The 57,671-nt window shown below is 72.4% G+C and carries 36 protein-coding genes, 1 other RNA gene and 1 pseudogene (1 of these 38 running past the window's edge); 19 read left to right on the top strand and 19 right to left on the bottom strand.

Annotated features, from left to right (window positions below):
- The 6 genes from NNW99_RS23245 to NNW99_RS23220 all read right to left on the bottom strand — a co-directional run.
- Positions 1–1,108: the 5' portion of an acyltransferase family protein gene (locus NNW99_RS23245; RefSeq protein WP_215121064.1), read on the bottom strand. It extends 104 nt beyond the left edge of the window; 1,108 of the gene's 1,212 nt are visible here — the first part of the coding sequence; its start codon is at positions 1,106–1,108; its stop codon lies off the left edge, out of view.
- Entirely contained in the window at positions 1,108–3,297 is a 2,190-nt protein-coding gene (locus NNW99_RS23240) for a bifunctional polysaccharide deacetylase/glycosyltransferase family 2 protein (protein ID WP_215121063.1), read from the bottom strand. Before NNW99_RS23240 ends, NNW99_RS23245 begins: the two co-directional genes overlap by 1 nt.
- Positions 3,298–3,461: 164 nt before the next feature.
- Positions 3,462–4,490 carry a hypothetical protein gene (locus NNW99_RS23235; RefSeq protein ID WP_251057911.1) on the bottom strand — a complete coding sequence of 343 codons (1,029 nt, stop codon included), beginning with the start codon at positions 4,488–4,490 and terminating at the stop codon, positions 3,462–3,464.
- 161 nt (positions 4,491–4,651) lie between these two features.
- Positions 4,652–5,617, bottom strand: a complete 966-nt coding sequence (locus NNW99_RS23230) for a LysR family transcriptional regulator (protein WP_215121062.1) — start codon at positions 5,615–5,617, stop codon at positions 4,652–4,654.
- A gap of 548 nt (positions 5,618–6,165) precedes the next feature.
- On the bottom strand, positions 6,166–7,026 hold the full coding sequence (locus NNW99_RS23225; RefSeq protein ID WP_251057910.1) for a hypothetical protein: 861 nt from the start codon (positions 7,024–7,026) through the stop codon (positions 6,166–6,168).
- Between the two features lie 12 nt (positions 7,027–7,038).
- Entirely contained in the window at positions 7,039–7,284 is a 246-nt protein-coding gene (locus NNW99_RS23220; protein ID WP_215121061.1) for a hypothetical protein, read from the bottom strand.
- A 178-nt stretch (positions 7,285–7,462) separates the two neighbouring features.
- On the opposite strand from NNW99_RS23220, the gene NNW99_RS23215 reads away from it, so the two are divergent.
- A complete protein-coding gene (locus tag NNW99_RS23215; RefSeq protein ID WP_215121060.1) occupies positions 7,463–8,671 on the top strand; it encodes an MFS transporter in 1,209 nt (402 codons plus the stop codon).
- A gap of 99 nt (positions 8,672–8,770) precedes the next feature.
- A complete protein-coding gene (gene yicI, locus NNW99_RS23210) occupies positions 8,771–10,987 on the top strand; it encodes an alpha-xylosidase (protein WP_215121059.1) in 2,217 nt (738 codons plus the stop codon).
- A gap of 48 nt (positions 10,988–11,035) precedes the next feature.
- Here the strand turns inward: yicI and ssrA are convergent.
- From ssrA to ftsE, 5 genes are all read right to left on the bottom strand, one after another.
- Positions 11,036–11,424, bottom strand: a transfer-messenger RNA (tmRNA) gene (ssrA, locus tag NNW99_RS23205).
- Positions 11,425–11,567: 143 nt separating this feature from the next.
- Positions 11,568–12,089, bottom strand: coding sequence for an SsrA-binding protein SmpB (gene smpB, locus NNW99_RS23200; RefSeq protein ID WP_215121058.1), 522 nt, complete (start codon positions 12,087–12,089; stop codon positions 11,568–11,570).
- A gap of 18 nt (positions 12,090–12,107) precedes the next feature.
- Positions 12,108–13,277 (bottom strand): S41 family peptidase, encoded by a 1,170-nt coding sequence (locus NNW99_RS23195; RefSeq protein ID WP_215121057.1) that lies wholly within the window; start codon positions 13,275–13,277, stop codon positions 12,108–12,110.
- A gap of 68 nt (positions 13,278–13,345) precedes the next feature.
- Positions 13,346–14,263, bottom strand: a complete 918-nt coding sequence (gene ftsX / locus NNW99_RS23190) for a permease-like cell division protein FtsX (protein WP_215121056.1) — start codon at positions 14,261–14,263, stop codon at positions 13,346–13,348.
- A 39-nt stretch (positions 14,264–14,302) separates the two neighbouring features.
- Entirely contained in the window at positions 14,303–14,992 is a 690-nt protein-coding gene (gene ftsE / locus NNW99_RS23185) for a cell division ATP-binding protein FtsE (protein ID WP_184593314.1), read from the bottom strand.
- A gap of 237 nt (positions 14,993–15,229) precedes the next feature.
- On the opposite strand from ftsE, the gene NNW99_RS23180 reads away from it, so the two are divergent.
- Complete coding sequence (locus NNW99_RS23180; RefSeq protein WP_215121055.1) at positions 15,230–15,421, top strand: hypothetical protein; 192 nt, start codon at positions 15,230–15,232, stop codon at positions 15,419–15,421.
- A gap of 117 nt (positions 15,422–15,538) precedes the next feature.
- Here NNW99_RS23180 and NNW99_RS23175 read toward each other — a convergent pair whose 3' ends face one another.
- The 4 genes from NNW99_RS23175 to NNW99_RS23160 form a co-directional block, all read right to left on the bottom strand.
- Positions 15,539–16,159, bottom strand: a complete 621-nt coding sequence (locus tag NNW99_RS23175; RefSeq protein WP_215121054.1) for a hypothetical protein — start codon at positions 16,157–16,159, stop codon at positions 15,539–15,541.
- Between the two features lie 289 nt (positions 16,160–16,448).
- Complete coding sequence (prfB, locus tag NNW99_RS23170; RefSeq protein WP_189723994.1) at positions 16,449–17,555, bottom strand: peptide chain release factor 2; 1,107 nt, start codon at positions 17,553–17,555, stop codon at positions 16,449–16,451.
- 537 nt (positions 17,556–18,092) lie between these two features.
- A complete protein-coding gene (locus tag NNW99_RS23165; RefSeq protein ID WP_215121053.1) occupies positions 18,093–19,340 on the bottom strand; it encodes a serine/threonine-protein kinase in 1,248 nt (415 codons plus the stop codon).
- 122 nt (positions 19,341–19,462) lie between these two features.
- Positions 19,463–21,163: a serine/threonine-protein kinase gene (locus NNW99_RS23160; RefSeq protein ID WP_215121052.1), complete on the bottom strand. Its 1,701-nt coding sequence runs from the start codon at positions 21,161–21,163 to the stop codon at positions 19,463–19,465.
- A gap of 364 nt (positions 21,164–21,527) precedes the next feature.
- On the opposite strand from NNW99_RS23160, the gene NNW99_RS23155 reads away from it, so the two are divergent.
- The 9 genes from NNW99_RS23155 (at position 21,528) to NNW99_RS23115 (ending at position 39,876) form a co-directional block, all read left to right on the top strand.
- Positions 21,528–25,694, top strand: a complete 4,167-nt coding sequence (locus tag NNW99_RS23155; protein ID WP_215124419.1) for an FHA domain-containing protein — start codon at positions 21,528–21,530, stop codon at positions 25,692–25,694.
- A gap of 200 nt (positions 25,695–25,894) precedes the next feature.
- The gene (locus tag NNW99_RS23150) at positions 25,895–27,307 is read left to right on the top strand and encodes an ABC transporter substrate-binding protein (RefSeq protein ID WP_215121051.1); all 1,413 of its coding nucleotides are present in this window, start codon (positions 25,895–25,897) and stop codon (positions 27,305–27,307) included.
- Between the two features lie 4 nt (positions 27,308–27,311).
- Positions 27,312–28,658 (top strand): carbohydrate ABC transporter permease, encoded by a 1,347-nt coding sequence (locus tag NNW99_RS23145; RefSeq protein ID WP_251057909.1) that lies wholly within the window; start codon positions 27,312–27,314, stop codon positions 28,656–28,658.
- Positions 28,655–29,515, top strand: a complete 861-nt coding sequence (locus NNW99_RS23140) for a carbohydrate ABC transporter permease (RefSeq protein WP_215121050.1) — start codon at positions 28,655–28,657, stop codon at positions 29,513–29,515. Before NNW99_RS23145 ends, NNW99_RS23140 begins: the two co-directional genes overlap by 4 nt.
- A 141-nt stretch (positions 29,516–29,656) precedes the next feature.
- Positions 29,657–31,915: a bifunctional glycosyltransferase family 2 protein/CDP-glycerol:glycerophosphate glycerophosphotransferase gene (locus tag NNW99_RS23135; protein ID WP_215121049.1), complete on the top strand. Its 2,259-nt coding sequence runs from the start codon at positions 29,657–29,659 to the stop codon at positions 31,913–31,915.
- A 61-nt stretch (positions 31,916–31,976) separates the two neighbouring features.
- Positions 31,977–34,175 (top strand): CDP-glycerol glycerophosphotransferase family protein, encoded by a 2,199-nt coding sequence (locus NNW99_RS23130; protein WP_215121048.1) that lies wholly within the window; start codon positions 31,977–31,979, stop codon positions 34,173–34,175.
- A gap of 8 nt (positions 34,176–34,183) precedes the next feature.
- Positions 34,184–36,424, top strand: coding sequence for a bifunctional glycosyltransferase family 2 protein/CDP-glycerol:glycerophosphate glycerophosphotransferase (locus NNW99_RS23125; RefSeq protein ID WP_215121047.1), 2,241 nt, complete (start codon positions 34,184–34,186; stop codon positions 36,422–36,424).
- Entirely contained in the window at positions 36,421–38,226 is a 1,806-nt protein-coding gene (locus NNW99_RS23120; RefSeq protein ID WP_215121046.1) for a hypothetical protein, read from the top strand. Before NNW99_RS23125 ends, NNW99_RS23120 begins: the two co-directional genes overlap by 4 nt.
- A 72-nt stretch (positions 38,227–38,298) precedes the next feature.
- On the top strand, positions 38,299–39,876 hold the full coding sequence (locus NNW99_RS23115) for a hypothetical protein (protein ID WP_215124417.1): 1,578 nt from the start codon (positions 38,299–38,301) through the stop codon (positions 39,874–39,876).
- Here the strand turns inward: NNW99_RS23115 and NNW99_RS23110 are convergent.
- Complete coding sequence (locus tag NNW99_RS23110; protein ID WP_215121045.1) at positions 39,866–40,279, bottom strand: organic hydroperoxide resistance protein; 414 nt, start codon at positions 40,277–40,279, stop codon at positions 39,866–39,868. The two genes, NNW99_RS23115 and NNW99_RS23110, sit on opposite strands and share 11 nt — an antisense overlap.
- A gap of 119 nt (positions 40,280–40,398) precedes the next feature.
- On the opposite strand from NNW99_RS23110, the gene NNW99_RS23105 reads away from it, so the two are divergent.
- From NNW99_RS23105 to galE, 3 genes are all read left to right on the top strand, one after another.
- Entirely contained in the window at positions 40,399–40,887 is a 489-nt protein-coding gene (locus tag NNW99_RS23105) for a MarR family winged helix-turn-helix transcriptional regulator (protein ID WP_215121044.1), read from the top strand.
- A gap of 74 nt (positions 40,888–40,961) precedes the next feature.
- Positions 40,962–42,578, top strand: coding sequence for a glycosyltransferase family 2 protein (locus tag NNW99_RS23100; RefSeq protein ID WP_215121043.1), 1,617 nt, complete (start codon positions 40,962–40,964; stop codon positions 42,576–42,578).
- A gap of 56 nt (positions 42,579–42,634) precedes the next feature.
- Entirely contained in the window at positions 42,635–43,615 is a 981-nt protein-coding gene (gene galE / locus NNW99_RS23095; protein ID WP_215121042.1) for a UDP-glucose 4-epimerase GalE, read from the top strand.
- A gap of 26 nt (positions 43,616–43,641) precedes the next feature.
- Here the strand turns inward: galE and NNW99_RS23090 are convergent, their stop codons facing one another.
- Positions 43,642–44,289, bottom strand: coding sequence for a TetR/AcrR family transcriptional regulator (locus tag NNW99_RS23090; protein WP_215121041.1), 648 nt, complete (start codon positions 44,287–44,289; stop codon positions 43,642–43,644).
- Between the two features lie 194 nt (positions 44,290–44,483).
- On the opposite strand from NNW99_RS23090, the gene NNW99_RS23085 reads away from it, so the two are divergent.
- From NNW99_RS23085 to NNW99_RS23070, 4 genes are all read left to right on the top strand, one after another.
- Positions 44,484–45,407 (top strand): ABC transporter permease, encoded by a 924-nt coding sequence (locus NNW99_RS23085; RefSeq protein ID WP_215121040.1) that lies wholly within the window; start codon positions 44,484–44,486, stop codon positions 45,405–45,407.
- The gene (locus NNW99_RS23080; RefSeq protein WP_215121039.1) at positions 45,400–46,230 is read left to right on the top strand and encodes an ABC transporter ATP-binding protein; all 831 of its coding nucleotides are present in this window, start codon (positions 45,400–45,402) and stop codon (positions 46,228–46,230) included. Before NNW99_RS23085 ends, NNW99_RS23080 begins: the two co-directional genes overlap by 8 nt.
- 80 nt (positions 46,231–46,310) lie before the next feature.
- Positions 46,311–48,506, top strand: coding sequence for a CDP-glycerol glycerophosphotransferase family protein (locus NNW99_RS23075; RefSeq protein ID WP_215121038.1), 2,196 nt, complete (start codon positions 46,311–46,313; stop codon positions 48,504–48,506).
- Positions 48,503–50,149 (top strand): glycosyltransferase family 2 protein, encoded by a 1,647-nt coding sequence (locus tag NNW99_RS23070; RefSeq protein ID WP_215121037.1) that lies wholly within the window; start codon positions 48,503–48,505, stop codon positions 50,147–50,149. Before NNW99_RS23075 ends, NNW99_RS23070 begins: the two co-directional genes overlap by 4 nt.
- Positions 50,150–50,745: 596 nt before the next feature.
- Here NNW99_RS23070 and NNW99_RS23065 read toward each other — a convergent pair.
- Positions 50,746–52,175 (bottom strand): annotated as a pseudogene (locus NNW99_RS23065) (hypothetical protein).
- Between the two features lie 177 nt (positions 52,176–52,352).
- On the bottom strand, positions 52,353–57,314 hold the full coding sequence (locus tag NNW99_RS23060) for an NAD-glutamate dehydrogenase (protein WP_215121035.1): 4,962 nt from the start codon (positions 57,312–57,314) through the stop codon (positions 52,353–52,355).
- Positions 57,315–57,671: the final 357 nt, after the last annotated feature.

The raw sequence follows: 57,671 nt of genomic DNA, 5'->3' as shown, positions 1-57,671 counted from the left end.
AGCCGAACGCCAGGACGCACCCGCCGATCAGCACCCAGGCCAGGAACAGCACCGGCCAGACGCTCTCCAGCAGCCCCGGGACGTTCTGTTCCAGCACCGTGACGCCCCACAGCCGGTCCCACAGGGTCGCGGCGATCAGGATGCAGATGTTGTGCCACAGATAGATCGTCACGGCCCGGGAGTTGAGCAGGGTGATCGCCCCGGCCCAGCGGCGCAGCCTGCGCGGCCACTCCGGCCAGGACGGGCTGATGTGCAGCAGCAGGAACACCGTGCCGAAGGACCACAGGGCCTGCGCCAGGGGCATGCTGTCCAGGTCGTTTCCGGCGGAGAAGTCATGGCGCAGGGCGTACCAGAGGCCCACCAGGGCGATGACGGGTGCCACGGACGGGACGATGTAGCGCGGCAGCCGCTTGAGGACGCCCTCCTGGTGGGCCATGCCGAGGATCCAGCAGGCGCCGAAGGTGGAGAAGTCGGTGAGCGCCGAGGGGAACCGCTCGCCGGGCAGGGCGAGGTAGCTGTGCTCGAAGGCGACCGCCAGGGCGATCGGCGCGAGGAGCGTGACCACCGGAAGGGCGCGCAGGGCCTTCAGGAGCAGCGGGGACAGCAGCACGAACCAGAGGTAGGCGCGGATGTACCAGAGCGGGCCGGCGAGTTCGGCGGCCCAGTCCTCGCCGATGAAGCCGTGGACGCCGGGCAGGCCCTCACCGTAGGGCGGGTCGCTGAGCGGGACGATCCAGAAGGTGAGGTGGAGCCACCACCAGCCGGGATGGCCATCGGCGTCCGGTCCCCAGCCCTGGAGGACCATGCCGGTGACGCCGACGACGCCCAGCAGCCACAGCGGGGGCAGCAGCCGCCGCAGCCGGCCGCGGATCACCTGCACGGGCGGACGCTTGAGGGAGCGGGCCATGAGGTTGCCGGCGAGGGCGAACATCACGCCCATCGACGGGAACACCAGCGGCAGCCAGGCCCAGCCCGTCAGGTGGTAGAGCACGACACGGAACAGGGCGAGGGCGCGCAGCAGGTCGAAGTACCGGTCGCGGACGGGGCCGGTGCGGCCGGTCCGCTCCTTCTCCGGGGCGGGGGCGACGGCTTCGGGGTGTGTGGTCATCAGGCCTGCCTCCCGCCCACCGGCTGCTGGGGCGTGCCGCTGCCCGGCCCGGGCAGGCCGACCGCGCCGGTGCGCCGCAGCTTCTGCCAGCGCAGCCGGCCGCCGGTGAGGGCGGTGATCCAGGACTGGAGCAGTACGACGTACATGAGCTGGCGGTACAGGAGCTGCTGGAGCGGGAGCGAGATCAGGTGGGTCATGCGTTCCTTGTCGAGGTGGAACGCGTAGGCCGCGCACACGCCCTGCACCGCGAGGACGCCCAGCCAGGCGCCGATGGTCTTCTCCGTCGGGCCGAACACCAGCCCGTACAGCAGGAACACGTCGATGAGCGGGGCCAGCAGCGGCGCCACGACCATGAACATCGCCACCAGCGGCAGTCCCACCCGCCCGAAGCGGCCCGAGTGCCCGCTCTCCACGAGGGACCGGCGGTGCTTCCAGATCGCCTGCATCGTGCCGTACGACCAGCGGTAGCGCTGGGACCAGAGCTGCTGGACGGACTCGGGGGCCTCGGTCCAGGCGAGGGCCTTCTCCGCGTACACGACGTGCCAGCCGTCGCGGTGCAGGGCCATGGTGATGTCGGTGTCCTCGGCGAGCGTGTCCTCGCTCATGCCGCCCACCCGCTCCAGCGCGCTGCGCCGGAAGGCGCCGACCGCGCCGGGGATGGTCGGCATGCAGCGCAGCACGTCGTACATGCGGCGGTCGAGGTTGAAGCCCATCACGTACTCGATGTGCTGCCAGGCGCCGATCAGCGAGTCCCGGTTGCCGACCTTGGCGTTGCCCGCGACGGCGCCGACGCGCGGGTCGCCGAAGGGCTGCACGAGTTCGCGGACGGTGGCCGGTTCGAAGACGGTGTCGCCGTCCATCATCACGATGAGGTCGTACCGGGCGTTGGCGATGCCCCGGTTGAGGGCCGCGGGCTTGCCCGCGTTCATCTGGCGGATGACGCGTACGCCGGGCAGGCCGAGGTTCTCGACGATGCGCGCGGTGCCGTCGCTGGAGCCGTCGTCGATGACCAGCACCTCGATGGGGTGGTCGCTGGCGACCAGGGAACGGACCGTCTGCTCGATGCACTTGGCCTCGTTGTAGGCGGGCACGAGGACGGATACCGGTTCCGTGACGGTCTCGCCCCAGCGGAAGCCCCGACGGCGGACCCGGCGGGCGTGCGCCACGGAGAGGATCAGCATCAGCCCGAGCCGGGCGAAGACCAGCACACCGACGACGGCGAGCCCGGCGACGAGAACGCCGGTCGTCTTCTCGGAGGCCTGGACGAGGAAGACCCACGCGTCGCCCTTCAGCGCGTCGAGCCCGGCGACCGGGGTGTGCGCGCTGGGGGCGTCGAGGGTGGCGGTCAGGGTGTCGAAGCGGTAGCCCTCGCCCTTGAGCCCCGAGATGAACCGGTCGAGCGCGGCCACGGTCTGGGAGCGGTCACCGCCGGAGTCGTGCATCAGCACGATGGCGCCCTCGCCGTTCTCCGGCGTGGCGTTGCGGATGATCTGGTCGACACCGGGCCTGCGCCAGTCCTGGCTGTCGGTGTCGTTGACGATGGTGATGTAGCCCTTGCTGCCGATGTACTCGGTCACCGGCCAGGACTTGTTGTCCATGAGGTGGGAGTACGACGAGTAGGGCGGGCGGAAGAGCGAGGTGCGGATGCCGGCCGCCCCGGCCAGCGCGAGCTGGCTCTGCGAGAGCTCCCAGTCGACCCGGCTCTTGCTCTGCAGCGCGAGGTCGGGGTGGTTGAAGGTGTGCAGCCCGATCTCATGGCCCTCGTCGACCATGCGCTGGACGAGGTCCGGGTAGCGGGAGGCCATGGTGCCGGTGATGAAGAAGACGGCGTGGGCGTCGTGCTTCTTCAGCATGTCGAGGACCTTGGGCGTCCAGACGGGGTCGGGCCCGTCGTCGAAGGTCAGCACCAGCTGGCGGTCCGGGAGTTCCAGCGCGGTCGGCTTCTCCTCCCGGGTGTCTATGACGGGCCCGCCTTCGAGGATCTCCTTCGGGACCTGGTCGCTCGACGTGGGCGGTCCGACCCGGTGGTCGGCGAGGATCTCGCTGTGCACATAGCCGCGCAGCATGAGCATCGCCATCAGGGCGACGAGGAGCAGCAGGGGCAGCAGCAGGCGCATGGGCAGACGGCGGCGCCTGGAGCCGCCACGGGCTCGGGACGCGCGCCCGGAACGGCGGGTACGGGATGCCATGGGTGGTGGTACTCCGGGTGGTGCGGGAGTGGGTGGTACGGAAGCGCCCTCAAAGGGGCGCGGGTGCTACGGCAGCGCCCTGAGGGGGCGCGGGGAACCGCGCGACCGGCCACGACGGTGCCGCAGAGGAACGGCGGCCCGTCGCGGCGCCTTCAGCGAAGCGCTCAGGCCGCGGGCTGGTCGGCCGCCGGCGGCTCGGCCGCGGGCTGGTCGGCGACGGGTGACTGTGCGACCGGCTGGGTCGCGGCCGGGCCGTCGGCGACCGTGCCGGTGCCGGTCGTCTCGGTCGGCAGGGGCGTGGGTTCGCCGGGCGGCGACGGCTCGGTCGTCGGCGTGCTCGGCGGGTCCGCCGGCTTGCTCGGGGTCGGGTCGGTGGCGCCGGTGCCCGGGGCCGGTGCGGTCCGGGACGCGGTCGGCGAGGGCTTGGTGGTCGTACCGGAACGGCCGGGGGCCGCGGGGGCGACGGGGTCCGCGGGGTCGCCGGCGCTCGCGCCGGGCGCGGGTGCCGTGCCCTCGACGGTGGTCGGTGTGCTGCCCGGGGCGGTGGTGCCGGCTTCGTCGGTCGGTGCCGAGCGCTCGGGCACCGGCGGGGTGTCGACCTGGCCGGCCGGCGGGGCCTCCTTCTGGCCCGGCACGGGCAGCCAGGGAGCCTGGGAGTTGCCCGACATCAGCGTGGCGACGATGACGACCGCGTAGACCCCGCAGGCCAGCGCGACGGCCATACCGATCCGGCGGAAGCGGCGGCTGCGGCGGCCGGACTCGTCGACGAACACGGGCGAGTCGGCGGCTTCGGCGCCCGCGCCGGGACCTTCCTTGACCTGCCGTACGAAACCGTCCCCGAGCTGGACGGCGTCGAGTTGGACGGTGACCTCGTGCGGGTCGTGGCTGTGCTCGGACGGGTCGTCGGTCTCCCCTGCGGTTTCCCCGGGCTCCTGCCAGGGGTCGCGGACGGCGGGCCGGGCGCCGGGGCCCGGGAGGGACGAGTCGAACTCGCCCTCGCTCTGCCGGGGGATGCCGCGCAGTATCTCCGTCCCGGCGGGCAGCCCGTGGCCGGTCCCCTGGAGGTCGCTCCCGGCGAAGAGCTGGGTGGCTCTGCGGTCCTGGACTCTGCCGTCCGTGGGGAGTTCACCGGTCACCGCCGCGGCCTCGGGCCACTGCGGTTGGGCGTCTTCTCGCCAATTTTCCACGCGCACGCACTTCCCCCCACGGGATGGTTCAGGTGCGCTGACGACCTGAGCACCCGCCGTCGGACCGGGCCCCCTCGCCCGTCCGAGCGCCCCCCATTACCACACCGTGCTCAGGCGTTGAATGTAGCGCACGCGGAGGATCGGTGTGGACCGCGTACCGAATCGTGTCAGTCGCGGGACGCCATGCGGACATCGCCCTCGGCCGGAATCCAGGCCCCCGCGGGCCTGTCCAGCCAGCCCTCCTCCACCGCGAGCCGGGCCGCCGCCCGGCGCAGCGCGTCGAACGCGGGATGGGTCAGTCCCCTGCGCCACACCAGCGACACGGGAGACAGCGGAACGGGGTCGACCAGGGGCCGCGACACCATGGACGGCAGGGCCGGGAACCCCACGACGGCCAGGACCGGGTTGCGTGTTCTGGCCATCACGCGCTGGAACTCCTCCTCGCCCACGGCCAGCGGCGCGGGTGGCGCGATCTCGATGCCCCGTCCGTCGAAAAGCTGCCGTGCGAGGCCGGTCCACTCCGGTGTGCGCGGATTGCCGGCCCCCGCGTAGACGGTCTCGCCGGCCAGCTCGGCGAGCGGCACGGCCTCCAGCGCGGCCAGCCGGTGGTCCTCGGGCAGCACGACCGCCATCGGCTCGTACCGCACGGGCTGGTGGTCGAGCCCGGTCCGCAGCGCCGGGTCCAGTCCCTCGAACCGTCCGAACGACGCGTCCAGCCGCCCGGCGAGCAACTCCCCGGCGGCTCCGGTCAGGCCGCTCTCGTACCGGGCCATCAGCTCGTGCCCGGGGGCGAGTTCACGCGCCAGGTGCAGCACCCGGCGCGGTGTGACCAGGCCCGGGGAGTTGAGGTCGACCAGCAGGGGCCGGGCCTGGTCGAAGGCGGCGAGCAGCTCGTCCTGCGCCGTCAGCACCCTCCGGGCGTACGGCAGCAGCCGCTCCCCCTCGGGCGTGAGCGTCACCTGCCGGGTGGTCCGCACGAACAGCTCGGCACCCAGCTCCCGCTCCAGCCGCCGCACATCCCGGCTGAGCGCCTGCTGCGCCACATGAAGCCGCACCGCGGCACGCGTGAAGTGCAGCTCCTCGGCAACGGTGACGAAGCCACGCAGCAGACGGGGATCGAGGTGGGCGGGCATGCGGCGAACCTACAGCGGGGGGGGCGGCGGCAGGATGCCGCTGCCCGACATCGGGGGCGGGCGACGCCGCTGCCTGTGATCGCGGGAGGGCTCGGGCGACGTTGCCGCCCAGCATCGCGAGGGTGGAGGCGCCACCGCTCCCCGACACCACGGGGCCGCGGTCAGCGCCGCTGCCCAACAGCACGACGGCTCAAGCCGGCGGCCCCGCGCGCCCAGGGAATCAAGCGACGCCGCTGCCCACCGCGCGAAGACGCGAGCGACGCCGCTCCCCGAGCGCGCGAGGGATCAGGCGACACCGCTCACGAACAGCGCAGGGGCACAGGCGGCGGCGCCTCCCGAAAGCGCAGGGGCACAGGCGGCGGCGCCTCCCGGAAGCGCAGGGGCACAGGCGGCGGCGCCTCCCGGAAGCGCAGGGGCACAGGCGGCGGCGCCTCCCGGAAGCGCAGGGGCACAGGCGGCGGCGCCTCCCGGAAGCGCAGGGGCACAGGCGGCGGCGCCTCCCGGAAGCGCAGGGGCACAGGCGTCGCCGCCTCCCGACAGCACAGGCCTCAGGAGCCGGTGCCCCGCCCGGATGCCCCGCCCTGTCTCGTCCCCTCGCCGGCGTCGGTGCCGGTGCCGGTGCCGGTGTCGGGGCCGGAGGTGTCCCGTGCGCCGGTCTGGCCCAGGCGGTGCCGGGGCACCGTGCGCAGGGGTGGGCGGGTCAGGGTGATCTGGCGGACGACCTGCTGGAAGCAGGCCAGGGCCGCGACGCCCGGGAGGGCGGCCGCCGCGGTGCCGAGCACGGTCCTCGGCGCCTGGGCGACACAGAGCAGTACGGCGACGCAGGAGAAGACCAGGACGACACACCAGGAGTGCACGGCACGGCGCTGGTGGAGCGCGGCCCGCAGCACGGACAGGGAGGCCACCAGCCAGGGCCCGTACACCAGCAGGGGCCACCAGCTGCCGAAGCTCTTCCCCTCGGGGGAGACGCCGACCAGGCGCAGGGGGTCGTAGGCGACCATGCCGCCCAGGAGGCTCACCGCGGAGGCGATGACGGCCGCCAGGGCGGCGACGAAGAGGCTGGTGGTGCGGAGCAGGCCGGGTCTCTTGCGGATGCGGACCTTGCGGTGGCGCCGGTGGACGTCCCGCACCGGCGGCAGTTCCTCGGTGATGTCCTGGAGCCGCCTCATATGGGCGCCCGACGGGACCCGGACCGGTACGGGCTCCGGATCCATCGGGTCCAGGTCCGCCTCGATCACCTCGTCACGAGGGGCGGGAACCCTCGCCGCCTGCTGCCCCAGCGCCTCCTCGAGGATGAACGCCAGTTCCTCGGCCGGATCCCAGGTCGGGTCCGGTGGTGTCAGGGGGGTGAAGAACTCCCGGGACGGAGCCCGGTGCCGGCCACTGCCTTCGATTTTATTGTCATACATCGCGCGACCCGACTATTCCGCAAGCGCGAATGCGGGCCATTCCGTGGCACTGATCCACCGTCGCGCAAGATCCTTTTCCAGCACACTCATGACATCGATGAAATCGCGCAGAACCGGCTCGGTCACCTGCAGCGTGACCGGGCAACCGCCGTTGGTGAGCGTGCCGTTGACGGTGGCCGACGAGTGCGCCGGAGCGGGAATGTAGGTGTACGGGCCGAGCGTTACCGCCCAGCCATTTTTCCTGGTCGCCTCGGTCATGTACCGACTAACCGTCGGCCCACATCGGCGGATGCGCGGCAAACGAGTGAAGGATTTCCCCGTTGAGCATCTTTTCCACGCGCCAATAGAAGCATCAGGCGGTCCTACAACACAGGTGCGTGAGTCCGTACGGAACAGGTGTTGGACCGCTTGATCACCCCCGGGCGACGGTGGGGCCATGCCGCACCTCACCCCGTACCGCCGTCTCTTCAGCCTGCCGGGCGCCCGCGCGTTCACCGCCGGGAACCTGATCGCCCGGCTGCCGATGGGCATGTTCAGCGTCAGCGCGGTCGTCATGATCGCCGGGACGCGGGGCTCGTACGCCCTGGCCGGCGCCGTCACGGCGACGGGGCTCGCGGCGACCGCGGTGGTCGCGCCGTGGACCGCGCGGCTCGTCGACCGGCACGGACAGGCCCGGGTGGCCCTGCCCGCCACGCTGATCGCCGTCCTCGGCTCCCTCTCGCTCCTGCTGTGCGTGCGCCTCGACGCCCCGGACTGGACCCTGTTCGCCTCCTACGCCGCCACCGCCACGACCCCCAACACCGGCGGCATGTCCCGGGCCCGCTGGGCGCATCTGCTGGCCGGCGACCCGAAGGGCCTGCACACCGCCCACTCCTTCGAGCAGGCCGCGGACGAACTGTGCTTCATGCTGGGTCCGGTGCTCGCGGCCTTCCTGTGCGGGGCGTTCTTCCCGGAGGCGGGCACGCTCGTCGGCGCGGTGCTGCTGCTGACGGGGATGCTCCTGTTCACGACCCGGCGTGCGACGGAGCCGCCGGTCCGCGAGGAGATACCCGCGAAGGCGCCGCTGCGCGCCCCCGGCATGCCCCCGCTGCTCGCGGTCTGTCTGGCGATGGGCGGGATCTTCGGCTCGACGGAGGTCGTCACGCTCGCGTTCGCCGACCGGCAGGGGCACCAGTCGGCGGCCGGTGCCGTACTCGCGCTCCAGGCGGCCGGTTCCTGCGCGGCGGGTCTGCTGTACGGCGCCGCGAAGCCCACCGGGCCGGCGGCGGCACGGCTGCCGTGGTGCGTGGCCGCGATGGCCGCCTTGCTGGCGCTGCCGCTGCTCGCGGCGAGCCTCACCGGCTCTCTCCTCTGTCTCGCGGGCGCGCTGCTGGTCGCCGGGATGGCGACGGCCCCGACGATGGTCACCACCATGACGCTGGTCCAGCAGCGCACCCCCGAGGGCCGGCTGAACGAGGGCATGACCCTCGCGGTGACCGGCCTGCTGGGCGGCATCGCCGGTGGCGGCGCGCTCGGCGGCTGGACGGTGGAGCATGTGTCGGCGACGGCCGGATACGGCATCCCGGTGACGGCGGCGGCCCTGGCCCTACTGCTGTCCCTGGCCACGGCGTCGAAACGCTTCACCAATTCCTGGACACCCCATTGACGCCCTCACACACCCCGCATACGTTCGACTGTCGAAGCGCTTCGATACCCCCTCGAAACCGCTTCGACACCATGCGCCGGGAAGTTGAGGACCCCCCACATGAAGTTCACCGACGGCTACTGGCTTCTGCGCGAGGGCGTCACCGCGGCCTACCCGGCCGAGGTCCTCGACGTCACCGAGTCGGACGGCGCGCTGGAGTTCCACGCGCCGACCCGGCCCATCCGCTCCCGCGGCGACCTGATGACGGGCCCCGTCCTGACACTGCGCGCCCACACCCCCATGGCCGACGTCATCGGCCTGACACTGACGCACTTCACGGGCGGGCAGCCCCGGGGCCCGGAGTTCGAACTCACCGACTCCCACCCGACCGCGCGGATCGCGTACGACGACGAGCACACGACCCTGGCCTCGGGCGACCTGTCGGTCCGGGTGGCCCGCGGCGGCCCCTGGCACGTCGAGTTCGCCGCGGGCGGCCGGGCGCTGACCGGCAGCGGTCACCAGAGCATGGGCATCATGCGGGACGCGACCGGCGCCCACCACCTGCGCGAACAGCTAGTGCTCCAGGTCGGCACCTCCGTCTACGGCCTCGGTGAGCGCTTCGGCCCGCTGGTGAAGAACGGGCAGGTCGTCGACATCTGGCAGGCCGACGGCGGCACGTGCAGCGAACAGGCCTACAAGAACGTGCCCTTCTACCTCACGGACGCGGGCTACGGCGTCTTCGTCGACCACCCGGGCCAGGTCTCCTTCGAGGTCGCCTCGGAGGTCGTGTCCCGGGTGCAGTTCAGCGCGGAGACCCAGGAGCTGACGTACTACGTCATCTACGGCCCGACCCCGAAGGACATCCTGCGCAAGTACACGGCCCTGACCGGCCGCCCGGCGCTGCCGCCCGCCTGGTCGTTCGGCCTGTGGCTTTCGACGTCCTTCACCACCTCGTACGACGAGGAGACGGTGACGTCCTTCATCGAGGGCATGAGGGAGCGTGAGCTCCCGCTCTCCGTCTTCCACTTCGACTGCTTCTGGATGCGCGAGTACCAGTGGTGCGACTTCCGGTGGGATCCGCGGGTCTTCCCGGACCCGGAGGGCATGCTGGCCCGGCTCAAGGCCCGTGACCTGCGCGTCAGCGTCTGGATCAACCCGTACATCGCGCAGCGCTCCCCGCTGTTCGCCGAGGGCAGGGCGCTCGGGCATCTGCTGAGGCGCCCGGACGGCAGCGTCTGGCAGTGGGACATGTGGCAGCCCGGCATGGCCCTGGTCGATTTCACGAGCCCAGCCGCCCGCGACTGGTACGCCGCCAAGCTGGAGGCGCTGCTCGCGCAGGGCGTCGACTGCTTCAAGACGGACTTCGGCGAGCGCGTGCCGCTCGATGTGGCCTGGTCCGACGGCTCCGACCCGGAGCGGATGCACAACTACTACACGTACCTCTACAACCGCACGGTCTTCGAGGTACTGCGCAAGCACCGCGGCGAGGAGGAGGCCGTTCTCTTCGCCCGCTCGGCGACGACGGGCAGCCAGCAGTTCCCGGTGCACTGGGGCGGCGACTGCGAGGCGACCTACGAGTCGATGGCCGAGTCCCTGCGCGGCGGCCTGTCCCTCGGTCTGTCGGGCTTCGGCTTCTGGAGCCATGACATCGGCGGCTTCGAGGGCACGCCGACCCCGGCCCTGTTCAAGCGCTGGCTGGCCTTCGGCCTGCTCTCCTCGCACAGCCGGCTGCACGGCTCCTCGTCGTACCGCGTGCCCTGGCTGTTCGACGAGGAGTCCGTGGAGGTCGCGCGCCACTTCACCCGGCTGAAACTGCGCCTCATGCCCTATCTGTACGAGGCGGCCCGGACCGCCCACACCGAGGGTGTGCCGGTGATGCGGGCGATGGTGCTGGAGTTCCCGGACGACCCGGGGTGCGCGCATCTGGAGCGGCAGTACATGCTCGGCCCGGACCTGCTGGTCGCGCCGGTGTTCAGCGACGAGGGCGACGTCACCTACTACGTCCCCGAGGGCACCTGGACCCACTTCCTGACCGGGGAGACGGTGACCGGCCCGCGCTGGGTGCGCGAGCGGCACGGCTTCAGAAGCGTGCCGCTGCTGGTCCGGCCCGGGGCCGTGATCCCGGTGGGCGCGGTGGACGACCGCCCGGACTACGACCATGCCGCCGGGGTGACCCTGCGGGCGTACGGCCTCCAGGACGGCGACCGCGTGACGGTGCCGGTCGGGGACGTGACCTTCACCGTCGTACGCGAAGGGGGCACCCTGCGGGCGTCGTGCAGCGACCCGGCGATCCCCTGGACTCTCGCCGACGCCGGCGGCCACGACGTCCGGCCATGACAAAGGCCCCGCCGCTCGGAAGCGGCGGGGCCTGTGCCCACATGGGATGAGTGGAGATGGCGGGAATCGAACCCGCGTCCAACGGTGCAAAAGGAGGGCTTCTCCGAGCGCAGTTCGCTTCGATTTTCTCGGCCCCGGTGATCTCGCGAACAAGTCTCCGACGGGCCCAGTCACTGTTTGATTTCCCACCGAACCCCGTGACCGGGCTCGATGGTTTAGTTCCCTAGATTATGCCAGGGTCCGGGTCGGGAACACCCCCGGGCTGACACCCATTAAGGGTCCTTCACTCACTGCTTATTAGGCAGCGAGGGCGAAGGACTGGGAATCGCTCTTGGAATTGGCGATTATTGGTTGCGACATATGGTTTACGAGATCATTGCCGCTTCCTCGGCTCGCTTCCCCTGCTTCGACATCCGCTGTCGAAACCGATCATCCCCATGTTGTTTTATCAATCCACGCCCCGGCTGTGCGGGGCAGTGCCCATCGTACGTGACCAACGCCCGAGGGGGCCAGCCAATTCCCGCGCGGCCCGCCAGGAGCCACGGGGAGCCGCCGGTCAGCCGCTCGGCGCGGGCGCCCGCTAGGCGCCGCGCTGGCGCCGCTTGGCGTCCGCGACCGCGCGGTTCGTCTCCCGCAGGTCCTGCTTCTCCTTGAGGGTCTGCCGCTTGTCGTACTCCTTCTTGCCCTTCGCGAGCGCGATCTCGACCTTGACCCGGCTGTCCTTGAAGTACAGGGCCAGCGGCACGATCGTGTGCCCCGTCTCCTGGGACTTGGACTCCAGCTTGTCGATCTCCGCCCGGTGCAGCAGCAGCTTGCGCTTGCGAGTGGCGGAGTGGTTGGTCCAGGTGCCCTGCACGTACTCGGGGACGTGGATGTTGTGCAGCCATGCCTCGCCGTGGTCGATGTGCACGAAGCCGTCCACCAGGGAGGCCCGGCCCATCCGCAGCGACTTGACCTCGGTCCCCATCAGGACCAGGCCGCACTCGTACGTGTCGATGATGTGGTAGTCGTGCCGCGCCTTCTTGTTCTGCGCGACCATCTTCCGGGCGGGTGCCTTCTCGGCAGCCTTCGCGGCCTTGCGTTTTACCTTTTCCTTCGCCATAGTGCGGCCATTTTCGCACTACGAGGGGGGTCCGAGGCCAGTCAATACTGTCTCGGCCCGCCTCTCGGCACCGTCCTCGACCTCCAGGTCCGGTGTGATGCCCCGGCCGTCGACCCCCCGGCCGGAGGGGGTGCGGTAGTGACCGACGGTGAGCTCCGCCACGGAGCCGTCGGGCAGCCTGCTCGGCATCTGGACCGAGCCCTTGCCGAAGGTGCGGGAGCCCACGACGAGGGCGCGGCCGCGGTCCTGCACGGCACCGGTGAGAAGCTCGGCCGCGCTCATCGTCCCGCCGTCGACGAGCGCGACCAGGGGTCTCGTGGTGTCGCCGCCGGGGTCGGCGTGCAGGGCGCGCTGTTCGCCGTCGACGTCGTAGGTGGCGACCAGGCCGCCGTCGAGGAAGGCGGAGGCGGCGGTGACGGCCTCGGTGACCAGGCCGCCGGAGTTGGCTCTCAGGTCGAGGACGATGCCGGCGCCGCGCGGGGCCCGCCGGACGGCTTCGCGGACCCGCTCGCCGGAGCCCTTGGTGAAGGTGTCGACCCTGATGACGGTGACCGAACCGGCGGCTTCCCGGACGCTGACCGGGTCCGTGGACAGCCGGGCCCGGCGCAGGGTCTCGCTCCACGCGCGCGTGCCGCGCTCCAGGCCGAGGCGGACGGTGGTGCCGGCGGTGGCACCGCCCGCATCCCCGCGCAGTAAGGAGACGACCTCGGTGACGGGCCGCCCGTCGGTCTTCTCGCCGTCGACGCTGCGCAGCAGGTCCCCGGGGCGGATCCCGGCGCCGGCGGCGGGCGAGCCGGAGCGCACCTTCGTCACCTCAATACGGCCGTCCCGCTCGCTGCGGGCCCACAGGCCGACGCCGGTGTACTGGCCGTCGAGGGACTCCTCGAACTCCTCGTACTCGCCCTCGGAGTAGACGGCGCCCCAGCGGTCCCCGCTGCGGCTGACCGCGCGCTTCGCGGCCTCCATCGGGGACTTGCCGTCGGCCATGGCCTCCTCGGCGGCCCTGGCGACATCGGCGTGGCGCCCGGCCGGGGTGGCCGAACGGGCCTCGTCCGGAGCGGACTTCCGGTCGGCCTGCGGAAGGGACCCGGTGGCCGCGCCGGCGACGAGCACGCTCGTGAAGAGCAAGGTCAGGGCGGCCCCGCGGCGGATGCGGCGGGGCTGACAGAACGGGTCACGACCTGACATGCCGGTGAGTCTAGGACAAGGTGAAGGGCCGTACGGCTGGTTGACCGCACGGCCCCTCTTGGCATGTGTCACACCTTCAAGTACTTGCGCAGCGCGAAGAACGCGGCCAACGCGGGCATCAGCAGGCTCGTGGCGAGGATGAGCGGCAGCTTGGTCAGGACCGCGTCCCAGCCGATGAAGTTGATCAGTGTGAGCTGGTCGGCCAGGGCCAGTCCGTGGTCGATGAGGAAGTACCGGGCGATCAGCAGGAAGCCGCACGCGAGGGTGCCGCCGATGAGTCCGGCGACGGCGGCCTCCATGATGAACGGCGCCTGGATGTAGAAGCCGGAGGCACCGACCAGCCGCATGATCCCCGTCTCACGCCGGCGGCTGAACGCCGAGACGCGCACGGTGTTGACGATCAGCATCAGCGCGACGACCAGCATCAGCGCCATCACCGCGCGGGCGGCCCAGTTCATGCCGTTCAGCAGCTTGAAGAGGTTGTCCAGGATGCCCTTCTGGTCCTGCACGGACTGCACACCGTCCCGGCCGTTGAAGGCGGTGGCGATGACCTGGTACTTCTGCGGGTCCTTCAGCTTGATGCGGTAGGACTCCTGCATCTGGTCCGGCGTGAGGGAGCTGGCCAGCGGGGAGTCGCCGAACTGCTCCTTGTAGTGCTTGTACGCCTGGTCCTGCGACTCGTACGTGACCTTCTCGACCACGCCCATCTTGTCGAGGTCGGAGTTGATCTGCTTCTTCTGGTCGTCGGTGACCGCGCCCTTGGCGCAGTTGGGGTCGGACTCGGCGTCGCTCTTGTTGCAGAGGAAGACCGAGACGTTGACCTTGTCGTACCAGTAGCCCTTCATGGTGTTGACCTGGTCGCTCATCAGGAGCGACCCGCCGAACAGGGCGAGCGACAGGGCGACGGAGACGACGACCGCGAAGGTCATCGTCAGGTTGCGGCGGAGACCGACGCCGATCTCCGACAGGACGAACTGGGCGCGCATGGCGACTCGTTATGCCTTTCCGTGATCTAGGGTGCGGTCTCAGTGCTGGTAGCCGTAGACACCGCGGGCCTGGTCGCGGACGAGGCGGCCCTTCTCCAGTTCGATGACGCGCTTGCGCATCTGGTCGACGATGTTCTGGTCGTGCGTGGCCATCACCACGGTGGTGCCCGTCCGGTTGATGCGGTCGAGCAGCTTCATGATGCCGACGGAGGTCTGCGGGTCGAGGTTGCCGGTGGGCTCGTCGGCGATGAGGAGCTTGGGCCGGTTGACGAAGGCCCGCGCGATGGCGACGCGCTGCTGCTCACCACCGGACAGCTCGCCGGGCATCCGGTCGTCCTTGCCGCCGAGCCCGACGAGGTCGAGCACCTGCGGGACGGACTTGCGGATCTCGCCGCGCGACTTGCCGATGACCTCCTGGGCGAAGGCGACGTTCTCGCCGACCGTCTTGTTCGGCAGCAGGCGGAAGTCCTGGAAGACGGTCCCCAGCTGGCGCCGCATCTGCGGCACCTTCCAGTTGGAGAGGCGTGCGAGGTCCTTCCCCAGGACGTGCACCTGTCCGTGGCTGCACCGCTCCTCGCGGAGGATCAGCCGCAGGAAGGTGGACTTTCCGGAGCCGGAGGACCCCACGAGGAAGACGAACTCGCCCTTCTCGACCTCCAGGGAGACATCCCTGAGGGCGGGGCGGGTCTGCTTGGGGTAGACCTTGGAGACGTTGTCGAATCGGATCACGGATGCACCACGGGTCGCCGGGGGTAGATGAGCGTGACCATACGCGAACCGGGGAGGGCAGCGCAGTCACCGACTGTGGTTGCGCCACGGATGTTCCGTTTTGTGCCGAGCCCCGAGGGGTGCCCACCTTCGGCAGCGACCGCGCACCCCGCCGGGGAACCTGGCAAAGTGGGGAGGGGAACATTCTGCTTCCCGCACACGTTGGATCCGTGGAACCGTCGCAAGGAGGGCGAGCGCATGACGTACGACCGGCTGGTGTGCGCGAACTGCGCGGCCCCCGTCAGCGAGGGCCGCTGCCCCGTCTGCCGCGCGAACCGTGAGCGCCTGCAGCAGGAGAGCTTCCTCGCGAATCTGAACCCCATGGCGCTGATCGCCCTGCTGACGGTCCTGATCGCGGCCGTGGCCCTGCTGGCCCACCAGACCGCTTAGCGGCGGCGGCCGGAAGCTTCCCGAGGACTCCTTACGACAAGGCCGAGGGCCCGGAGCGTTTCGCTCCGGGCCCTCGGTTTCGCGCTGTGCCTACGGTCCGTACGGACGTGGCTACCGTCAGGCGGCAGCTCCGCCGCGGCCGCCCACGAGGCGCGGCAGGAGACGGAAGCCGACACCGCCGGCGATCATCGTGGCGGCGCCGATCACCAGGAAGGTGGTCTGCGCGGCACCCGTCTCGGCGAGCTCCTGGCCGTTGCCCTGGGCCTGGGCCTGGCCCTGCGGGGCCACCGGGGTGGCGCCCGAGCCGGTGTCCGTGAGGGAGGAGGAGCCCTCCTCCTGCGGGGAGGTGCCACCGTCGGGGTCGGCGTTGTTGCCGCCGCTGCCGTTGCCACCGTTGCCGCCGCCGTTGCCCGGGTCGGTGGTGGGCGCGGCGGTCGGCTGGTCCGTCGGGTCCTCGGTCGGCTCGGTGGGCTCCTCCGTGGGCTCCGTCGGCTCCTCCGTGGGCTCCTCGGTCGACGGCGGCGGGTCGGTCGGGAGACCCGTCGGGACGTCGGTGGGGATGCCGGTCGGCTCACCCGTCGGCGTCGGGCTGGGCGTCTCCTTCGCGCACAGGATGCCGAGCAGGCACTTGTCGGATTCCGCGGCGGATGCGGCACCGGCGGCGGTCAGCGAGGCACCGGCCGCGATCACGGCGCCGGCCGCTATCCGTGCGACACGGATCCGCGTCTTCTTCGTCATATGGTTGCTACCCCCAGTAGCTCATCGTCATTAGGCAGCGCTCGGGGCTGTGCTCGACGGGAGAGCTGTCGTGAGAGGTCCCCCGGTTCACATGCGCCCCAGAGACACGCATGCCGCGCTTTACCCTTCCCATTTTTCAAAGACACGTCAAGGGCGTTTGCGGGCGCCATGTCCAAGTCTGAGGGCTATGCGGGGAGTCGAACTCTGTGAGTGTGATGTAAAAGCTGGACATCCGGACACAGAAAAGGCAACCACCGCGCTCATCGCGGCAGTTGCCTTGTCGACAAACTTACTTCTCTTGCTGCTTGCGCCAGCGAATTCCGGCCTCCAGGAACCCGTCGATCTCACCGTTGAACACGGCCTCGGGGTTGCCGACCTCGCACTCGGTGCGCAGGTCCTTGACCATCTGGTACGGGTGCAGCACGTACGAACGCATCTGGTTGCCCCAGGAGTTGCCGCCGTCGCCCTTGAGGGCGTCCATCTTGGCCTGCTCCTCCTGGCGGCGCCGCTCCAGCAGCTTGGCCTGGAGCACGTTCATGGCCGTCGCCTTGTTCTGGATCTGCGAGCGCTCGTTCTGGCAGGAGACGACGATGCCGGTGGGGATGTGGGTGAGGCGCACCGCGGAGTCGGTGGTGTTGACGCCCTGGCCGCCGGGGCCTGAGGAGCGGTACACGTCGACGCGCAGTTCGGACTCGTCGATCTCGATGTGGTCGGTCTGCTCGACCACGGGCAGGACCTCGACGCCCGCGAAGGAGGTCTGACGGCGCCCCTGGTTGTCGAAGGGCGAGATGCGCACGAGGCGGTGCGTGCCCTGCTCGACGGAGAGCGTGCCGTAGGCGTAGGGCGCCTGGACGGCGAAGGTGGTCGACTTGATGCCGGCCTCCTCCGCGTACGACGTCTCGTAGATCTCGGTCTTGTAGCCGCGCTGCTCGGCCCAGCGCAGGTACATGCGCTGGAGCTTCTCGGCGAAGTCGGCGGCGTCGACGCCACCGGCCTCGGCGCGGATGTTCACCAGGGCCTCACGGGAGTCGTACTCGCCGGAGAGGAGGGTGCGGACCTCCATCTCGTCCAGCGCCTTCTTCACGGCCGTGAGCTCGGACTCGGCCTCGGCGCGGGTGTCCGGGTCGTCCTCCTCCTCGGCCATCTCGAAGAGGACGCCCAGGTCGTCGAGGCGACCGCGCAGGGCCTCGGCCTTGCGCACCTCGGCCTGGAGGTGGGACAGCTTGCTGGTGATCTTCTGCGCCTCATCGGGGTTGTCCCAGAGGGACGGCGCGGCCGCCTGCTCCTCGAGCACGGCGATGTCTGCCCTCATCTTGTCGAGGTCCAGAACGGCCTCGATCGACTCCATGGTCGAGGAGAGGGACTTGAGCTCTTCGGATACATCGACGACTGCCACGCCTCCAGCGTAACGGCTCCGCCCGGCGGCCATCGCCGGGCGGGCGGAGCGGGCTGCCGACGGCGCCGGGGGCTGCGGCGGCGCCGGGGTGCGGGTGGCAGGGCGACACGGGTGCCGCGTTCCCGGTGTCCGGCGGCACGGCGTCATCGGTCACCCGCCGTCGCGGGCCGGGCCCTCGGCACCGACCACCGGCGTCATCGGCCCTCGCTGTTCCCCGGCGCGGTGCGGAAGTCCCCGGAGCCGGGCCCTCGGTGCCAGGCGGCGGCGCCGAGCGATCGGCCGCCCGGCGCCGGCCCCCGGCGCCATCGGCCCGCCCCGGTTCTCCGGAACGGACCGAGGAGACCACGCGGCCACGCTCTCGGAATCCGGCCGCACCACGGCCGTCCGGCACCGCCGGCCGGGCCCGGACGCCACCACCGGCGCCATCGGCACGCGCTGTTCCCCGGCGCGGTCCGGGAGTCCGCAGGACCGAGCCCTCGGTGCCGGGCGGCGGCGCCGAGCGATCGGCCGCCCGGCGCCGGGTCGGGTCGGGTCGGGTCAAGGCGACTGCGGGGCCGAGTTTCTCGTGTCCTGGGGTGGGGTGTTCGTGTCGTCGTCCGATGTGGAGAGCCAGGCGCCGACGCCGATCGCGGCGGCCAGGGCTATCGCCGCCGCTCCCAGGGCGACGCGGCGGCGTCGGGCGGCGGCGCGGTTGCGGGCGGAGCCGGGGCGGGGGGTGCCGGGGGTGCGGGGGGCACGGGCCGTGCCGTGGGCGCCGCCGGCCAGTTCGTCGGGGGCGGGGACGCGCATCGAGGTATGGGTGTCGCGGTTGGAGTCGGCCGGTTTCGCGCCGGGGACGAGGGGGACCGCACCGCGCCGCCGGATCCGTTCCCCGGAAGGGGCCGGTCCGGCCGGCTGCTCCTCGCGGTCGGCCTCCTCCTCGGACTCCGGGTCGGGCTCGTCCACCTCCAGCGGCGGCATGCCCGCCAGCATCGGCAGCAGCTCCCGCAGCCGCGCCCCGAGCTCCGAGGCCCGCAGCCGCGAGGCCGGCGCCTTGGCCAGGCACTGCACGAGGAGCTGCCACAGCTCGTCAGGGATGCCGGGCAGTGGGACGACCGTCTCCGTGACGTGCCGGCGCAGCACCGCGCCCGGATGGCCGCCGCCGAACGGGGTGAAGCCCGCGAGCAGCTCGTACAGCACCGTGGCGAGCGCGTAGATGTCGACGGAGGCGCGCGGGGGCAGGCCCTCGACGATCTCCGGCGCGAGATAGTCCGGGGTGCCGATGATCTTCGTGGCCTTGGTGCGGCGCGGGGTGTCGATGAGCTTGGCCACGCCGAAGTCCGTCAGCAGCGCGCGGTGGGAGCCGCCGGGGCCGAGCGGGCCCTGCATGTCCAGGAGCACGTTCTCCGGCTTCACGTCCCGGTGCACGACGCCCGCCGCGTGCGCGGCCGCCAGCCCGTCGGCGATGTCGGCCGCGATCGCCACGGCCGCCTCGGGCGGCAGCCGGCGTTCCCGCTCCAGCCGGGTCCTGAGGTCCGTACCGCGGACGAGGTCCATGACCAGCGCCAGGTCGTTGCCGTCCACCACCAGGTCGCGCACCGAGACGACGTGCGGGTGCTCCAGGCCGAGCAGCGCCGTCCGCTCCTGCACGAAGCGTCCGACGAGTTCCTGGTCGGACGCGAGGTCCTCGCGCAGCAGCTTGACGGCGACGGGGCCCTCGGGACCCTCGCCCAGCCACACCGTGCCGGCGCTGCCCCGCCCCAGGATCTGGTGGGCGGTGTACCGGCTGCCGATCTTCCGTGCCAAGGCTGCTCCTACCGACGCGTGTTGTCGCTAAAACTACGCGCAGGAAGAGCCAACCTTCACCGCCCGGGCGGAAATCACCCGCCAGGTGTCGACAAATCACCAACCCCGCATGCCGGTTCGGGTCAGTTCGTGCCCGAACTCCCGCCGAGCTTCTCGATCCAGCCCGTCACCGTGCCGAACCAGTCGGTGAGCTGGTCCCAGTAGCCCTTGCCGGTGCCGATCCACTCCTGGAGCGGGCTCAGCTCCCAGATCAGCCAGCCGGCGACGAACAGGATGACGATCGTGAAGAGGCAGCCCTTCAGACAGCCGAGCCCGGGGATCCGCATCGGGTTGGCGCTGCGCTGCCGCGGCTGCCGGGGCTCGCGCTGCGGCCGCTGGGGCTGCTGGGGCTGCTGCGGCTGAGGAGGCGGCGGGGGCGGGGCGTAGCGCTGCGGCTGCTGGGCCTGGTGCTGCGGGGCGTACTGCTGGGGCTGCTGCTGCGGATGGCCGTAGCCGGGGCCGGGCTGGGGCTGCCGACCGCGCTGTGGAGGCTGCTGCGGCCGGGCGACCTGGCGCTGGGGGCGGCGGCGCAGCGGGTCCTGACCCGGGTCGAGGTAGTTCTGGACCTGCGTCTGCTCATTGCGGTCGCGGGCGGCCCGCAGCTGGTTCTGCCAGGGGTGCGGATCCTCGGGCCCGCCGCCCTGGCCCTGCTGCCCGGGGTGGCCGGGCGATCCCGGCGGGACCGGGGGCATGACGGCGGTCGGGTCGGCCGCGCCCCGGTGGGGCATGACCGAGGTGGGGTCGCCGGCTCCGGCCGGGCCGCCGGTGTGCGGCATGACGCTGGTCGCCGCGTTCGGGTCGTACGAACCCGCGCCCTGCGGGAGGACCTGGGTGGGGTCGGCGCCGCCGGTCATGTCCGGGACGGGCGCGGGCGCCGGGTCGGGCGCCAGGAGCATGCCGACGCCCTCGGCGGCGGCGATCTGCGCGGAGTTCGCGTGCACGCCGATGCCCTCGGCGACGACGCGCAGGCCGCGGGCGAGGTTCTCGGCGCTGGGCCGCTCGTCCGGGTTCTTGCGCAGACAGCGCTCGATGACGGTCCACAGCGGGTCGGGGACCGTGGAGGGGCGGCGCGGCTCGGCGCTCAGGTGCTGGTGCAGCACCTCGAGTGCGGAGCCGCCGGCGAACGGCGGACGGCCGGTGACCAGCTCGTAGAGCAGGATGCCGGCGCCGTAGATGTCGACGGCGGAGGTCTGCGGCCGGCCCTCGGCGCCCTCGGGCGCGACGTACGCGGGCGTGCCGACGAACTCCTGGGTGCGGGTCAGCCCCGGGGAGTCGGCGAGGCGCGCGATGCCGAAGTCGGTGAGCAGCGGGTGCATCTGCCCGTCGTACTGCTGGAGCAGGACGTTCGCCGGCTTGAGGTCGCGGTGGACGACGCCGTCGGCGTGGCTGGCGGCGAGCGCGTCGGCGATCTGGGCGGTGAGCAGGGCCGCGGCGACGGGGCTGAAGGGGCCGTTGTCGCGCAGGTAGCGGTGCAGGTCGGGGCCCTCGACGAGGTCCATGACCAGCGCCAGCAGATCGCCCTCGACGACCAGGTCACGGACCCGGACGATGTTCGGGTGGGTCAGCCGGAGGAGGACGGAGCGCTCCCGGAGGAAGCGCATCACGACGTCCGCGTCGCTGGCCAGCTCCTCCTTGAGGACCTTGATGGCGACGGTCTCGCCGGGCTGCCCCGGCACGGCCGCCTCGGCGCCCGCGGTCTCGCGCTGGCGGGCTCGCCAGACGGTGCCCGTGGCGCCGCGTCCGAGCGGCTCCTCGAGCAGGTACTTGCTGCCTACCGGCCGCACGTCATGCGCTCCCTGCTGCTTGCCTTGCCTGCTGGCCTGTGTCCGACCCACTGTAGTGCCGCGCCGCCGGGGACCGGGGTGTCGGCTTTCTGTGGGTCTTACGTAGCCGTTCTCACATCCGTTCGAAGCAAAGACGCTCACCTCGGTCTTGTGGTTGCTGATAACGAACGTGACTGATCCCAAGAGGTCGCCTGTGGGTCATCTCTCAGGCACTTTTGCGGGCAGAGCCGACCAATCAAGATCACCTTTTCCCGAGCGAGGGGCGCGGTGTCAGTGGCAGGTGCGAGGATGCCTGCAGTATTGGCCGACGTGCTGGGGCGGGGTGGGGGACTCCGCGCCCGGGCAGAAGGGACCGCTGACGGCGATGCAGATCCGGCTGACCGTCGTAGACCCGCTGGGCCCGTCGGCACCGGCGCAGGGCCGCGCCCCACGCAGCGACGTGCTGGTCACGGCGCCGGCCGGTACGGCGCTCGCGGCGGTGTCCTCCGCGCTCGCCCAGGTGGTCTCCGGCGGCGACGGCTCGGGCACGGTGGTGCTGTACGCCGGGGAGCAGCGGCTCGACGCCCAGCGCTGCACGCTCGGCGAGCCCCCGCTGACCGACGGCGCGGTGCTGTCCGTGGGCGCGCCGGGCGAGCCCGAGCCGCATCCCGAGCTGGACGACGCCCCGGCCCAGCTCCAGGTGGTCGCCGGCCCGGACGCCGGCGGTGTCCATCTGCTGCACGGCGGCGAGATCCGCATCGGCCGCTCCGCCGACGCGGACGTGCCCCTCGACGACCCGGACGTCTCCCGGCTGCACTGCGCGGTGACCGTGGGCGCCGACGGCCGTGTCGCGGTCGCCGACCTGGACTCCACGAACGGCACGACGCTGGACGGCCGGCCGGTGGGCCCCCGGGCCGTCCGGTTCGCGCCCGGCGCGCTGCTCCGGATCGGCGAGTCGGCCCTGCGGCTGGCTCCCGCCGGAGGACCGGGCGCCCGGGTCGGTACGACGCCGGACGGGGAAGGGCACGTACGCGTGCCGGACCCTGCCGACGGTGGCACGACGGCCCACCCCCACACGACGAACCCGCCACCGGCCGGGCCTTCCGGTCCCACGCGGCATGCCCACGGCTCGGCGGCCTGGGGCACACCGGGCGCGACCGGGCAGGGCTCCGTCGACTCGGCCGTGGTGCCGGGGCAGGGCGGGGCGCCCCGGGTGGAGAGCCGGGGTGCGGAGGGGGCCGGGCCGGTCGGGCCTGGGGCGTACCCGGGGGCCGAGCAGCCCAGGCCGGGCACCGGTGGGCGTGGGCGGCGGGTCTCACGGGCCCCGGGAAGCACGGCTTCGACAGGCTTCCCCGACGACTCCGGGCGTGCTTCCGCCCGTGAAGGGACGCGCCCGGCCTCACCGGACGGCCTGGCCCGACCGCCCCGGCAGCGCGGCACCGCCGAGGGCTCGTCGCCCATGGCCTCCCCCGACGGCCCGTCCCACGCGGCCCGGCAGCGCGACGCGTCGTCACAAACGGGCCTCGGCGACGGCGACACCCATGCGGGGCGCTTCGGAGCAGCGGGGGCACCCGGCGGACAGGCCGCCGGGGGCGGGACGCACGGCGGTGGCGGGGCATACGGCGGTAGCGGGGCAGCCGCCGGCCGTGGGGCCCGCGCCGAGGACGGGACACACCCCGGAAGCGGGTCATACGCCGAGGGCGGGACGCACGGCAGTGGCGGGACGCACGGCAGTGGCGGGGCAGTCGCCAGCCGTGGGGCACGCCCCGAGGACGGGACACACCCCGGAGGCGGGTCATACGCCGAGGGCGGGACGCACGGCGGTGGTGGGGCGGTCGCCGACCGTCGGGGCCACGCCGACGACGGGACTTACGCCGGTGGCGGGGCCGACCGCACCGGTGGGGCCTACGGCACCGGGCCTCGTGGTGGAGCCGTCGACGGGTCGGCCTCCTCGGACGCCGGGCAACAGGGACGGGACGGTCGCTCTGGTGGCGGCCCGCGTCGGGGCACCCCGGTCGGGTCGCCGGACGCGGGCCGGGACACGCGCTCCAGTGGCGGCCCCGGCCAGAGCGCCCCAGCCGGACACCCCGACGCACGACGAGACGCTCGCCCCGATCGCGGCCCCGGCCAGAGCACCCCGGCCGGACACCCCGACGCCGGACGAAACGCTCGCCCCGGACAGGGCACTCCGGCCGACCCCCCGGGCGAGCCCTCCGGGCGTGGACGCAAAGGCACTCCCCTCCGGGGCACCGACATACCGCAGGGGACCCGCAGGCGGGGCGGTATCGGGGCGTGGGCGCGGCGGCTGGCCGGAGGGCGTGGTGAGCAGGGGCCGGAGCCGCGTGAGGCGTACGAGGACGAGCCGGCCGGCGGTGAGGCGGAGCGCGCTGCCGTCGTGGCGGCGGCGCCGGAGACCTGGCCGGATCCGGCCACCCTGCTGCTGACGGCACTGGGTCCGGGGCCCCGGCTGTGGGAGCGCGGTCCGGACCACCCGGAGGCGCTCGCGGTGCGTCTCGGCACGGCCGACCGGGCGGTGCCGGACGGCTCGGGCCTGCTGCCCGCGGTGCCGGTGACCGCCGGGCTGCGCGAGGCCGGCGCGCTGGGCCTCGCCGGACCGCGGGCGCGGCTCGGCGGGCTGGCCCGTGCCCTACTGGCCCAGCTCACCGCGCTGCACTCCCCCGACATGCTGGAGATCGTCCTGATCGCGGCGGACCGCTCCCGCCCTCTGGAGGAGCGCACCGCCGAGTGGTCCTGGCTGGGCTGGCTGCCGCATGTCCGGCCCGGGCACGGCCAGGACTGCCGGCTGCTCCTCGCGCACGACCGGGAACAGGCCGCGGCCCGCACCGACGAGCTCCTCCGCCGCCTGGAGGACCAGCTGGCCGAGGCGGGAGCGGGGAGCGCCGACCCCGCCACCGGCCACCCGGCCCCCGACGACGGGCCTGATCCGGACGCCGTCCCCTTCCCCGGCCCGTTCACCGTGCTCGTCGTGGACGGCGACCCCGGCGGGGCCGATCTGCGCGAGGCCGTGGCACGGCTCGCGGCGGAGGGCCCGCGGGCCGGGATACACGTGGTGTGTCTGGCCGAGACGGCCGCCGCGTCCCCGGCCTCGCCGGTGACGGAGACGTACGAGGCGGCCTGCGCGGTGTCGCCGACGTTCCGCCAGTGCGGCGCGGTCGCGCTGCTCAGCGGGGACGTGGCGACGGCGCTGCGGCTGATGCGCGTGGCCCGGGCCGGAGCGGGCTCCGCCCCGGCCGGTCACGGCACGGTCGCCACCGTCGACGCCGTCTCCCCCGCCTGGGCCGAGCGCTTCGCGCGGGCGCTGGCGCCCCTGCGGACGGACGCCGCGACGAGCGAGCGGCAGCCGCGGGTCTCCGCGCCGCTGCCCCAGGCGGCCCGGTTGCTGGACGAGCTGGGCCTGGCCCGGGCCACCCCGGCGTCGCTGATGGCGCGCTGGGCGGACGCGGCCGACGACGCCGACGCGCTGGGCGGCCGGGTGCGCGCGGTGCTGGGCGCCGGGCCGCGCGGCCCGGTCGGCGCGGACCTCGCGGCCCAGGGGCCGCATCTGCTGATCGAGGGCCCGCCGGGCAGCGGCCGCACGGAGCTGCTGCGGGCGGTCGTCGCGTCCCTGGCCGCCGCCGAGCGGCCGGACCGGCTGGGCATCGTGCTGGTCGACGGCCGGGGCGGCCCCGGCCCCGCGGCGGGCTCGGGCGGCGGGCACGGCGAGGGACTGCGGGTGTGTACGGACGTACCGCATGTCACCACGCATCTCTCGGCCCACGACCCGGTCCGGATGCGGGAGTTCGCGCAGTCCCTGAGCGCCGAGCTGAAGCGGCGCGCCGAGCTGCTGGGCCGGTCCGACTTCGCCGAGTGGCACAGCGGCCGCGAGCTGTCGGGCCGTGTGGTCGCGCAGCGCACGGCCACGCCCCGGGACGGTGCCCACGCACAGACGGGGGCCGGTGCCGGAGATCTCGACTCCCCGTCCAGTTCGACCATGCGGCTGCGGCCCGGGGCGGCCCGGCGGCGGACCGAGGCGGCGCCGCCGCTGCCCCGGCTCGTCGTGGTCGTCGACGACCTGGACGCCCTGGTCTCCCCCGCGCTCGGCTCGACCGGGCGGCCCGCCGCCGGCTCGGTGATGCGCGCGCTGGAGGCCGTGGCCCGGGAGGGCGAGCGGCTCGGCGTCCACCTGGTGACGGCCTCCGGCCCCTGCCCCCGTACGGCGGAGACGGAACCGGCCCGCCGGGCCACCCTGCGCGTCAAGCTCGACACCCCGGCACCCGGTCCGGACGAGCCCGCGCCCGGCCGGGGCAGCCTGACCTGCGCGGACGGGCGGGTGACACCGCTTCAGGGCGGGCGGGTCACCGGCCGCATCCCCCGCACGGCGACCCTGCGCCCCACGGTCGTACCGCTGGAATGGCACCGCATGGGTGACCCTCCCACCCGGCGTCCGGTGCGGGAACTCGGAAACGGCCCGACCGACCTGGCACTGTTGGCCAGCGCGCTGGAAAGGGCGGCGAGGGAGGTCTCGGCGGCACAGGTGCCGTCACTCCTGTAGCACGTGCCGGCACGCGTACATGGCACTGGCCGGAAGCCGACCCCCGCCCGATGATCAGAGGTTCAGCCCCTGGTCACGAGGGGGTCACGATCCCCCGCTTGACAGCCGACGCCATCTTGCCGCCCCCGCACACCCGGGCGTAGACCAGATCGCACGGGAGCGCGCTCGACGTTCGACGAGGAACGAAGAACGGGGCAGTCATGCGCATGACGAGCAGCACCATCCGGACACGCTGGTCGCCCAAGCGGGACAAGGCGACCCCCCAGCACCGCAGAGCCGCCAAGGCCGCGGCGGCCGTCGCCGCGGGAGCCCTCGCGCTCTCGCTCACCGCCTGCGGAGGCGACAGCGACAGCGGCGGCGGAAGCCAGGGCACCGCCGAGGAGACCGCCGACAACGTCACCCTGCCGAAGCTGGACGGGACGAACCTGGAGATCGCCGCCGTCTGGACCGGTACCGAACAGGCCAACTTCAAGAAGGTCCTGGCGGAGTTCGAGAAGCGCACGGGCGCCACGGTCACGTTCGTGCCCGCCCAGGACCCGATCATCAACTTCATCGGTTCGAAGGTGGCCGGCGGGCAGCCGCCGGACGTCGTGATGCTGCCGCAGCCGGGCGCCATCAAGCAGGCCGTCGACCGGGGCTGGGCCAAGCCGCTGGGCTCCGACGCCCTGAAGGAGCTCGGCGAGAACTACTCGCAGGGCTGGCAGGACATCGGCAAGGTGGGCGGCAAGAGCTACGGCGTCTACTACAAGGCCGCCAACAAGTCCCTGATCTGGTACAACAACCAGGTCTTCGAGAACGCGGGGGCCAGTGAGCCCGAGACCTGGCCGGATCTGCTCAACACCGCGCAGACGGTCTACGACTCCGGCGTCACCCCGTTCTCCGTCGGCGGCGCCGAGGGCTGGACGCTGACCGACTGGTTCGAGAACGTCTACCTCTCCCAGGCGGGCCCGGAGAAGTACGACCAGCTCGCCCAGCACGAGATCAAGTGGACGGACCCGTCCGTGAAGGACGCGCTGACCACGCTCGCGCAGGTCTGGGGCAAGCCGGACTACATCGCGGGCGGGGCGAACGGGGCGTTGCAGACCGACTTCCCGGCCTCCGTCACGCAGGTCTTCACCGGCGGGGACCAGCCCAAGGCCGCCATGGTCGCCGCGGGCGACTTCGCTCAGGTCAACATCCCCTCGAACATGAAGATCGGCACGGACGCGAAGGTGTTCCCGTTCCCGGCGGTCGGTGACAACGGACCGGTGGTCTCGGGCGGCGACGCGGCCGTGATCCTGGAGGACTCGAAGGGCTCGCAGGCCCTGGCCACCTGGCTCGCCTCACCCGACGCGGCCGAGATCCAGGCCAAGCTGGGCGGCTACCTCTCGCCGAACAAGAACGTGCCGAACTCCGCGTACCCGAACGCGGTGCAGCAGAAGATCGCCAAGGCGCTCATCGGCGCCGGGGACGACTTCCGCTTCGACATGTCCGACCAGGCCCCGCAGGCCTTCGGCGGCACGCCCGGCAAGGGCGAGTGGAAGATCCTCCAGGACTTCCTGAAGAACCCGAAGGACATCGCGGGTACGCAGGCGAAGCTGGAGGCCGAAGCGGCCGCGGCCTACGGGGACTGATGTCATGACGTCGGCCACGGCGGCAGGGGGCGGCAAGCCCCCTGCCGCTCCCAAGACGCGCAAGAGTGTGACCGGCACCCGCAGGACCGTCGTGGCGCTGTTCCTGCTGCCCGCGCTCGTCCTGCTCGGCGCGCTCGTGGTGTACCCGATCGGGTACTCGGTCGTACGCAGCTTCTACGACCAGCCCGGCGAGAGCTTCGCCGGGATGGACAACTACAAGGCTCTCTTCACCGACGACGGCATCCGCACCGCGCTGAAGAACAACGTGTTCTGGGTGGTGTTCGCGCCGACGGTCGCGACGGCGCTCGGCCTGGTCTTCGCGGTGCTGACCGAACGGGTGCGCTGGGGTACGGCGTTCAAGCTGGTCGTCTTCATGCCGATGGCGATCTCGATGCTGGCGGCGGGCATCATCTTCCGCCTGGTGTACGACCAGGATCCGGACAAGGGCGTGGCGAACGCGGTGTGGGTGGGCGTGCACGACACGTTCGCGCAGGCGTCGGCGTTCCCGAAGGCCCATCCGGGCCGGCAGTCGCCGCTGGAGCCGGCCGGCGGCGGCGCGTTCATCACCAAGTCGCCCGTCCGCGCGGGCGAGCCCGTCTCGCTGCCCCTGGTGGGTGTGGCGCCCGATCTGATGCCCGACGGCGCGAAGGCCGCCGTGGCGCCGAAACCCGAGCCGGACAAGGTCACCGGCACGACCTGGCAGGACTTCACGCGGGGCAAGGGCGTGGGCACCCTGGGCGGGGTCGACGCGGCCGAACTGGGCTACGCCGGCATGAGGATCGAGGCGGTGAAGGACGGCAGGGTCGTGGCCTCGGCGACGGCGGCCGGTGACGGCACCTTCACGCTGCCGGCCTCGGCCGACGGGGCCCAACTGAAACTCCCCGCAAGCAACTTCAAGGAGCCCTACAACGGCCTGGACTGGCTCGGCCCGTCCCTGGTCACCCCGTCCATCATCGGCTCGTACATCTGGATGTGGGCGGGCTTCGCGATGGTGCTGATCGCGGCCGGGCTCGCGAGTGTGCCCCGGGAGCTGCTGGAGGCGGCCCGGGTCGACGGCGCGAGCGAGTGGCAGGTGTTCAGACGGGTCACGGTGCCGCTGCTGGCGCCGGTCCTCGCGGTCGTCACCGTCACCCTGATGATCAATGTGCTGAAGGTCTTCGACCTGGTCTTCATCATCGCCCCCGGCTCCTCCCAGGACGACGCGAACGTCCTGGCCCTGGAGCTGTACCGCAAGGGCTTCTCCGAGGACCAGCCGGGCGTCGCGAGCGCCATCTCGGTGTTCCTGCTGCTCCTGGTGATCCCGGTGATGTGGTTCAACGTACGGCGGCTGCGGCGGGAGGTGCGGCGATGAAGGCGAAGCAGTCGCTGGGGTCCCGGCTCGCCGAGGGCGTCAGCGGGGGGCTGGTGAGGGTGTTCCTCATCCTGGTCGGCCTGTTCTGGCTGGTGCCGACGCTCGGTCTGCTGCTGGCCAGTCTCCGCTCGCCGGAGGACATCGCGGCGAGCGGCTGGTGGAAGGTGTTCACGGAGCCCTCGCAGATCACCTTCGACAGCTACGCGAAACTGCTGGAGAACGACGACATCACCGGTTCCCTGCTGAACACGGTGTGGATCACCGTCCCGGCGACCCTGCTGGTGGTGATCATCGGCTCGCTGGCGGGCTATGCCTTCGCGTGGATGGAGTTCCCGGGCCGGGACTGGTGGTTCCTCGGTGTGGTCGGCCTGTTGGTCGTACCGGTGCAGGTCGCGCTGATCCCGATCGCCGAACTCTTCGGCAACATCGGCATCTTCGGCTCGGTGCTCGGCGTGGTGCTCTTCCACGTCGGCTTCGGTCTGCCGTTCGCGGTGTTCCTGCTGCGGAACTTCTTCGCCGAGATCCCGAGGGAGCTGCTGGAGGCGGCGCGCCTGGACGGGGCGGGTGAACTGCGCCTGTTCTTCCGTGTCGTGATGCCGCTCGGCGGCCCGGCGATCGCCGCCCTCGGCATCTTCCAGTTCCTGTGGGTGTGGAACGACCTGCTGGTCGCGCTGATCTTCTCGGACTCCGGGAGCCAGCCGATCACGGTCGCGCTGCAGACGCAGGTACGGCAGTTCGGCAACAACATCGATGTGCTGGCACCCGGCGCGTTCATCTCCATGGTGATCCCGCTGGCCGTCTTCTTCGCGTTCCAGCGGCAGTTCGTGTCCGGCGTGATGGCTGGAGCGGTCAAGTAGGCGTCAGAACAAGGGAGTTGGAGGGGCGGGCCGGTGACGGTCCGCCCCTTCGGGATTCCCCCGGATGACGTAGCCGCCGTAACCAAGTGGCCCTCCCGGCCGTTCCCGGGCCGAACGCCCGCGCCGACCGATGGATGCCTCTTGCCCAGGTTCAGTGTCATTGTCCCCGCGTACCAGGTTCAGGCGTACCTGCACGAGTGCCTGGAGTCGGTGCTCTCCCAGTCCTGTCCCGATCTGGAACTGATCGTCGTCGACGACTGCTCGCCGGACGCGTGCGGCGCGATCATCGACGAGTTCGCCGCCCGCGACGCGCGTGTACAGCCCGTCCATCTGCCGGAGAACGTCGGCCTGGGCCCCGCCCGCAACGCCGGAGTGGCGCGCGCCAGCGGCGACTACCTGCTGTTCCTCGACAGCGACGACACCCTCACGCCCGACGCGCTGCGCTCCATCGCCGACCGGCTGAAGGAGACCGGCGAGCCGGACGTCCTGGTCTTCGACTACGCGCGCACCCACTGGACGGGCGAGGCGGTCCGCAACCAGGCGGCCCTGCAGCTCAGCGAGGAGGGCCCGGCCCCCTTCCGCCTGGAGGACCGGCCGGGCCTGCTGAAGCTGCTGATGGTCGCCTGGAACAAGGCCTACCGGCGGGAGTTCCTCGAGGAGAAGGGGTTCGCCTTCCCGCCCGGCTACTACGAGGACACGCCGTGGACGTACCCGGTGCTGATGACGGCCGAGTCGATCGCGACCCTCGACCGCGTCTGTGTGCACTACCGGCAGCGGCGCATGGGCAGCATCCTGCGCACCACCAGTGAGCGGCACTTCGACGTCTTCGACCAGTACGACCGGGTGTTCGCGTATCTCGACGAGCGCCCCGAACTGAACCGGTGGCGGCCGGCGCTGTTCCGCCGCATGATCAACCATCTGGCGATCGTGTACTCCCGGCCGGACCGGCTGCCGCGCGGCTCACGGGCGGACTTCCTGCGCCGGGCCCGCGCCCACCACCGCCGCTACCGCACCCCCTGCCCGTCCGCGCCCCTGCGCGCCCGGGTGCACCACACCCTGATCCGCTTCGGCCTGCACCGCACCTACCGCACGCTGCATCTGACGGCGGCCCTGCACCGCGCCGCCGCCCGGACCTCCGGCATGCTGCTGCGCGGTCTGCGGACCGCCGCGCTCCGGGTCCACTACGGCGTCCAGCGCCGTCTGCCGGTGCGCGACCGGGCCGTCTTCGCCGCCTACGACGGCCGCGGCCACGGCTGCAACCCGGGCGCGCTGGAGTCCACGATCCGCGACCTCGCGCCGCACATCCGCACGGCGTGGATCGCCCGTCCGGAGCACCACCACGCCAGTCCGCCCGGCCCGCGCTGCCTCGTCCCCGGCTCCGCCGCCTACTGGACGGCGCTCGCCCGCTCCCGGTACCTGGTCAGCAACACCGACTTCGACGACCGCCTGGTCAAGCGCCGGGGCCAGGTCCTGATCCAGACCGGGCAGGGCACCCCGCTGGGGCACATCGGCCTGGACCTCCAGGAACGCCCGGCGGCGGCCCGCGGCCGGGACTTCGGCCGACTGCTCAAGGGCGTCGACCAGTGGGACTACGTGCTGTCCGCCAACCGCCACACCACCCTGACCCAGGAGCGCGTCCACCCCGGCCGCTACACCACGCTGGAGTACGGCTACCCGCGCAACGACGTGTTCCGGACGGCGACCGAGGCGGACGTGGCCCGGCTGCGCGCCTCGCTGGGCATCCCGGAGGGCACGGTGGCGATCCTCTACGCGCCGACCCACCGCGACTACCGCCGCTCCCAGCACCGCACGCTCGACCTCCAGCGGATCGTGCGCCGCCTCGGCCCGCGCTTCATCGTCCTGGCCCGCGCCCACCACGCCTACGGCGCCCCGCTGGCCACCACCCGCGGCCGGGTCGTCGACGTCAGCGACCATCCGAGCGTGGAGTCGCTCTGTCTGGCCTCGGACGCCCTGGTCACGGACTACTCGTCGCTGATGTTCGACTACGCCAACCTGGACCGGCCGATCGTGATCCACGCCGACGACTGGGAGGCGTACGAGGCCGCCCGCGGCACCTACTTCGACCTGCGGGCCTCCCCGCCGGGCGCCCTCGCGCGCGGTGAGGACGAGCTGATCGACATCTTCGCCACCGGCCACTGGCGGGGCTCCCGCTCGACCCAGCTCCGCGCGGCGTTCCGCGAGCGGTTCTGCGCCTACGACGACGGACGGGCCGCCGAGCGGGTCGTCCGCCGTGTCGTTCTCGGGGAGTCGGAGCTGCCGCCGGTCGTCCCGCTCGACGAGCGCCGTCCGGTGCCGTCGGCGGCGGCCTCGCTGACGCGCGAGCCGCTCACCACGGTGCCGCGGCCGGCCGGTCCCCCAAACGTCACCGACCACCTCTGAAGAGCCTCGAAGATCCCCGAAACCCCTCGAAGCGCTCGAAGCCCTCTACAGAAAGAGCAGAATGCCCCGCTTCAGCATCGTCGTCCCGTCCCATGGGGTCGCGGGCCGGCTGTCCCTGGCGCTGGACTCGGTCCTCGCCCAGTCGTTCGGCGACTTCGAGCTGATCCCGGTGTGCGACGCACCCGACGCACCGGCGGCCGACGTCGTCGCCGGGTACGCCGAGCGGGACTGCCGGGTGACGCCGGTGCACTCCCCGCCGTCGGCCGGGCTGGCCGGGGCGCGCAACACCGGGCTGCGGGCGGCCGTCGGGGGCCATGTGCTGTTCCTCGACGGCGACGACGTCCTGGTCCCGGGGGCACTGGCGGCGCTGGACGCCCGGCTGAGCGCGGTGGGCGACGTGGACGCGCTGTACTTCGAGCACGAGCGCGCCCCCTGGTGGGAGGGCGAGCCGACCAACCCGGCGGCACCTCTGCTGGCCAGGACACCGGACGGGGTCTTCTCCCCCGACCGGGCCCCGGAGCTGACGGGCGTGACGCTCCCGGCGTGGAGCGCGGTCTACCGCCGGGCCTTCCTCACCGAGCGGGACATCACCTTCCCCGGCGGCCACTTCACCGACGTCGGGTTCGGCGCCCTGGTCGCCCTGCGGGCGGAGCGGGTGGCGGCCCTGCGCGCGGTCGTCGTCCGGCATCTGCTGCGCCGGCAGGGCAACCGGCTGAACCTTCCGGGCGAGCACCACGCCGAACTGCTCGACCAGAGCGAGCTGGTGCTGACCCGGGCCGGGGAGCAGGGGCTGTCGGCGGACCGGCTGGAGCCGCTGTTCACGCAGCTCTTCGCCGCCGTGCTGAAGACGGCCGCCCACCCCCGGCGGCTGACGGGCGGGCGCCGTGCCTTCTTCCGCCGGGCGGGCGCGCTCTACCGGCGGCACCGTCCCACCGGCTACCGGGCCCCCGGCGGCAGCCTCGGCGTCCAGCACCGGCTGCTGGCAGCCGGTTCGTACCCGGCGTTCCGCGCCCTGCGCGCCGTCAACCAGCGGGCGCTGCGCGCCGCCGCGCTGCTTCCGCGCCCCCGGGGGCTGCGCACCCGGCTGCGCTACGCGGTGAACCTGCGCCTCCCCCTCGATCGGAACCTCGCCGTGTACTGCGCGTACTGGGGCCGCGGCTACGCCTGCAACCCGGCCGCGATCCACGCCAAGGCCCGCGTGCTCGCCCCGCATCTGCGCTCGGTGTTCCTGGTGGAGGCGGACGCGGTTCAGAGCCTGCCGAAGGACGTGGAGTACGCGGTCATCGGCAGCCGGAAGTACTGGGAGGCCCTGGCCCGCGCCCGGTACCTGGTCAACAACGCCAACTTCGCGGACGCCGTGGTCAAACGCCCAGGCAGCACGCATCTGCAGACCCAGCACGGCACCCCGCTGAAGACGATGGGCGCCGACCAGGCGACGTATCCCGTGGTGGCGGCGGCGACGGGGAGCTTCGCCAGGCTGCTGGCCCGGATGGACCGCTGGGACTACAACCTCACGTCCAACCGGCACTCCACCGAGATGTGGGAGAAGGCGTTCCCCGGCGCGCACGAGACCCTCGAGTACGGCTATCCGCGCAACGACGTCTACTACACGGCGTCCGCCGAGGACGTCGCCCGCGTCCGCAAGGAACTCGGGATCCCCGAGGGCAAGAAGGCGATCCTCTACGCCCCCACGCACCGCGACTGGGCCACCGGCTTCTCGTCCGGCCTGGACCTGGCCGAGTTCTGCGAGGCGATCGGCGACGACTGGGTGGTGCTGCTGCGCGCCCACTACTTCTACGACCGGGGGCCCGGCCGGAGCGGCGACCGGATCATCGACGTCACGGGGCACCGGTCCTCCGAGGACGTGTGCCTGGCCGCCGACGCGCTGATCACCGACTACTCGTCGATCATGTTCGACTACGCCAACCTGGACCGGCCGATCGTCGTGTACGCCGACGACTGGGACGTCTACCGGGAGACGCGGGGCGTCTACTTCGACCTGATGGAGTGCCCGCCCGGCCGCGTCGCCCGTACGCCCGAGGAGCTGGCGGCGGCCTTCACCGACGGCGGTTACGCGGACGAGTCGGCGACGGCCCTGCGGGCCGCGTTCCGGGAGCGCTTCTGCCAGTTCGACGACGGGCGGGCCGCCGAGCGCGTCGTACGCCGGGTGCTGCTGGGGGAGCCGCCCGAGTCGATCCCGCCCGTGACCCCGCTCGCGGAGCGCGTCCCGGCCCCCGCCGCCACCCTCGTAAGGAGCTGACCGAAGAAGTGCCCCGCTTCAGCATCATCGTCCCCGTCTACAAGGTGCAGGGCTTCCTGCGCGAGTGCCTCGACTCGGTGCTCACCCAGTCGTACGGCGACTTCGAGGTCATCGCCGTGGACGACCGCTCCCCCGACGGCAGCGGCGCGATCCTCGACGAGTACGCCGCCCGCGACGCCCGGGTGCGGGTGCTGCACCTGCCCGAGAACGTGGGCCTCGGCCGGGCCCGCAACGCCGGGCGGGAGCGGGCGGCCGGCGACTACGTCCTGTTCCTCGACAGCGACGACCGCTGCACGCCGGGTCTGCTGGCCGCCGTGGCGGCGCGTCTGGAGACGACCGGCGACCCGGACATGCTGGTCTTCGACCATGTGCGCACCCACTGGTGGGGCCGGGGCGGGCGCAGTGATTCGGCGGACCTGCTGGCCGAGGCGGGCACGGAGACCTTCCGCGTCCGGGAGAGCCCGCAGTACCTGAAGCTGTTCCTGGTCGCCTGGAACAAGGCCTACCGGCGCGCGTTCCTCGAGGAGCACGGCCTGGAGTACGCGGCGGGGCTGTACGAGGACGCGCCGGTCACCTACCGGTCGATGGTGCTGGCGGACCGTATCGCCTGCCTCGGCCGGATCGGCGTCGAGTACCGGCAGCGCAGACAGGGCGCGATCACCAGGACGCCGGGGCGGCGGCACTTCGAGATCTTCCCGCAGTACGAGGGCCTGTTCGCGTTCCTGGAGCAGCGCCCCGACCTCGACTGGGCGCGCCCGCTGCTGCTGGAACGGGCGCTGGACCACATGCTGTTCGTGCTGGCCCGCGAGGACCGGGTGCGGCCCGCGGACCGGGGCGACTTCTACCGCGAGATCCGCTCCTTCCACCGCCGGCACCTCCCCGAGGGCGGCTTCCCGGAGCCGGACGGCTGGCGCGGGGTCGAGACGCGGCTGCTGGCGTCGGCGCCCTACGCCTCGTACGCGGCGGTGCGGCGTCTGCGGGACCTGCGCGCGAGTGCCCTGGGCCGGAAGCGGCGGGTGGTGCGGAAGGCGTCGGGGACCGCTCTGCGCACCTGGTACGCGGCCCAGTCGAAGCGCCCGCTCGATCCGCACCTCGCCGTCTACTCGGCGACCCACCACCGGGGCGTGTCCGGCGACCCGGCCGCGATCCACGCCAAGGCCAGCGAGATCGCCCCGCACATCCGGGGCGTATGGGTGGTCCGGGAGGACGCGGTGGACGCGCTGCCGCCCGGCATCGACCATGTGACACCGGGCTCGCGGCGCTACCACGAGGTCATGGCACGGGCCACGTACTGGGTGAACAACGTCAACTGGCCCGGCACCCTGGCCAAGCGGCCCGGCAGCGTCCACATCCACACCCACCAGGGCACCCCGCTCAAGTACATGGGCGCCGACCTGCTGACCAAGCCGGGTGCCCGGCACGGCTTCGACGTTCCGCAGATGCTGCGCCGGGCCGACCGCTGGGACTACAGCCTGGTCGCGGGCCTGCACGCCGAGCGGGCCTGGGAGCGGGCCTACCCGTGCCACTTCACCTCGCTGCGGACCGGCAGCCCGCGCAACGACGCCCTGGTCGGCGCGGACCCGGAGCGGGGCCGGGAGGTGCGCGAGCGGCTCGGCATCCCCGACGGTGACACCGTCGTGCTGTACGCGCCGACCCGGCGCGACTACCGCAAGGGCGGCCATGTCGACCGGTTCGACCCGGCCCGGTTCGCCGAGGACCTCGGCCCCGGCCACACCCTCGTCGTCCGGCTGCACCCCTCACTGGCCGGGGGTGTGGCGCGCGGCCTGGGGCTGGCCGAGCTGCACCGGCGGGGCGTGCTCGTGGACGCGACCGACGAGCCGCATGTCGAGGACGTGCTGCTCGCCTCCGACGCGCTGGTCACCGACTACTCGGCCCTGATGTTCGACTACGCCCTCCTGGACCGGCCGATCGTCGTCCACGCCGACGACTGGGGCGCGTTCGCGGCCAGCCGGGGCGCCTACTTCGACATCACGGCCGACGCGCCGGGCCATGTGTCGCGCTCCTACCGGGAGCTGGCCTGGCTGTTCGCGTCCGGCACCTGGCAGGACAGGGAGGCGGAGCGGCTGCGGGCGGGCTTCCGGGAGCGGTACTGCGAGTTCGAGGACGGGCAGGCGGCCGAGCGGGTCGTACGCCTGCTGATGCTGGGCGAAGCGGGCGGTGCGCCGCTGCCCGCGGCCCGCCGGACCTCCGGTGCCGGTGCGAGGTCCGAGGCGCTGGTCGAGCGATGAGAACACCCGCCACCCCCGAGGCCGTCCCCTCCCTGCCCGGCCAGCGGGCCGCCTCGGCCCGGCCGCCGGCCGCCGCCCAGCGGCCGCGGCCGGTGCACTGGTGGCACGCGGCCCTGGTCGCCGTGCCCACCGCGGCCCTGTTCGTGCTGGGCTACCGACGGCGCTGGATCTGCGACGACGGGCTGATCTATCTGCGTCCGGTCCGGCAGATCCTGGCGGGCAACGGGCCCGTGTTCAACGTCGGAGAGCGGGCGGAGAGTTCGACCGGCACCCTGTGGCAGTGGCTGCTGGCGCTCGCCGCCTGGGTCACCGGCGAGGACCCCGCGTTCCTCGCGGTCGGGCTCGGGCTGCTGCTGAGCGCCGCCGGGTTCGGGCTCGCCCTGTACGCCACGTGCCGGCTGCACCGGGGCGCGAGGCTGCTGCTGCCGGCGGGGGTGTTCGTGCTGCTGGCCGTGCCGCCGTTCTGGTCGTACATGACCTCGGGTCTGGAGAGCGGCCTGGGCGCCTTCTGGACCGGCCTGTCGTGGTGGCTGCTGACGCGCACCCGGCGCGGGCAGGAGACCCGGCCGGTGTACACGGCCGCCTTCGTGTTCGGGCTGGGGACGCTGGTCCGGCCCGATCTCGCGGTGGTCACGGCGTGTTTCCTGGCGGCGCAGTGGTGGGTGCTGCGCCCCTCCCGGCGGGGCACCGCCGCGATGCTGGCCTCGGCGGGAGCGCTGCCGCTGGCGTACGAGGTGTTCCGGGCGGGGTACTACGGGATCCTGGTGCCGCTGCCCGCCATCGCCAAGGAGGCGAGCGCCAGCGACTGGAGCCGGGGCGCCGGATACGTACAGGAGACGCTCGGGCCGTACTGGCTGTGGCCGGTCGTCCCCGTGCTCGGCGCGCTGGCCGTGCTGCTGGTGCGGCGCACCCGCCGGGAGCGGCGGTACCGCGCCCCCGGGCGGACCTCGCTCGCGGTGGTGCTGGCTCCGCTGGCCGCGGGCCTGCTGCTGTCCGCGTACGTCATCCGTGTCGGCGGTGACTACATGCACGCGCGCATGATCCTGCCCGCCCTTCTGCTGCTGCTCCTGCCGGTGCTGGTCGTCCCGGCGAACCGATTCACCGGCGTGGCGAGCGCGCTGCTGCTGGTGTGGCTGTGCGCGGCGGTCAGCCCGCTGCGGACGCCGTTCGACGTGCGGAGCACGCCCGCCTCGTTCAATGTGCGCAGCTCCGACGTGGAGGCCCTCGGCGACCACAACCCGGTGCGCACCGGCACCTGGGTGGCCAACTGGCCCGCCCTGCCGGAGGCGCGCGGCATGCTCGCGCAGGCCGTGCGGGCGCCCGGGCCGACGCTGCTGTACTTCGACGCCGGGCGGCGGCTGCACACCACACCGATGCGGCCGGACTCCCGGTACCACGTGGTGATCGTGGGCCGTCATCTCGGCGTCACGGGAGCCGCGGCGTCGCTCGACGCCTACGTCAACGACGCCTGGGGGCTGGCCAGTCCCGTCGGCGCGCATCTCGCGCTGGAGCGGTGGAGCTGGCCCGGGCACGAGAAGTTCCTGCGCAACCACTGGGTCTTCGCGGAGTGGGCGGCACAGCGTCCGCCGGAGCGGGATCTGCTGCGGGCCGGGGCCTCCCTGGAGACGGTGGTGGCGGCCCGGGCCGCGCTGGACTGCGGCGAACTGGCCGAACTGAGGGAGTCGGTGCGGGCGCCGCTCACCGCCGAGCGGTTCTGGCGGAACCTCACGGGGTCCGTCGAGCGGACGGGGTTCCGGTTCGCGCGCTGGCCCGCGACGGCGGAGAGGGCGCTCTGCGACTGACCCGATGAGGTGACCCGGGGTCAGGGCACGCGCGGGGGCGGGAACATCTGGCGCATGCCCGCCCCCACCTCTGTGAGCGCCTCGGTCCTGGTCCGGCGGACCGTGCGCGGTGCGACGGCGCTGCGCGGCGGGCCGATGGGCCGTCTCACCCCGTACCGGCTCTTCGGCGCCCTGTTCTGGCTGGTGATGACGCTGGCGTACTGGCGGGTGCCGCTGTGCTGCGACGCCGGGCTGCACGCGGCGGTGGTGGAGCGGCTCCAGGCCGATCTGCTCCATCCGGCCCACCCCATGGCCGACCTGCCGGGCGAGGGCAGTCCGTACTACGGCCCGTACGCCGTCGCGCAGGGCGCCCTGGCGCGGCTGACGGGGCTGTCCGGCTGGGGAGTCCTGAAGCTCGCCGGGCCCGTGCATCTGCTGGTGCTGCTGACGGGGCTCGGCCGTTTCGTGCGGACCCTCACGCCGCGTCCCTGGGCGCCGGTACTGGTCCTGCTGTTCATGACGCTGCTGTGGGGCACGGCGCGGATCCCGGGGAGCGGTCACCTCGATCTGCTGGCGATGACGACGAACCTGGGCCATCCCTCCGCGCTCGCGATCGGGCTGACGCTCTGGGCGTGGGCCTGGACGGCGACGCGTGCGCGTGCGGACGCCCCCGTGCGGTTCGTCGGTCCGAGCGGGCTCGGCGGCCGGGCGGGGTACGCGGGGCTCGGCGCCCTGTACGGGCTGATCCTGCTCACCCATGCCGTCACCGCGACCTCGGCGCTCATCGGCGCGGTGGCGATCGTGGCGTCCCGGCAGCGCGGATGGCGCCGCCCGGTCGTGGCGCGCTGGGCGCTCACCGGGGTGGTCTGCGGGGCGGTCGCGGTGGCGTGGCCGTACTACGACGTGCTGGATGCGGTGAGCGGGACGGGCGGGGACGCGGGCGACCTGCGGCTGTACGAGGAGATGTTCGCCGGCTCCTGGCTGGCGCTGCTCGGGCTGCCCGCGCTGTGGGTGCGGGCGCGCGGGTCTCTTCGTGATCCGCTGGTGCCGATGTTCCTGCTGGAGTGCCCGCTGGTGGCGTACGGCCTGCTGAGCGGGCACTTCGCGTACGCCGCTGCCCTGTGGGCCGTCCTGCTGCCGCCGCAGTGCGCGCTGGCCGTGGAGCTGGCGGCGCCCCGGCCCTGGCGGCGGGCCCGGAAGGTGCTGGGCGGGGTGGCGGCGGCCGGGGTGTGCGCCGGGTTCGTCACCGTGCACGCCGGGGCTGTCGTGCCGCGCTCGGTCGACCCGGTGGGGTTCGCACAGCCCGTGCGCCGGCCGGCGTACGACTGGGCGGCAGCGCACATCGGGCCGGGCGAGGTGGTGATCACCGACGGGTACCGGGCCGGGCAGTCCCTCGCCGGGTACGGGCCGAACCTCGTCGCACCCGTGCGGCCCGACCCGGCCCTGGACGAGCGGGAGCGGGAGCGCCGGGCGGCCGACGTGCGGGCCTATCTGGCCCCTGGTTCGACCCGCGCCGGGCGTGCCGCCGTCGTCCGCCGCTACCACGTGCGCTGGCTGCTGCTGACGCCCCGGCACCCGCTGCCCGAGGAGGCCGTGGTGGTGGCGTGGAGCAGGGAGACGGGGGAGGTGCTGGCGCGGGTCGGGGATGGAGCGCCGGTGCCTACTCGATGACGAGGTCGACCTCGATGTTGCCGCGGGTGGCGTTGGAGTACGGGCAGACCTGGTGGGCCTGCTCGACCAGCTTGCGGCCGGTCGCCTCGTCCACGCTGTCGGGCAGCTCGACGCGGAGCGTGACGGCGAGGCCGAAGCCCTCGCCCTGCTTGCCGATGGAGACCTCGGCGGTCACGGCGGCGTCGCTGACGTCGACCTTGGCCGCGCGGCCGACGAGGCCGAGGGCGCTGCCGAAGCAGGCGGCGTAACCGGCGGCGAAGAGCTGCTCCGGGTTGGTGCCCTGGCCGTTGCCGCCCAGCGCCTGGGGCATGCCCAGCGCGAGGTCGAGCGTGCCGTCGGAGCTGACGGTGCGGCCCTCGCGGCCGTGGGTGGCGGTGGCGACAGCGGTGTAGAGCGCGTCCATGGAAATCTCCCTCTCGCATCACGTTCCGGCGGCCGCTTCCGGTCCGCCTGACAGCCATGATTAGAGCACACAATTAAGTTGTGCGCAATTGAATCGCGGGTCCGAGCTACCCTGGAGCCATGAACACGCCGGACGACGACTGGCTCCGCCTGGACCAGCAGATCTGCTTCTCCCTGCACGCGGCCTCCCGCGCCTTCAACGGCGTCTACCGCGTGATCCTCAAGGACCTCGGGCTCACCTACCCGCAGTACCTGGTGATGCTGGTGCTCTGGGAGCAGGGCGAGCTGCCCGTGAAGAAGCTCGGGGAGCATCTGCGCCTCGACTCCGGCACCCTGTCGCCGCTGCTCAAGCGGCTGGAGGCGGCCGGTCTCGTGCGCCGGGAGCGCAGCGCGCGCGACGAGCGGTCGGTGGAGGTGCGGCTGACCGAGGAGGGCACGGCGCTGCGCACGCGGGCGGTCCGGGTGCCGCGCCGGATCGCGGGCGCGACGGGCTTCGACGCGACCGAGGTCCGCGCTCTGCGGGCCCGTCTCGACGAGCTGACGTCGGCGCTGGACGCGGCGGCGCTCTCGGAGGTGCCGGGGGACGAGCGGTCACCGTCGCAGTCGTAGCCCCAGTCACAGTCATAGCCCCATAGGGCGTTTTATCGCTTTCGCGGCATTCATCCGACTTACGATCCGTTGTAATGAATGCCGCTCCGGAAGCCGACAGGCCTCGCCCCCAGGTCGCCGTCGTGGTCATCGGCTACGACGACGCCGCCCATGTGAGGGACGCCGTGCGCTCGGCGCTCGCGCAGGGCCCGGCCGTGCGCGAGGTCGTGGCCGTCGACGACTGCTCGACGGACGGCAGCGCCGGGCTCCTCGACCGGCTCGCCGCTTCGGAGCCCCGCCTGAGGGTGATCCGCCGCCGGGTCAACAGTGGCGGCTGCGGCACCCCGCGCAACACCGGCCTCGACGCGGTGACATCGCCGTACGTGATGTTCCTGGACAGCGACGACGTCCTGCCGCCCGGCGCGGTCGACGCGCTGCTCGGGGCCGCGACGGGCGCGCACGCCGAGGTCGTGGGCGGTCTGTGCGTACGCCGGGAGCTGCCGTCGGGGCGTGAAGTGCCCTGGCAGGCGCGTCTCTACGCGCTGCACGCCGCCGTGCCGCGCCCCGCGCAGCGCCCGCAGCTCGTCCACGACACCCTCTGCGTCAACAAGCTCTACCGCACCGGCTTCCTGCGCGAGCACCGCATCCGCTTCCCCGAGGGCCGCTTCCCGTACGAGGACGTCGTGTTCTCCGCGCGCGTGCTGGCCGCCGCCCCGCGCATCGCCCTGATCCCGGACCGGGTCTACGTCTGGCATGTGCGCCGGTCCGCCGAGCGGCTGTCGATCTCCCTGGACCGGGCCGGCGTCGACAACTGGCGGGCCAGGACGGAGGCGTGCCGGCAGGCGTACGAGATCCTGCTGGGCGCCGGGCAGAAGGAACTCGCGCGGGCCGCACGCGCCAAGTTCCTCGACCACGAGCTGCGGATGTACGTACGTGAGCTGGGGTTGCGCGACGCCGCCTACCGGAGCGCGTGGTGGGAGCTGACGCGGGCGCATCTCGCGGAGTACGACGCCGACGACTGGGCGCGCAACCCGGCCGCGCCGGGCCGGCTGGCCGGGCGGGTCGTCCTGGCGTCCCCGGAGCCGCGCGACCTGCCCCGGCTGCGGGAGCTGGCGGCGCGTCCGGCCCGGCTGTGTCCGCCGTACGCCCGTGGCGCCGACGGCACGCCCGTCTGGTCGGAGGACCTCCCGCAGGTCTCCCTGGAGCCCCTGCTGACCCGGCCGGTGCGGGCGCTGCCGCTCGCCGTGGACGCGGAGCTGCGGCCACGCGCGCGGGGCGCCCGGCTGCGCCTGCGCCTGCACGAGCTGTACGGCCGGGTGGGGCGGGCGGGCCCGGAGGCCGTGGAGGTGGAGTGGCGGCACCGGGACGACGGGGACGTCGGCGTCCGCGCCACGACCCGGTTCGCGGAAGCCGCCGGCGGCTGGTCGGCCGAGGCGGAGGTCGACCTCCCCGCGCTGGCCGCGCTCGGTACGGGCACCTGGGACCTGCGCCTGCGCGTCCGCTTCCGTGACGGTGCGAGCCGCGAGATCACGGCGCACGCGCTCGCGGGCGCGGGTCTGCTGCGCCGCAGCGCCGTTCCGAACGCCCGGCACGGTGTGGTGCTCGTGCAGCCGTACGCCACCTACTCCGGCGCGCTGGCGCTGCGGGTCGCGCCCGGCGCGCGTGGCGTGCTGTCCGTCGTACGCGCGCGACTGCGCCGCCTGCTTCACTGAAGGCCGCCTGCTTCACTGGATGGACGACGGGCCAACTGACGAGGGGACGGTCGCACATGACCTGGTTGATCACCGGCGGCGCCGGCTACATCGGCGCACACGTCGTACGGGCGATGACGGCGGCGGGCGAAGGGGCGGTGGTCTACGACGACCTGTCCACCGGCATCGCCGAGCGCGTGCCCGAGGGGGTGCCGCTGGTGGAGGGCTCGACGCTGGACGGCGAGCTGCTCGCGCGCGTCCTCACGGATCACTCGGTCACCGGCGTCGTCCATCTCGCGGCGAAGAAGCAGGTGGGAGAGTCCGTCGAGCAGCCGCTGCACTACTACCGGGAGAACGTGGAGGGCCTGCGGGTCCTGCTGGACGCGGTGACGGCGGCGAAGGTGCCGTCCTTCGTGTTCTCCTCCTCGGCGGCGGTGTACGGCATGCCGGACGTGGACCTGGTCACGGAGGAAACGCCCTGCGTGCCGATGTCGCCCTACGGCGAGACGAAGCTGGCCGGTGAGTGGCTGGTCCGCGCGACGGGCCGGGCGACCGGACTGTCGACCGCGTCCCTGCGCTACTTCAACGTGGCCGGCGCGGCGAGCCCGGAACTCGCGGACACCGGGGTCTTCAACCTCGTGCCCATGGTCTTCGAGAAGCTCACGGAGGGCGCCCCGCCGCGCGTCTTCGGCGACGACTACGCGACCCCGGACGGCACCTGCGTACGCGACTACATCCACGTCGTCGACCTGGCCGAGGCCCATGTCGCGGCGGCCCGGGCCCTGCGCTCCGCCCCCGGCCGCGACCTCACGCTCAACATCGGCCGGGGCGAGGGCGTCTCCGTCCGCGAGATGATCGACCACATCAACACGATCACCGGCCACGACCTGCCCCCCACGGTCACCCCCCGCCGCCCCGGCGACCCGGCCCGCGTCGTCGCCTCCGCCGACCGCGCGGCCACAGAACTGACCTGGAAGGCCAGGCACGACGTCCAGGACATGATCACGTCGGCGTGGGAGGGCTGGGTCCGGCTGCACCCGGAGGCGGGGCGGGGCTGAACCGCACTACCTACCGCCAGGCCCCCTCACAGCGCCCGCAACGCCCCCGCCGTAGCCCGGGCCAGTGAGCCCAGGTACCCCTGCGGCAGTTTCGGGTTGCGGATGACCACCGAGCGCCAGTAGAGGGGGCCCGAGATCAGGTCGAGGGCCAGGTCGTGGTCGAGGCCCTCGCGGAGTTCGCCGCGGCGTTCCGCCGCTGTGACGATGCCGGTGGCGACGCCGTCCTGGCCCTCGCGCAGGGCCTTCTGGAGGGCCTCGGCGATCTCGGCGTTGCGGGCCGCCTCGGCCTGGAGGTCGGGGATGATCTGCGAGGCGACGGGGTGGCGCAGGGCGCGGGACGTCACCTCGTACAGCAGCCGCAGGTCGCCCTCCAGGGAGCCGGTGTCCGGCGCGGGCAGGCCCTGCACGGCGAGCGCCGAGACGATGTCGAGCACGAGGTGCAGCTTCGAGCGCCAGCGGCGGTACACCGCCGTCTTCCCGACGCCCGCCCGGCGCGCGATCCCCTCGATGGACATCCGCGCGTAGCCGACGGCCGCGAGCTCCTCGAACACGGCCGCCCGGATCGCGTCCGTCACATCCTCCCGCAGCACGGCCGCCCCCGCGGGGGCCCGGCGGCGCGGACGTGGCTCCGGACGCGGCTGCGGCGGCTCGTCGGCGTTCGCGTTCGTCGTCATGCCGACAGCATAGGGGCGTCACGACGAAACGGTTGCGTTCCGACGCTCGAAAGGCCTACGCTCGCGTTGCGACGATACGGTCCCGTCCCGACGTAAGACTTCGTGAAGAGTCTGGTAAAGACCCCACTTTCCCGCTCGACACGACCCCGGGTCCCGCCCCCTCCCCCGACCTCCCCCGAACGAAAGCAGCGGATGTGAGCCAGGTCCTCGACACACCGCCCCAGCCACCGACCCCGGCCCCGGCCCCCGCCGACGACCTCGCGACCCTCGCCGCCCGCCACGGCCTCGCGGTCAGCGGCGCCCGGCCCTCCCTGCCCGCGTACGTCCGGCAGCTCTGGGCCCGCCGCCACTTCATCACCGCGTTCGCCACCGCCAAGCTCACCGCCCAGTACAGCCAGGCGAAGCTGGGCCAGGTCTGGCAGGTGATGACCCCCCTGCTGAACGCGGCGGTCTACTACTTCATCTTCGGCGTCCTGCTCGGCACCAAGCACGGCGTGCCGGACTACATCCCGTTCCTGGTCACGGGCGTGTTCATCTGGACGTTCACACAGAGCTCGATCATGGCGGGCACCCGCGCCATCTCCGGCAACCTCGGCCTGGTGCGCGCCCTGCACTTCCCGCGCGCCGCCCTGCCCCTCTCGTTCTGCCTCCAGCAACTCCAGCAGCTGCTGTTCTCGATGGGCGCCCTGGTCGTCATCCTGCTCTGCTTCGGCGTGCCGGTCGGTGTGTCCTGGCTGCTGGCGCTGCCGGCGCTGTTCCTGCAGTTCACGTTCAACGCGGGCGTCTCCATGGTCATGGCCCGGATGGGCGCCAAGACCCCGGACATCGCCCAGCTGATGCCGTTCGTGCTGCGCACCTGGATGTACGTCTCGGGTGTCATGTGGAGCATCGACAAGCTGGCCGACAAGGACAGCCTGCCGCGCGCCGTGACGATCCTGCTGGAGACCAACCCGGCCGCGATCTACATCGACCTGATGCGCTTCGCCCTGATCGACAGCTTCCACGCGAGCCAGCTCCCGGCCCATGTGTGGGCACTCGCCGTCGGCTGGGCCCTGGTCGCCGGCGTCGGCGGCTTCATCTACTTCTGGAAGGCTGAGGAGACGTACGGCCGTGGCTGAGCACCCGAACGAGAAGATCCCCACCGTCGTCGCCGACGGCGTCGACATCGTCTACCGCGTCAACGGCACCGGCGCCGGACGCGGCTCCGCGACCGCCGCCCTCAACCGCATCGTGCGCCGCAAGAAGACCGAGAAGGCGGCCGGTGTCCGCCGGGTGCACGCCGTGCGGAACGTGTCCTTCGTCGCCTACAAGGGCGAGGCGATCGGCCTGATCGGCACCAACGGCTCCGGCAAGTCGACCCTGCTGAAGGCCGTCGCCGGACTCCTCCCCGTGGAGAACGGCCGTATCTACACGCACGGCCAGCCCTCCCTGCTCGGCGTCAACGCGGCCCTGATGAACGACCTGACCGGCGAGCGCAACGTGCACCTCGGCGGCCTGGCCATGGGCATGTCCCGCGAGCAGATCAGGGACCGCTACGAGGAGATCGTCGACTTCTCCGGCATCAACGAGAAGGGCGACTTCATCACCCTGCCGATGCGGACGTACTCCTCCGGCATGGCCGCGCGGCTGCGGTTCTCCATCGCCGCAGCCAAGGACCACGACGTCCTGCTGATCGACGAGGCGCTGGCCACCGGCGACCGCTCCTTCCAGAAGCGCTCCGAGCAGCGCATCCGCGAACTGCGCAAGCACGCGGGCACGGTGTTCCTGGTCAGCCACAACAACAAGTCGATCCGCGACACCTGCGACCGGGTGCTGTGGCTGGAGCGCGGCGAGCTGCTCATGGACGGGCCGACGGAGGACGTCCTCAAGGAGTACGAGGCGTTCACCGGGGACAAGTCCGCGAAGCCCAAGCCCAAGCCGAAGGTTCCTGTTCGCTCGTGAGGCGTACCCCGGTCGGCCGTTTTGTCTTATTGGTGACACGATGACCGCATACGGTGTACCGGCGTGAAGGAGCCCTCGCGATGGCCGAGCTCAGCCTCATCGTCCACGGGGCGAACGTTCAGGACCATCTGACGGAACTCCTCGACTCGCTCGCCGCGCATCCCCTCCCCGACGCCGAGGTGATCGTGGCCGCGGTCGGCGACTGGGCCCGGGAGACGGCCGAGCGGCACGCCCCGGACGTCCAGGTGCTGCCGGTGCCGGACGGCATGGGCGACGCGGCGGCCCGCGCGGCGGGCGCGGCCCGGGCCTCGGGCCGCTGGCTGCACTTCGTCCACGCCAAGGACGGCCTGCCCGCCGGCGCCCCGCGCACGATCGCCGAGCGGGTGGCCGAGCTGCCCGCCGAGGTGGACGTCCTGCTCCTCGACCACGTCCGCAGCACCTGGCACACCTCCGGCATGCCCGCCCCGAACAGCGCCCTGCTGGCCCGGGCGGGCCGCGCCGATGTCGCCCTCGATCTCTGCGCGCCCCTGCTGCGCCTCACCCCGCTGCTCGGCACCCGCGTGCTGCGCGCGGAGTTCTGGCGGGCGCACGAGCAGCAGCTCACCACCGACGACGAGGCGCACGCCGCCCTGGCCGCCCTGCTGCTCGCCGACCGCGTCGCCTGTCTGCCGCATGTCGCCTACGAGGACCGCGCCCTGCGCCCCGCGAGCCTGCCGCCGGTCACCCCCGAGCAGCGCTACGGCCTCGTCGAGCGCTACGAGTCCCTCCTCGACCTCACCCGGGGCCGCCCCGCCGCCCACGCCGTCCTCTACGACGTCATGGTCCGGGACTGCCTGCGTATCTTCGCGCGCGGCGGCATGGAGGAGGAGGTCGCGCGGGAGTTCTTCCGCCGGGCGTCCCTGGCCGCCCTGCGCCGCCGCCCCGAGGGCTACAGCCGCCCCGCCGGTCTCGAAGGCGTCCGCCGCTCCCTGCTCGAAGAGGGCGCCTACGCCAGGTACCGGGCCTTCCAGGCCGTCAACCGCACCCGCCGCACCGCCAAGTCGGCCGTACGGAGCCGCAAGCGCCAGGTGGGCGCCAAGCTCCGCGACCACCAGTACCGCCGCGCACTCGCCCGCCCGGTCAACCCCCACCTCGCGGTGTTCGCGGCGTATTGGAACCGCGGCGTCGCCTGCAACCCCGCCGCGATCGCCGCCGAACTGTCCGAACTCGCCCCGCAGATCCACCCGGTGTGGGTGGTCACCCAGGAGAACGAGGCCCTGCTGCCGCCCGGCACCGACCATGTCGTGCCCGGCAGCCGCCGCTACTGGGAGGTGCTGGCGACCGCCAAGTACCTCGTCAACAACGTCAACTTCCCGAACGCGGTGGTCAAACGCCCGGACGCGATCCACGTCCAGACCCACCACGGCACGCCGCTGAAGCGCATGGGCCTGGACCAGATGGCGTACCCGGCCGCCGCGCAGGGACTGGACTTCAAGGCGCTGCTGGAGCGCATCGACAAGTGGGACTACAGCGTCTCCGCCAACAGCCACACCACCCGTATGTGGGAGCGCGCGTACCCCTCGCACTATGTCTCCCTCGACCACGGCTATCCGCGCAACGACGTCTACTACACGGCCACGGCCGACGACATCCGCGCCGTCCGCGACCGCCTCGGCATCGACCCGGGCCGCCGGGCCGTCCTCTACGCGCCGACCCACCGCGACTACGAGGCCGGCTGGACCCCGCGCCTTGACCTCGCCGCCCTCGCCGACCGCCTCGGCGAGGACACGGTCCTGCTCGTACGCGGCCACTACTTCTACGGCGGCGCCGCCTCCCCGCTCACCAACCTGCGCCGCACGGGCCGGATCATCGACGTCTCCTCCTACGACCCGGTCGAGGATCTGTGCCTGGCGGCGGACGCCCTGGTCACGGACTACTCCTCGATCATGTTCGACTACGCCAACCTCGACCGGCCGATCGTGATCCACGCCGACGACTGGGAGACGTACCGCACCACCCGCGGCGTCTACTTCGACCTGATGGACCAGGCCCCGGGCCCGGTCGCCCGCACCCAGCAGGAACTCACCGAGATCCTCACCACCGACGCCTGGCGCGACGAGAGCGCGGCGAAGACCCGGGCCGCCTTCCGGCGCCGGTTCTGCGAGTACGACGACGGACGCGCCGCCGAGCGCGTCGTACGCCGGGTCTTCCTCGGCCAGGACGAACGCTCCCTGCCGCCGGTGCTGCCGCTCGAGGAACGCACCCCGGCCCCCACCCCGCAGGAGGCGACCGCATGAGCACCCCCGACGTCACCGTGACGGTCATCGTCTACAACGACGCCGAACGCCTCACGCGCGCGGTCGACTCGGTCCGCCGGCAGACCCACGCGAACCTCGAGATCATCATCAGCGACGACCACTCCACGGACGGAAGCGCGGAGGTGGCACGGCGTCTCGCGGCCCAGGACCCCCGCGTCCGCCACCTCCGGCTGGAGCAGAACAGCGGCGGCTGCGGCGTCCCGCGCAACCGCGCCCTGGACATCGCCCGGGCGCCGTATCTGATGTTCCTCGACAGCGACGACGAACTCCCCGACGACGCCGTGGCACTGCTGCTCGCCGCGCACCGCGAACGCGAGATCGACTTCGCGATGGGGGCGGTGCAGCGGGTCCGGGTGGACAACGGCCGCCGCTCGACGTGGATGCCGCACCTGGTCGCCGAGCGCCGCACCCTCGACGGCGTCGGGACCGACCCGCGCCTGTTCTTCGAGCATCTGTCGACGAGCAAGATGTACGCCCGCGCCTTCCTCGACCGTCACGGCCTGCGCTTCCCCGAGGGCATCCACTACGAGGACCAGCTGTTCTCGGCGCAGGCGTACTGCCTCGCCGACAGCTTCACGATCGTCCCGGAGCCGGTGTACCGCTGGTACGTGGCGCCCTACGCCGCCTCCGAGGCCGCGTCGATATCGAACCAGCGGCACCGGCTGGAGAACGTCCGCGACCGTATTCACGTCCAGCACCTCATCGACGGGTTCCTGGCCGAGAGCGGGCACGAGTCGCTGCGCGAGGACAAGGATCACAAGTTCCTCAAGCACGACTTCCGGATGTACGCCGGTGACCTGCCCTACCGGGACGACGCGTGGCTGTCGTCCTTCGCGGACCTGGTCACGCCCTACCTCGACACGCTCGCACCCGGCGCGTTCGCCCGCCTCCCGCGCGCCGAACGCGTCGTCCTCCAGCTGATCCGCGACCGGCGCCTGCCGGAGGCCCGGCTGGCAGCACGGGGCCTGGGCCACGGCGTAGGGCCGCGCCAGATCACCACGGACAGGGACGGCCGCACCTACTGGGGCGACCGGATCCCCTCCTCCGATTGGTCCCGCCGCGAACTGGACATCTCAGACCTGGATCTGGAGACCCGGCCCTTCCCGAGCGCCCAGTTCCGCCACGAGATCACGGAGATCACCCGAGGCCCGGGCGCCTCCGTCGACCTCGCGATCCGCACCTACGACCCGGCCCTGCGCCTCCCCGTCGGCCCCCGGCGCGCCACCCTTCTCATCGCCCCCGGCGGCCACCGCCTGCACGCCCACTTCCGCCTCTCCCCCGTCAGCCCCGGCGTCTTCGAGGGCCACGCCCACCTCGACCTCGGAGCGGCGCTGCTCCCCTTCTACGGCTTCTCCGGAGTCCGCCACCCGCTGCTCCGCCTGCAACACCAGGGCGTCTCCCACACCGGCCTCCTCCTGGCCCCCCTGACCTTCCCCGCCTTCACCACCCAGGTCCCCCACCACCAGCTCACCCTCGAACCCGAAGGCCACACCCCCGGCCGCCTCCAGGCCCGCTGGCAACCCACAGGAGCCACAGCCACCCTCATCCGCCCCACAGTCCGCCGCCTGGCCCGCCCCCGCGTAAAACGAGCAGCCCGCTTGGTGGCAAGCGCCCTGAAGTAGCCCGAGCCGGCCGGTCGAACTGCGCCCAGCCGCGCCTAGCCGCGCGCATGCGTGCCGCTTGGCGCGGCACGGCTGGGCGCAGCGACACCCCACTCCGCCGGGCTACGCCCGCCCCTCCCCCGCCGGGCTACGGCCACACGCCCCCGCCGGGCTGCGGGCCGCCCGCCCCCCGCCCGCTTCCGCCGCGCTGCGGACCCGCCGTACCCCCTAGCTGCGGGCATGCGTGCCGCTAGGGGCGGCACGGGTGGGCGCAGCGGCACCCCGCTCCGCCGGGTTGCGGCTGCCCCTCCCCCGCCTGGCTACGGCCGCCCGCCCCACCGGGCTACGCCACCCGCCCCACCGGGCTACGGTCGCTGGTCCTCGCCGGGTTGCGGGCCACCCGCCCCCACCCGTCCCCGCCGGGCTGCGGGCCGCCCGCTCCCGCCCGCTCCCGCCGCGCTGCGCTGCGGACCCGCCGCACCGCCCTAGCTGCGGGCATGCGTGCCGCCAGGGGCGGCACGGGTGGGCGCAGCGGCACCCCGCTCCGCCGGGTTGCGGACCCACCCGCCCCCAGCACCAACGCCCCGGACACCACAACGCGGACGAGAACAACTCCCTCACCGCACAACCTCGTACAGCACCTGCCCCCCAGGCCCCCGCCCCACCTCCCGCAACCCCAACCCCAACCCCACCCCAGGCCTCCCAGCAACCCCCGTATCCATCACCCACCGCACCCCGTACTCCCGCAAGATCACCCCCCGCTCCCCCTCAGACACCCCCACCCCGAAATACCTCCGCACCGCCTCCTCCCTCCGCCCCTCATCCGGCAGGAAGAAGTCGGGATACCCAGGCGCCACCGTGTACGCCCCGTACGCCGGGATCTGCGCACTCGGCCGCCCCTCCCGAGCCATCACCACATCCCCGTACGCCACCCACCGCGTCATCCACTGATACCCCGCCCACGGCTCCCGGTACTTCTCCGCGACGACCCCCGACAGAGCCCCCGGCACATCCCCCGGCCTCACCACATACCCCACCGTCCCCACCTGCGCCCAAGCCCCCACCACCAACGCCACCCCCAGCACACACCCCCACCCCACCCGCACCACCCTCCGCCCGGCCTCCCCCACCTCCACCGCCACAGCGACCTGCGCCGGGATCAGCACCGCCGGCAACACCCGCCCCCACGCGTACTGCCCGCTCACCCCACCCACCGCCACCACCACAACCCCCAGCACGAAGAACAGCACCAGCGGATCCCACCGATCCCGCCACCACCGCACCCCCAGCGCCACCACCCCGAGCAACACCAGCCAGTACCGCCCGAACAGGTCCTCGTACAGCGGCCGATGCACCGACTCCAGCCCGCCCCACCCCCGACCAGCGCGAAGAAGTCGTAGTACGGCCACACCAGCAGCAGCACAAACCCCAGCACCACCCCGCACCCCAGCCGCCCCCACACCGCCCGCCCCGGCCGCGCGGCCACCACCGTCGCGACCGCCCCCAACGAAGCGACCACTCCGGTGAACTGATGGCACAGCAGGATCACCGCCCACAGCGCCCCCAGCCCGAGCCACACCCCCCACCCCCCGTCCTCCCGCACGGCCCGCCCCAGCCAGGCCCAGAGGTGAAACGCCAGCCCCAGGGTGAAGACGCTCGGGTACGACACCGTCAGCGCGAGCGAGTTGAGCCCGTAGAAGCCGCTCCAGGTGAAGAGCACCGTCCCCCACAGGAACAGCAGGCTCAGCAAGGCCACCGCGGGCGCGGCACCACGGCCGCTCAGCGTCCGCACATACCGCCACACCCCCGTCACCAGCAGCCCGAGCCCGACGAACGCCCCGATCCGCAGCACCCAGAAGACCGACAGATCAGTCATCCGCGCGACGCAGCCGAGCAGCACCATCCAGGGCGAGTAGTACGGACTCGGCGTGTCCGCGTCGACGAGCGGATTGCCGGGGTCGAGGAGGTTGTGCCGCAGCCGCTGGAGGGTCGCCGCGTGCACACCGAGGTCTCCGGCCCAGGGCAGCCGGACGATCACGAGGAGCATCAGCACGACGACAGCCGCGGCGACCACCACGGCGGCGGCCTGCGCGACACGGGCGGGTCTCACGGCACCAGCCTCAGCCGGAAACGGCCAGTCCTCCACTCGAACCGCCCTGAGGCGCGCCAAGAACAAGGCGCCCCGGACCGAAACCGGCCCGGGGCGCCCAAGAGGACATACGCCCTACGAATGCGTGCGCAGCAGCGTCCTCATCGTGCGCATCGCCACCGACAGGTTCGCGAGGTCGAACGCGTCGGACCCCTGGATCTCCTCCAGCGTGGTCCGGGCCCGCCCGAGGATCGCCGCGTTCTTCTGCTCCCACGCCTTGTAGCGCTGCTCGGGCGTCGAGCTGCCGTTGCCCACCGCCAGGACGTCCGCGGTCAGCGCCGCGTGCGCCGCGTACAGGTCCTCGCGGATCGCCGCGCGGGCCATGGACTGCCAGCGGTCGGCACGGGGCAGCTCGGAGATGCGGTCCATGAGCTGGGTGATGCGCAGCCGGTCGGCGAGGTCGTAGTAGACCTCGGCGACGTCCAGCGGCTCCCGGTCCATGCGGTCCGCGACCGAGACGATGTCGACCGTCGGGAAGGCGGAGGAGAAACCGGCCACCCGGGTGGCGAGTTCGTCCGGGACGCCGACGCCCGTCAGCTCGTCGAAGATCTTCTGGTACCACTCCAGGTCGGCACCGCGCAGCAGGTTCGGCAGCTGCCCCCAGACCTGCTCGACCCGGTCGGCGAAGAAGTCGACCGTCTCGGCGAGGTCCAGCGGCTGCGGCCGGTTGTTGAGCAGCCAGCGCGTGCCGCGCTCGACCAGGCGGCGCGAGTGCAGCCGGATGCGGGTCTGGACGTCGGCCTCGACCTTGTTGTCGAGCGCCTCGACCCCGTCCCACACCGGGGACTGGCGGAAGATCGCGCGGGCCGCGGTCTGCGCCCGCACGATCTCCTCCAGCGACGCCCCGGTCTCCTCGCGCAGCCGGTGCAGATACGTCGTACCGCCCGTGTTGACCGTGTCGTTGACCAGGACGGTCGTGGTGATCTCACGGCGCAGCGGGTGGCTGACGAGGTGCTCGGGGAACTGCTCGCGCAGCTCGGTCGGGAAGTACGCGTGCAGCAGCGTGCTCAGGTACGGGTCGTCCGGCAGCGAGGTGTGCAGCAGCTCCTCGGCGACCGTGATCTTCGTGTACGCCATGAGGACGGCCGTCTCCGGGCCGGTCAGTCCCTGGCCCTGGGCGAGCCGCTCGCGGATCTGCCGGTCGGTGGGCAGGAACTCCAGCGCCCGGTTGAGGTGCCCCTCCCTGACCAGGTGCTTCATGAAGCGCTGCTGGGCGTGGAGCATGGAGCCGGACTGGGCGAGGGCGTTGGCGATCGCCGTGTTCTGCGCGTAGTTGTTGCGCAGCACCAGGTGGCCGACCTCGTCGGTCATCTCGGCGAGCAGCTTGTTGCGCTGCTTGACGGTCATGTCGCCGTCCGCGACCAGGCCGTTGAGCAGGATCTTGATGTTCACCTCGTGGTCGGAGGTGTCGACGCCCGCGCTGTTGTCGATGGCGTCGGTGTTGATCCGGCCGCCGTGCAGCGCGAACTCGATCCGGCCGAGCTGGGTCAGGCCCAGGTTGCCGCCCTCGCCGACGACCTTGACGCGCAGGTCCTTGCCGTCGACGCGGATGGCGTCGTTGGCCTTGTCACCGACGTCCGCGTTCGACTCGGCCGAGGACTTGACGTACGTACCGATGCCGCCGTTCCACAGCAGGTCGACCTGCGCCTTGAAGATCGCCTTCATGAGGTCGGCCGGGGTCAGCTTGGTGACCTTGGCCTCGATGCCGAGGGCCTCGCGGATGTGCGCGTTGACCGGGATCGCCTTGGCCGTGCGCGGGAAGATGCCGCCGCCGGCCGACAGCAGCTCCTTGTTGTAGTCCTCCCAGCTGGAGCGGGGCAGCTCGAACAGGCGGCGGCGCTCGGCGTAGGAGGTGGCGGCGTCCGGGTTCGGGTCGATGAAGATGTGCCGGTGGTCGAAGGCGGCCACCAGCCGGATGTGCTCGGAGAGCAGCATGCCGTTGCCGAACACGTCACCGGACATGTCGCCGATGCCGACGACGGTGAAGTCCTCGGTCTGGGTGTCCACGCCCAGCTCCCGGAAGTGCCGCTTGACGGACTCCCAGGCGCCGCGGGCGGTGATGCCCATGCCCTTGTGGTCGTAGCCGGCGGAGCCGCCGGAGGCGAAGGCGTCACCGAGCCAGAAGTTGTACGACTCCGCGACCCCGTTGGCGATGTCCGAGAACGTCGCCGTGCCCTTGTCGGCCGCGACGACGAGGTAGGTGTCGTCCTCGTCGTGCCGGACCACGTCGGCCGGGGGCACGACCTCGCCGGCCACCATGTTGTCCGTGATGTCGAGCAGGGCCGAGATGAACATCTTGTAGCTGGCGATGCCCTCGGCCAGCCACGCGTCCCGGTCCACGCTCGGGTCGGGCAGTTGCTTGGCGACGAAGCCGCCCTTGGCGCCGACCGGCACGATGACGGTGTTCTTCACCATCTGCGCCTTGACCAGGCCGAGGATCTCGGTGCGGAAGTCCTCACGCCGGTCGGACCAGCGCAGACCACCGCGCGCGACCTTGCCGAACCTGAGGTGCACACCCTCGACGCGCGGCGAGTAGACCCAGATCTCGAACGCCGGGCGCGGCGCCGGGAGGTCGGGGATGGCCTGCGGGTCGAACTTCATGGAGACGTAGTCGTGCGCCTTGCCGCCCGCCGCCTCCTGGAAGAAGTTGGTGCGCAGCGTCGCCTTGATGACGGTGAGGAAGGACCGCAGGATCCGGTCCTCGTCCAGACTCGCGACCTGGTCGAGGGCCGCGTCGACCTCCTCCAGCAGCGCGTCCACGATCTCGTGCCCCGCGCGCTGCCGGTCCGGCGACATCCGCGCCTCGAACAGGGAGACGAGCAGCCGGGTGGTGTGGACGTTGTTGCGGAGGGTGTCCTCCATGTAGTCCTGGCTGAACGTCGAAGCCGCCTGGCGCAGGTACTTCGCGTACGCCCGCAGCACCATCGCCTGACGCCAGGTGAGCCCGGCGCTCAGCACGAGGGAGTTGAAGCCGTCGTTCTCCGCCTTGCCGGTCCAGGTGGCGGCGAAGGCGTCCTGGAAGCGCTCGCGGGCGTCGTCGCCGAAGTAGTCCCCGCTGCCGTTCTGCGAGCGCGGCACGCGCATGCCGAAGTCGTAGATCCAGGCCACGCTGCGGTCCGGGCAGCGCAGGTCGTAGGGCCGCTCGTCGACGACCTCGACGCCGAGCCGGTTGAGGACCGGCAGCACGGCCGAGAGGGAGATGGCGTCGCCCGTGCGGTAGATCTTGAAACGGCGCTCCTCGGGGGCGGCGCCCACCGGCTCGTACAGGCTGAGCGCGAAGTCCTTGCCCTCCTCGGCGTTCAGCTGTTCGAGGTGGACGAGGTCGGCGACCGCGGCGCGCGGGCTGTGGTCGGCCTTGTAGCCCTCGGGGAAGGCGTGCGCGTACCGGCGCATCAGCTCGGCCGCGCGCTCCTCGCCGAGCTCGGCGTTGAGCGCCTCGGCGAAGGCGTCCTCCCAGGAGCGGGCCGCCTCCACCAGCCGGGCCTCGATGCGGTCCTTGTCGGAGTCGGACAGCTCCGGCAGCTCGGTGCCCTGCGGGACCCGGACCACGAAGTGCAGCCGGGAGAGGATCGACTCGGTGTTCCAGGCGGTGAAGTCGACGCTGATGCCGCCCAGTTCCTCCTTGAGGATCTCGATGATCCTCAGGCGCACGGCCGTGGTGTAGCGGTCGCGCGGGAGGTAGACGAGGGCGGAGTAGTAGCGCCCGTACTCGTCCTGGCGCAGGTACAGCCTCAGCCGCCTGCGCTCCTGGAGGTAGAGGACCGAGGTGACGATGGAGCGCAGCTCGTCGACGGGGGTCTGGAAGAGCTCGTCGCGCGGGTACGTCTCCAGGATCTGCAGCAGATCGCGGCCGTCGTGGCTGTTGGGCGAGAACCCGGCCCGCTCCAGGACCTCCTCGACCTTGCGCCGGATGACGGGGACCCGGCGCACGGACTCGGTGTAGGCGGCGGAGGAGAACAGTCCGAGGAAGCGCCGCTCGCCGACGACATTGCCGTCGGCGTCGAACTTCTTCACCCCGATGTAGTCCAGGTACGACGGCCGGTGCACGGTCGCCCGGCTGTTCGCCTTGGTCAGGACGAGCAGCTTGTGCTCGCGCGCCTTGGCCCGGGCGTCGGCGGGCAGCCGCTCGAACGACGGGCTGACCGGGTGGCTCTCCTCGGCGGCGTGGTGCGGGTCCGCGCGCAGTATGCCGAGCCCGGTGCCGGGGACGGCGGCCAGGGAGTCGTCGTCGCGCAGCTGGTACTCGCGGTAGCCGAGGAACGTGAAGTGGTCGTCGGACAGCCAGCGCAGCAGCTCGCGGGCCTCCTCGACCTGCGGTCCGGGCAGATCGGCGGGGATGGGCTCGTCCGGCAGCCCCTCCGCCAGCCGGGTCGCCGCCTCCCGCATCTTGCCCCAGTCCTCGACGGCCTCACGGGCGTCGGACAGCACGCGCAGCAGGTCGGCGGTGATCTGCTTCAGATCGGACCGGTCCGTCTCGCGGTCGATCTCCACATGGATCCAGGACTCGACGTGCGCGTCGTGCGGGAGCTCGCCGGCGCCGGTCGTGGGCGTGGGCAGCACCTCGATGAGCTTGCCGGTCACATCGCGCCGCACCACGAACTGCGGGTGGATGACGACATGGATCCCGCGCCCCTGGCGCGTCAGCTCATTGGTGACGGAGTCGACGAGGAAGGGCATGTCGTCGGTGACGACCTCGACGACCGAGTGGCTGCACGTCCACCCGTTCTCTTCCACGGTGGGGGTGTGGACCCGCACGTTGGCCGTGCCCTGGGGGCGGTTCTCGGCCAGCCGGTAGTGGGATACGGCGGCTCCGAAGACATCGACCGGGTCGCGGTCGGCGAGGTCCTCCGGGGCCGTGTGCAGGTAGTAACGCTGGAAGAACGAGATCAGGGACTCGCGGTCCGGGGCCTCCTGGGCGTCTGGGGTCTCCTCGCCCGTCGACCCGGTCGGTAGGTGCCCCCCGACCGGGCTGTTCTCAGCTACCCGGGCGGCCCTTTCGAGCAACTCGGCCTTTGCTTCGTCCAGCTTGGTCTGCATTGTCCTCTGGCTCCTGTCGCGCGCCGTTGCGTGACGTAGAAGGAAGTACGGTCTCTGCGCTGACGACGTCACGCCGTGACACGGGGTATCCGGTCTGTTCCGACGCTATGCCGCCAGACGAGAGGAGCGGGGGTGTCTGAGCCATTTTTGAGCTGCCCGACGGGTGTGACGCTGCTCTCTGCGACGCCTCGGTCCCGGTGGTGCTCGGCGTCCCGGGAGTCATCGATGCCCCGTACCGCCCGCGAAGACCAGCGACCGCCGCCCGGTCACGGATGTGGTCCGTGCACTCCGGGCGCAGGGCAGGGACGACGACGTCCCCGCGAACTATCGCGCTGATCACGCCACCAAGGCTATCGC

Origin of the sequence: Streptomyces sp. CRCS-T-1 (genome assembly GCF_024442335.1) — a bacterium.
In the GTDB taxonomy this organism is placed as follows: Bacteria; Actinomycetota; Actinomycetes; order Streptomycetales; family Streptomycetaceae; genus Streptomyces; species Streptomyces koelreuteriae.
This window is presented reverse-complemented; position numbering and strand designations above follow the sequence as displayed.

What these genes read in the sequence shown, in the direction of transcription:
- NNW99_RS23240 (WP_215121063.1), bottom strand. Translation starts at nt 3,297, where the DNA reads ATGGCATCCCGTACCCGCCGTTCCGGGCGCGCGTCCCGAGCCCGTGGC.
- NNW99_RS23230 (WP_215121062.1), bottom strand. Translation starts at nt 5,617, where the DNA reads ATGCCCGCCCACCTCGATCCCCGTCTGCTGCGTGGCTTCGTCACCGTT.
- NNW99_RS23225 (WP_251057910.1), bottom strand. Translation starts at nt 7,026, where the DNA reads ATGTATGACAATAAAATCGAAGGCAGTGGCCGGCACCGGGCTCCGTCC.
- NNW99_RS23220 (WP_215121061.1), bottom strand. Translation starts at nt 7,284, where the DNA reads ATGACCGAGGCGACCAGGAAAAATGGCTGGGCGGTAACGCTCGGCCCG.
- NNW99_RS23215 (WP_215121060.1), top strand. Translation starts at nt 7,463, where the DNA reads ATGCCGCACCTCACCCCGTACCGCCGTCTCTTCAGCCTGCCGGGCGCC.
- yicI (WP_215121059.1), top strand. Translation starts at nt 8,771, where the DNA reads ATGAAGTTCACCGACGGCTACTGGCTTCTGCGCGAGGGCGTCACCGCG.
- smpB (WP_215121058.1), bottom strand. Translation starts at nt 12,089, where the DNA reads ATGGCGAAGGAAAAGGTAAAACGCAAGGCCGCGAAGGCTGCCGAGAAG.
- NNW99_RS23195 (WP_215121057.1), bottom strand. Translation starts at nt 13,277, where the DNA reads ATGTCAGGTCGTGACCCGTTCTGTCAGCCCCGCCGCATCCGCCGCGGG.
- ftsX (WP_215121056.1), bottom strand. Translation starts at nt 14,263, where the DNA reads ATGCGCGCCCAGTTCGTCCTGTCGGAGATCGGCGTCGGTCTCCGCCGC.
- NNW99_RS23180 (WP_215121055.1), top strand. Translation starts at nt 15,230, where the DNA reads ATGACGTACGACCGGCTGGTGTGCGCGAACTGCGCGGCCCCCGTCAGC.
- NNW99_RS23175 (WP_215121054.1), bottom strand. Translation starts at nt 16,159, where the DNA reads ATGACGAAGAAGACGCGGATCCGTGTCGCACGGATAGCGGCCGGCGCC.
- NNW99_RS23155 (WP_215124419.1), top strand. Translation starts at nt 21,528, where the DNA reads ATGCAGATCCGGCTGACCGTCGTAGACCCGCTGGGCCCGTCGGCACCG.
- NNW99_RS23150 (WP_215121051.1), top strand. Translation starts at nt 25,895, where the DNA reads ATGCGCATGACGAGCAGCACCATCCGGACACGCTGGTCGCCCAAGCGG.
- NNW99_RS23145 (WP_251057909.1), top strand. Translation starts at nt 27,312, where the DNA reads ATGACGTCGGCCACGGCGGCAGGGGGCGGCAAGCCCCCTGCCGCTCCC.
- NNW99_RS23140 (WP_215121050.1), top strand. Translation starts at nt 28,655, where the DNA reads ATGAAGGCGAAGCAGTCGCTGGGGTCCCGGCTCGCCGAGGGCGTCAGC.
- NNW99_RS23130 (WP_215121048.1), top strand. Translation starts at nt 31,977, where the DNA reads ATGCCCCGCTTCAGCATCGTCGTCCCGTCCCATGGGGTCGCGGGCCGG.
- NNW99_RS23120 (WP_215121046.1), top strand. Translation starts at nt 36,421, where the DNA reads ATGAGAACACCCGCCACCCCCGAGGCCGTCCCCTCCCTGCCCGGCCAG.
- NNW99_RS23110 (WP_215121045.1), bottom strand. Translation starts at nt 40,279, where the DNA reads ATGGACGCGCTCTACACCGCTGTCGCCACCGCCACCCACGGCCGCGAG.
- NNW99_RS23105 (WP_215121044.1), top strand. Translation starts at nt 40,399, where the DNA reads ATGAACACGCCGGACGACGACTGGCTCCGCCTGGACCAGCAGATCTGC.
- NNW99_RS23100 (WP_215121043.1), top strand. Translation starts at nt 40,962, where the DNA reads ATGAATGCCGCTCCGGAAGCCGACAGGCCTCGCCCCCAGGTCGCCGTC.
- galE (WP_215121042.1), top strand. Translation starts at nt 42,635, where the DNA reads ATGACCTGGTTGATCACCGGCGGCGCCGGCTACATCGGCGCACACGTC.
- NNW99_RS23090 (WP_215121041.1), bottom strand. Translation starts at nt 44,289, where the DNA reads ATGACGACGAACGCGAACGCCGACGAGCCGCCGCAGCCGCGTCCGGAG.
- NNW99_RS23075 (WP_215121038.1), top strand. Translation starts at nt 46,311, where the DNA reads ATGGCCGAGCTCAGCCTCATCGTCCACGGGGCGAACGTTCAGGACCAT.
- NNW99_RS23070 (WP_215121037.1), top strand. Translation starts at nt 48,503, where the DNA reads ATGAGCACCCCCGACGTCACCGTGACGGTCATCGTCTACAACGACGCC.
- NNW99_RS23060 (WP_215121035.1), bottom strand. Translation starts at nt 57,314, where the DNA reads ATGCAGACCAAGCTGGACGAAGCAAAGGCCGAGTTGCTCGAAAGGGCC.